Here is a 57671-nt window from a genome sequence, read left to right on the forward strand (position 1 = left end):
GCACTGGCCATGTCGTATGCCTGATCCTGCAGCGTGACGATCAACTGAATCTGACTGAATTTCCCCTGAGAGGATGTGCCATGGCTGACACCATCAATTTTTTCCAGCAAGGTCTGTGGATGATCATCATCCTGTCCGCACCGCCGCTGCTGGTTGCCGTGGTGTGCGGCAGTTTCATCTCGCTGGTGCAGGCCGTGACGCAGATCCAGGACCAGACCTTGCCGTATGTCGTCAAGCTGATGGGCGTCTCCATCACGCTCACGCTGATGGGGCGCTGGATCGGCAGTGAGCTGATGCAAATGGCAAATGCTGCCTTTTTGCTGATCCCGACGGCCGGACGATAAACTCGTCGCGCCGCCATGTCGTCATCGTTCCTGCTTGACCTGCAACACATGATGGTGGCGATGGCGCTGATCATGCCGCGTTCGTTCGTGGTGCTGGCCATCCTGCCGGGTTTTGGCACCCGCACGCTGGTGGGTATTGCGCGCAATTCAATTGCGATCGCGATTGCCTTGCCGGCCTGGCTGCCCACTTTTTACTTTGTCAAGCAAGGACATATCGATGGCGTCATGATGGCAGCACTGGGCTTCAAGGAAGCCGCCATCGGCCTGATACTCGGCGTCTTGATGGCCATCCCGATCTGGGTGGTGCAGTCGCTCGGATCGGTGCTGGATACGCAGCGCGCCGCCACTCAGGTCATGTCCGACAGCGCCTCGTTTGATGCGGATGCCAGCGCGCTCGGTGCCATGCTGTTGCAGGCAGTGGTCATGGTGATGATCCAGGCGGGACTGATGACCGCCATGGTTCGGGTGATGATCGAAAGCTATGGATTGTGGCCAGCGTTCAGTTTGTCACCACCGTTTGAACTCGGGCATATGGATGTCGTGATTCAGCGCTTCGGCGAATTTTTCTGGCATCTGGTGGTCTACGGCGGACCGGTCCTGATCCCGCTGGTGCTGATCGATTTTACGATTGCCGTCATCGGGATTTTTGCCTCCAATTTGCAAGTGTCATCCATCTCGTCACCCATCAAGTGTCTTGCTGGCTTGTTCATCCTGCTGGTGTACTGGCCGACACTGGCGCATTACGTCGCCTATGACTTTTCCCGCATCCTGGACCTGCTCCCGCTGCTGCTGCAAGCGACCGCCAAGGGAAGCTGAGAGCAGTGAATCATGAGCGAAAAAACCGAACAACCCACTGACAAGAAAATCGAAGATGCCCGTGAAAAAGGGCAGGTACCGGTCAGCCGCGACATGGCACGACTGGCAACTTTTTTTGTGCTTGGACTCATTGCGTTCGTCACCGAAAAAGAGTGGCACAACGCAATCAACAGCCTGTTTGAATTGGCTTTCATGCGTACAGGCAAGCCCTTCCTGTCGGCCATGTGGGAGATGATTTTCAATGCCGGAATGCTGCTGATGGTTGCGTTCGGTGCGCTGGCTGTTGCGGGCATCGTTGTGGCAATTCTTGCTTTTTGGGGACAATTCGGAATTGTGGTTTCGTTCAAGACGCTGGAGCCGAAGCTCGACAAGCTCAATCCGGTTCAAGGTTTCATGCAATTATTTTCTAAAAGGAAACTGGTGGAGCTGGTGACGTCATTGGCCAAGGCAGTATTGATCGGCTACGTGCTGTATCTGGTGGTGGTCGATGAACTGCCGAACATCATGAACCTGTCTGGGGGCACTCCGGCGGATATCTACAACGGCTTTGTCGAGATACTTTTTTCGATCTTCAAGATCACGGTGGGTATTTGCTTCAGCTTTGCACTGATTGACCTGGTGAGCCAACGCCACTTTCACACCAAGTCGCTGATGATGAGCATGGATGAAATCAAGCGGGAGTACAAGGAATCGGAGGGCGATCCGCAAGTCAAAGGTACCCGCAAGCAGCTCGCCCGCGAGTGGGCCAATGAAGACCCTCCGGCTCGCACCGAGGGCGCCAATGCCGTTGTGGTCAACCCGACGCACTTTGCGGTGGCGCTGTTCTATGACACCGAGTCGCCGTCGGTACCCATGGTTCTGGCCAAGGGCAAGGACGAAATGGCGCAGGCCATGATTGCGCGTGCGCATCACTTGAAGATTCCGGTTATCCGTCATGTCTGGTTGGCGCGCATCCTGTATGCGACAGCCCGGCCCGATCATCCAATTCCGAAAGCCAGTTACGAGGCAGTTGCGCATGTCTATGCCGTAATTCAGGAGATGGTCGACACCGATCAAATGGTACCGATCACGGAGCTGGAAACACGTGGGGAACCGCCTGCCGATGAATAGCTGCAAGCACACCAGGAGTTGCCATGGCCATTGGTGATAGCGGCCCGGTTCAGCCATCGCGGCGTACGTCGCTACCGATCAATACACACGAGCAAAGTCCTGCAGAAACAGGCCGACTTGGAACCGATGACGCGTTTGCTGAAAAGCCGGACGAAGCTGACGTTGGCGGGCGTGCATGGGTGGATGGTTTCGCCATGACGGAGGCAGACGGACCCCCGTCGACGTTTGCGTCCGCGCTTGATGCGCTACCGACTGAGTCGTTCGACGAGTGTGCGCGGACCGATACCGCAGGTCGCTCGTTTGAATCGGAGGTTGGCGATGAGGAAACATTCGATGATTGCCTGGTTCCTTCGTTCGATGCGCCTCCGAAACGACGTCTTCATCACGAACAAGACCAAGAAATATCTTGGTCCATCGATCGGAATGCTTCTGGCCATCAACTCCATCAACTTCCTGTCCCACGCCCTCAAACCGTCGCAGTTCCGATTGCGGTCTGGGTCGGAGGACATTTGATCGAAGATCGGCGCAAGCAGCCACCCGCTCTCGGGCCTGCAGGAGTATCACGCCGGACCACATTTACCCGACGCTGCGAATATCACGGCTTTTGCGATCCTTCGGATCCACTGGGCTGCGGTGGAGAGTTATGCGGTAAAAAGCCGCACAGCCGGATCGAATAGCGCGCATGAATGACACCCATCAGGGTCGATGACACGACAATACTGCCGACGCCACCGAGTACTCCGCAATTCGGATACCATGAGGCCATTCGGCATCGAATACTATTGCCGTCAAGACACGTATTTAATTTCATCAAGCCTAAAATGACCGATAACAGCATCCATCCAGAGGCAGACCCGAGCTCCGCCCAGCCAGCTTTACAGCCCGTTTCGCAAATCATCCGCCAGCGCATTCAGGCCAGCAAGACGCGTTTTCATGCGAATGACAATATTGCTGCTTTCATCGAACCCGGTGAACTTGACGTACTGCTCGAAGAAGTCCAGGGCAAGCTTCAGGGCGTATTGGAAAGCCTCGTGATCGATACGGTCAGCGACCACAATACGCAGGACACCGGACGTCGGGTAGCAAAGATGTTCATCCACGAAGTCTTTCGTGGACGTTATGTGCCGATGCCGGCGCTGACAGAATTTCCGAACGCCGCCCATCTCAATGAACTGATGATCATCGGACCGATCACGGTGCGTAGCGCTTGCTCTCACCATCTTTGTCCGATCATTGGCCGCATCTGGATCGGGGTGATGCCGAATGAGCATTCGAACCTTATCGGTTTATCCAAGTATGCCCGCATTGCCGACTGGATCATGAGCCGACCTCAGATTCAGGAAGAAGCTGTGGTGCAGTTAGCCGATATCCTGCAGGACAAGATCCATCCGGATGGCCTCGCCATCGTGATGGAAGCGGACCATTTCTGCATGCATTGGCGCGGTGTGAAAGATATGGACTCAAAGATGATTAACAGTGTGATGCGCGGATCGTTCCTGAAAGATCCCAATTTACGTCGGGAATTTCTTTCTCTTCGCAACGTAAAAAAATAATCGAGGATCTGTCATGTTAGTTCGCTTACTTTATGCAAGTCGCTCAGTCGATAAAATTTCTCCCGAGATGGTTGATTCCATCATGGCCCAGGCGCGCACCAACAATCCACCTCACGGCCTGACGGGTATCCTGTGCTTTGGCGGGAATATTTTCGTTCAGGTGCTCGAGGGTGGTCGTACTGCAGTCAATACGCTGTACGGCGATATCTTGAGAGACCCACGGCATCATGACGTGCAGATTCTTCATTACGAAGAAATTACCGAGCGTCGTTTTGCAGGATGGACGATGGGACAAGTGAATTTAGGGAAACTGAATACGTCGGTCTTGCTGAAATATTCCGAACTGCCGTACCTCAACCCATTTGCCGTTTCCGGGTTAGTGTCGATGGCACTGCTCGACGAACTCATTGCGACGGCATCGATCGTTGGTCGTGCCTGAACATACTATTTTGTAATGTTGGCTGGCGCACAGAGTATTGCCCCTGAATGACAGATGATCAACGGCATTCATTCATGTCATTCAGGGAACAAGTATCATGAAAATTTCTGCCAGGTTGCGATCGCTGGTTTCTTTTATGGCAACATCCGCGGTAATACTGCTGTTCGTCGCGCTGGGTGCAAGTCTGCTGGCCGACTGGATGCCAGGTACGGATGGATTGCCAACCGATATTGCACTTGTGGCCGATTGAACCACTATGGACATATCGGTCGACTTGCTCAAACGTTCCTCATGACTTGATGGGTTTGGCCGGATTGACCTGATCCGGAAGCAGAGACGCTATTGGGGATACAACCCATGGCTGCGGCCAAACAGCCGCGCCAGACCCAGTAAACTGTCGATCGTCGGCGTGGGCAGGCCAACATGCTGTCCGACTTCCTGCACAGCACCCACCAACGCATCGATTTCCATCTGCCTTCCTGCTTCGGCGTCCTGCAACATGGATGTCTTGAACGCGCCCAGTTTTCGTGTCAGCTGCATCCTTTCTTCACCGCTTTGCAGGATTGAACAGCCGATCCGGTTGCCGATAGTCGCAGCTTCCTGCATCGCCATCAGACAGAATTGACGCACCAGCGCATCGTCGAGCAACTTGTCGCAGGTCGCTCCCGTGATCGCCGACAGCGGATTCATGGTCATGTTCCCCCATAGCTTGTACCAGATGTCGGTGCGGATATCTGCACTCGCCTCGGCGTCAAAGCCCGCAGCGGCAAACAGCGCGACGACGCGCGCAAGTCGGTCTGAGCTAGCGCCGACAGCTTCTCCGAAAATCAGACGATTGCCAAAACCTGGCTTGATTACACCCGGTTCCGGTGAGGTACTCGACAGGTGCACTACGCAACCCACCAGATGTTGCAACGGGAGCGCTGCTGCCAGAGCGCCATCGGGATCGAGTGATTGCAGGCGCATGCCAGCGTAGGGCACCAGCGGATTCTCAAAAAACCACCAGGGTACGCCGTTCATGGCCGTGATGACGATGGTGTCGGGGCCGAGCAAGGGGGTAATCTGTGGTGCGATGTCGGCCAGTGCGGTGGCTTTTACTGCAAGCACCACCAGATCTTGCACACCTAGTCGTGCCGGGTCACTCTCGGCAGTCAGCATCGCCGTGCTGACCGTGCTCCCTGTCACCAGTTGCAGACCGGCAGTCTGTATTGCCTCCAGCGTACGTCCTCGTGCAATGATGCTGACCTGGGTGCCGCCTTGTTGCACCAGACGTGCCGCAATCAATCCGCCGACTGCACCCGCACCATAGATAGTTATTTTCATTGTTTGTTCTTTCAGATCCAAAGGATTACTTGTAGCAGTTCATGCGCCGACAATCCAGCCTTCCAGCACATCGAATTCCGGCAAGCCAAAGCGCACATCCCGTCGCTGCCACGCCCATGCCGCAAGCAAACCGCACAGAGCTGCATCCAGCAAGTCGCCGGTGGCATCGTCGAGCAAGGCATCACGATGGTCGCCGGCATCGAGGCGGATTGCGAATCGATAGTTTCCGGTGTCGAGATGGTCAAGAATCACGGCGCGCGCGGCGCGTCGCTGCGGCGTCTGCTTCGAGCGGTCGTCGTTTTTGTAGGAAGCGGCGGTAATCGAACGTGCCACCATTCCCGGATACCCTTCCAGCGCAATACGTGTCGGGTCGCCCGGATGCATGCCGCTGAGCGACACGCCGGCTGCGCGCAATAACGGCACGCCTGCATGCAGCATGTAAGCCACCGGTGGGTTGACCCATTTCATCGACGAGGATGAGCCGGCCGGACCATCGGTCGCGCGATGAGCAAACTTGTTTCCGACCGGTCGTGCATCACAAAATCCTTTGAATGCAGTACGCAGTTCGCCACGTGACAGGGTGTCCAGATGCGTCATCAGTTCCACCCAGCGGGTTGGCCAGCCTAGCTGCTCCACCAACTCTCGCGGTAGTGAAAAAGGAAAGTCGAACGCGCCCAGCCAAGGGCCTGGTTGTTCCAGCCAAGTACTGAAGCTGGCGAAATCAGTCAGCGCATGCAACGATTCGATGCGCCATGTATCACCGGTAAGGCGCCCGGAGGCGATCGTGATCGTCTTGCGTTTGCTCGGTGCCGACGTGAAATCGACACCGTGCAACAGCCAGCTTGTGGTCGATGAGTCGGTCATGATGCTTGTCAGTGAAAGAGGGTGCCCATTTTACCGGGCATGAAAAAAGGCACCCGAAGGTGCCTTTCATGATGGCTTGCATCGCAGCAGGCTTACGCCTGCCAGCAATTAGAACGAGTGACGAACGCCAACGTTGAACAGGTTGTCGGTATTGCCTGCGACAGCCGATGTGGTGCCCAGGTTGACTGACGAACCGCTGTCGTTGGAAGTACGTGCATAGGACGTGTACAGGTTGGTACGCTTCGACAATGCATAGGTGTAGCCGACTGCGACCTGGTCTGCATCGAGGTTGGCACCGGTCTTGTCTTTACGCTTGGTGTAGTCGACGAGGAAGGTGCTTGCGCCGAATGGGACAGTTGCGCCGACCATGTAGTCACGACGATTTGTACGGTTCAATGCGACATCGTTTTTAACTGTATCAAAAGCAACGTGTGCCTTCACAACGTTGAAGTCATACGTACCGCCCAACAAAGTCGTTTTTACTTTGTCGGTTGAGACGCCAAGAGTAGCGATATCGGAAACGTTGTGTACCAGAGCGATCATCGCAGGGCCATTTGCATATTGCAGGGCGCCCGAGATTTGACGTGCTGCTGTCGTGCTGCCTGCTTGCTCGCCGAAGCCGTATTCAAACTGACCAGTGAAGCCGCTCAGGTTTGGTGTTTCGTATTTGATGGCATTGTTCATACGACCGCCACCGTTGGTAGTGGCGGTGGCGTTGGTTGCATCAACTACGCCGCCCTGATTAAAGAAGCGCGTTGCATCGCCGGCCAAGCCGATACGGAACGGATCGAGAGCATCAAGATTCTCGCGCAGCAGGGTGTTTTGACGACCCAGTTTGACAGCACCGAATGCGCCTTGCAGACCGACGTATGACTGGCGACCAAATGCCTTGTTGCTTTGACCGAAACCGCCAGTATCGACATTGATACCTGTTTCCAGAACGAACAGACCTTTCAAGCCACCACCCAGGTCTTCAACCCCACGGAAGCCCAAACGGCTACCTGACTGGATGCCGCTGTTGAGGCCGGTAGTGGTCGCTGCGCCATTGTCATCACGGGAAACACCCACGTCGACAACGCCGTACATCGTGACTGACGATTGCGCCGAAGCGGCGGAAGCAAACGCGCCAAGGATGGCGAGTGCGAAAAGCGATTTTTTCATTGTTGATTTCCTGGTTGTAAAAATAAATGGTGACTGGTGCGGAAGTTGATCGAATCAACGATAGCCAGCGGTAATGTAAAGCAACTAAATGACAACATCGTGACCAAATGGATCTATTTCAACAATCCATTACCTACGATAGGACTATGTTGCCGAAAAAAAGTTGCCTATTTGCTGAAACTATTTTGTTTTGTGCGGCGCGACATAAAAGTGCGGTTCGCATTCCTCTAACGAAACGAAGTTTAGCGCAAAGTGGCGAACTTGTTTGGTGATGCGATTTTTTGTGGGGGGAGGTTGGTTTTCAGGCGCGTAAAAACAGGCGCTAGGGCAATGTCTGAAACTACCGTGCTGCAGCAATAATTGAGGATTGGGCTCGCTTGCAGGGCAGCGAGCGGTGCGCTCGCTGCCTGATTCGGAATGGTACGCGCCCGGATTGCCAGATGCATCGATCCATTTCCATTGGACGCCTGAGTGTCAACTCAGGCGTCCGGTAGCACCACGTTGACATCGAGAACTTCGAGGTTGCCCTGCCGATCCAGTGAAATCTTGATGTCGTCGGCGTTGACCTTGGTGTACTTCGAAATCACCGCAATCAGCTCCTTGTGTAGCGCCGGCAAGAAGTCCGGACCCGACCTGCCATTGCGTTCGCGGGCAATGATGATTTGCAGTCGCTCCTTGGCCGCACTTGCCGTTTTGGGCTTGCTGGCGAATAAAAAGGATAAGAGAGCCATCTTACTTTCCCCTGAAAATGCGCTGCAGGAAACTTGGTTTTTCGTAGGTAGTGAAACGTAACGGTACGTCTTCGCCGAGGAAGCGCGAGACCAGGTCGTGATAAGCCTGCGATACGTCGCTGCCTTCGATGTGAATTGCCGGATTGCCCTGGTTGGATGCCGCCAATACCGATTCCGATTCCGGAATAATACCGACCAGCGGGATCCGCAAAATCTCCTGCACATCGGTGTAGGAAAGCATCTCTCCGGTCTCAACCCGTTTTGGAACATAGCGCGTGATCAGCAGGTGTTCCTTGACGGGCTCGCCACCATTCTGGGCGCGGCGCGACTTGGCCTGGATGATGCCAAGGATACGGTCAGAGTCGCGTACCGATGACACTTCCGGATTGGTGACAATGATGGCCTCGTCGGCGAAGGTCAGTGCCATTACGGCGCCACGTTCGATACCAGCAGGCGAGTCGCAAATGATGTATTCGAAACCCATCGCATCAAGATCTTTGAGAACGCGTTCAACACCTTCTTCAGATAACGCATCTTTGTCGCGCGTCTGGGATGCCGGCAGGACAAACAGGTTGTCGCAGTGCTTGTCCTTGATCAGCGCCTGATTAAGTGTGGCTTCATTGTTGATGACGTTAATCAGGTCATAGACGACGCGTCGCTCGCAACCCATGATCAAATCGAGATTACGCAACCCGACGTCGAAATCGAGAACGGCAGTTTTATGCCCGCGCAAGGCGAGCCCGGAGGCGAAACTTGCGCTAGAGGTAGTCTTGCCGACTCCTCCTTTGCCGGACGTTACAACGATCACTTTTGCCACAAAGAAGCTCCTTTCGGAAAGATGTTTATTAAGAAGGTACCGATAGTACGTCGAGACGATCACCAACGAGTCGTATTTGTACTGCGTGGTTGGATAATCCCGACGGATAACCATTTTCAAAAGTCCGGTAGATGCCGGCGATTGACACTAGTTCGGCTTCCATCAATGAAGTAAAAATGCGTGCGTCAGGATTGCCGCTGGCGCCTGCAAGTGCGCGGCCGCGCAACGGCGCATACACATGGATGCTTCCGTCAGCGATGACTTCGGCGCCATTGTTGACGGCAGCGGTCACGATCAGATCGCACCCACGTGCGTAGATGCGCTGCCCGGCGCGAACCGGTGTGTCGATGAACATCGTTGTAGATCCACTGCTGGTCGCCTGTTGTTGGACATGTACCGGAGCCGGAGCAGGACGTTCGGGTTCCGGTGCAACCAGCGAACGTGGCGTATTGCCACGATCCAGGGTCAGGCCGTGCGCGAGGATGGTTGCTTCCATTTCTGCTGGTGCATTGCGTACCGCAACGGCATACAGACGGTACGACTTCAGCAGTGCTACCAGCACATTCCAGTCTATCGGATCGCCAGCCAGATCGATTTCGCCGAGATCAATGATAGCAAGCTCATCTTCAAAAAAATCAGGCTCGCCACCAGTCATGTCACGGATGGCTGCATCGAGTTTTGCCGGATCGGTTTGATGCAATATGGCGGATATGGCGACGACGGTAGATATCTTGATTGTGATCGGTTTGCCGGGCTGGTTTTTTTGCATGAAAAAGTCTTGGTGGCGCATGATGCGCAGTTGCTGTCGGGCAAAATTGCCGACCATTCGAGTGATTATTATAACGCGAGGTTTTCACGGACTTGGTCATTATTCCAGACGATGTTTACACCCTTGCTTCATAGATAGATTCGTCGTACCAGCGCAATAAAAACCGCCCAGCTGGATTTGGCCCGCGTGTAGAATCACTTCCTTTTTCGTCAGGCTGCCATGTGGTTCAAGAATCTTCAAATTTATCGTCTTCCAGCACCTTGGGATATGGATGCCGAGCGGCTTGAAGCGGCGCTCGCACCGCAAACATTTCAGCCCTGCACCAGTCTCGACATGCAAACGCAGGGATGGATCTCTCCGCGTGAAAACGGGATGCTGGTACACACAGTCAACAAGCAATTATTGATTGCGCTCGGTACCGAAAAAAAGCTGCTGCCAGCCAGCGTCATCAATCAGGTGGCGAAGGCCCGTGCCAGCGAAATGGAAGAGCAGCAAGGCTTCAAACCTGGTCGCAAGCAGATGAAGGAAATCAAGGAGCAGGTCACCGATGAGTTGCTGCCACGCGCGTTCAGCATTAACCGGACTACCTGGGCGTGGATCGATCCGGTCAATGGCTGGTTGATCATCGACGCAGGCACGGCGGCCAAGGCTGACGAAGTGTTGAAGCTGTTGATCAAGGGCATTGCCAAATTGCCGCTTGAAAGCTTGCACGTGGTGCAATCGCCGGTGGCTGCGATGACCGAATGGCTGGTAGAAGATGCCGCGCCGAAAGGCTTCACGGTCGACCAGGATACTGAGCTGCGCGCCAGCGGCGAAGGCAAGGCGACCGTGCGCTACGTTAGCCAAACGATGGAACTGGTCGATGTGCAACGTCACATCGCCAGCGGCAAGCAGTGCACGCGTCTTGCCATGACGTGGGCAGATCGGATTTCATTCGTGCTTACCGAGTCGTTGACGATCAAGCGTATCGCGCCACTGGATGTGATCAAGGAAAATACCGACACCGGTTCGCAGGATGACGACGAGCGGTTTGATTCGGACATGATGCTGATGACCGGTGAGCTGGCAAAAATGCTGGACGATCTGGTGTTTGCGCTGGGCGGGCAAATGCAGCCTAAGTAGATGGCTTAGCTGGATGGTTGATGAACGCCGAAACAGGTTGGCAGCTACGCTACCCATTCCGGCGTTTTTTTATCATGCAGAGTGACTCTCGGTGCCTTGAAAAGTGCGATGAAAAGTAAGATCTGCTGCCGCTTGACGCAATAAGTACAATGTAGCATTCTTGTTTTGAGCACTTTTTCTGGTCACAGCCCTTGCGCTGTGGGCTTCGCACTCCGGTGGTAAAAAGGTCCCGACCACTATTTTTTATTTTTCGTCAGCAAGGAAGCTGTGACATGTCGGACCACTACTTTGGCTCGGATACGTTGTTCAGCACGCTGGCCGAATCGATCGGTCTGATCGCGATGGTGTGGGAGCTCGAGCCCGACATAATTCATCTCAGCGAGCAATGGACCGCCTTGACCGGGCATCCATCAGCCGACCCAATTTCATCGGCGCAGCTGCGCAAAATCATCCACTCCGACGACCTGATGGTCATGAACGATGCCATTTTGCGCTGCCTGAAAGGCAGCGACCATTTCTATGATGCCGAAGTGCGTGTCCTCCACCGCAATGGCGAGTGGATCTGGCTGGCAGCGCGCGGTCGGGTTGTCGAACGCAATGCCGAGCATCGTGCGGCACGTATCGTGGCAAGCTTTCTTGATATCGGACATCGCAAACGCGCCGAACTGATTTTGTCCGAAAGCGAGCAGCGTTACCGCGCAATGTTCAATATCAGTCCGCACGGGATATTGTTGACCAAGCCCGACGGCGAGATCCTGTCGGCGAACCCCGCGGCCTGTTTGCTGACGGGTTACTCCGAGGCGGAGCTCATTCATCTTGGTCATGCAGGCCTGTCGAAATCAGCTGACACAGCGCGTTCATCCCTTCCGCTGACAGGCTTGCAAATGGGGAGCCGCAACGGACAGGCGAGCCTGTTTCGCAAGGATGGCGTGCGTTTGGATGTTGCGTTGTCGTCGGCCACGTTCACTGACCAAAGTGGCGCAATGCGCATCAGCGTCATGTTGCAAGACATCACCGACTCGATTGCGACCGAACGCAAACTGCAGCGTCTGGCCCGGCTTTACGACGCGCGAAGCCGCTGCAACCAAGCGATTATCCAGAGCAAAACGCCACAGGCCCTGTACGAAGCTGTCTGCAAGATCGTTGCCGAATGTGGCGACTTCGGTCTGGCGTGGGTAGCCCTTGTTGACTGGCAAACCCGGCAAATCAAACCGTCATGTTCCGAGGGCCGCGAGCGAGCGTATCTTCACAGCGCCAAGATCAGCATCGATCCCACAATTCCTGCTGGTTGCGGCCCGCTTGGCAGGGCGATCCGGGAGAGCCGCAATATCATCTGCGAGGATTTTCAAAACGCGCCATCAACCGCGCCCTGGCACGCTCTTGCGGGTATCCATCACTTCAGGGCCATTGCGGTATTTCCGTTACAGCAAACCGGCCAGACTATCGGTGCGTTGACCTTGTATGCGTCCGACAAGGACTATTTCGATGCGCAGCTAGTTGAATTGCTGGCTGAAATCGCACGTGACATTTCATTTGGCCTCGATAATTTGCAACGCGATATTGCGCTGTCGAGTAGCGAAGCGCGTTTCCGTACGCTTTGGGAAACCAGTACCGATGGCATTCTGATGATGACGCAAGAGTCGATCATCCGTTACGCCAATCCTGCACTGGAAACTCTGTATGGTCACCCCGGTGATCAACTGCTCGGAAAAAGTATCGCCATGCTGCAACCTGCGCGCTTCAGAACCAGCCATGACGAAGGAATCAGGCGCTTTTTGCGTTCAGGTCGGCGCATGCTCAACTGGCGTGGCGCGAGTGTTGTTGCCCTGCATGCGGATGGTCATGAATTTCCGATGGAAATATCGTTCAGCGAGGCAGTCATCGATGGCGAGCGACTGTTCATCGACTTCATGCGTGACATCACCGAGCGCAAGCGTGCAAATGATCTGGTTTCTCATCAGAACGCAATTTTGAAAATGATCACCAGCAGTGTCGAACTGCCGATCACGCTGGCAGCCGTCAATCAGATGATCGAAGGTCAGGTATCCGATACCACGTGCTGCATTCAGGGTTTGCATGAAAGCGATGGCAGTTTTTCGTGGCAAGTGGCTGAAAATCTGCCCGAAAGCTTTACTCATTTCATGTTGCAACTACCCACAGGCAAAGCGGGTTTGCCCGACACAGCGCTCGATGCCGCGCGGGTCGTGGCCGATCTGGAGTGTGACCCGGATTACGCCGCACATGCCTTGCTTGCCCGGGAATACGGGATACGCGGTACCAGCTTCTGGCCGGTTCAAGGGCGTCAGGGGCAGTCCCTGGCAGTTCTCGTGCTTTACCACCACGGCAGCCGTGCGATTAGCGAGTTCGAACAGTGTCTGCTGCCTTCGGTGGTCGATCTGATCGGCCTGGCGATTGAAAACCGGAAGTCGGACGAACGCATCCGGTACCTTGCCCATCATGACGATTTGACCGGACTACCAAACCGCGCACGCTTCATGCAAGAGCTGACGCTGGCCACGGCACGGGCTGCGCGCGGTGGACATCAGGTCGGGTTGCTGTTCCTCGACCTTGATCGATTCAAGAATATCAACGATACATTGGGTCACCATACTGGCGACGCCGTGCTACGTGAGGTCGCGAACCGGCTGCGACATGCTGTTCGGGAGGTCGACATGGTGGCGCGACTTGGTGGCGACGAATTTGTCGTCATGGCAGAAAACTTCTTTGATCTGGCGACGTTGACCGGTATCGCCCAAAAACTGATCGAGCAAATTTCCCAGCCGATGGACATCGAAGCACAAGAATTCCACCTGACTGTCAGCATCGGCATCAGCATCTATCCTGTGGACGGCAGCGACATCCATACCCTGATCAAGAATGCCGACATGGCCATGTACCGGGTCAAGGAACTTGGCAGAAATAGCCATCAGTTTTATGACGAACAAATGAGTGCCGGTTAACGCACGTCAACATGGCGCATTGTTGCGGCATCAGGTTCCACAAAAAAGCGCTCGGCCATCTCTTCCAGTCCGACGGAGGCAAGTACCTGCTCCAGCCGTTCTGTCGGGCGCCGGCGTGGCAGATCCTTGAATGTGGCGATGATCAGTTCGTTCTTCATGGAATGCTCCCAACCGACCAACTCCGTGACGCTGACTTGATAACCATGCGCCTCCAGTTGCAGGCAACGCAGCACGTTGGTGATCTGGCTGCCGAACTCGCGCGTGTGCAGCGGATGGCGCCACAGTTCGGTCAATGCGCTCTTGCCCAGCGCCTTTCCCTTCAGTCGATTCAGTACCGACGCTACTTCGGCCTGGCAGCAGGGCACCAGCACCAAATGCCTGGCCTGTTTTTTCAGGCCGAAATGAATCGCATCGTCGGTCGCGGTATTGCAGGCGTGCAGTGCGGTGACGATGTCGATACGTTCTGGCAGCAGCGGCGAGTCGATCGAGTCGGCCACCGACAGGTTCAGAAACGACATGCCCGGAAACGCGAGTCGCGCCGCCAGTGCCTCGGATTTTTTGACCAGATCGTCGCGCGTCTCGATCCCATAGATACGTGAACCGTCATCGAGCGTCTTGAAAAACAGATCATACAAAATGAACCCGAGATACGATTTTCCAGCGCCGTGGTCAACCAGGCTGATGCCGCTGTTTTTCCCTTGCGTCGCTTGATCGGCTTGGACCGCCTTCATCAGCGGTTCGATGAATTGATAGAGATGGTAGACCTGCTTGAGCTTGCGACGGCTGTCCTGGTTCAGCTTGCCGTCCCGAGTCAGGATATGCAACTCCTTGAGGAGTTCGATCGATTGACCAGGGCGAATTTCCGGGATCTCTTGCATGGCAGCTTCCTTGTTGTGCGAGGCGCGAGTATATGCTGCTGCGCACAGCTGCGCAGGCATAATGCGGGCTGTGTTTTTTCATGACGAGCAGATTCCCGCAATCTGCCTTGCTACCGATCCCCACTGAAATCATTGACCATGTCGCTTCCCTCACATCAGGCTACGTCGCTGGCATTGTTCTGCAAAGTCGTCGATAACTTTGGCGATATCGGCATCTGCTGGCGCCTTGCCAGGCAGCTGCAACAGGAGCATGGCATCGCAGTCACCTTGTGGGTGGATGACTTGTCGAGCTTCAAGCGCATCTGCCCCGAAGTCGACATCACCGCTGTCGAACAACAGCTAGCCGGCGTAACGGTGCGCTACTGGAGCAATCAGGAACTCGTCTTTTCGGCGGGCGATATTGCCGATATCGTCATCGAGTTTTTTGCGTGTGATATTCCGGAAGGCTACATCGCTGCCATGGCAACCTGCGAGCCGCGCCCGGTGTGGCTGAATCTGGAAGGATTGAGTGCCGAAGACTGGGTGGAGGGCTGCCACAGGCTGACCTCGCCACATCCGCGTTTGCCGTTGATGAAGTATTTTTTCTTCCCCGGCTTCACGGATAAAACCGGCGGCTTGCTCCGGGAGTCGTCGTTGCAAGACCAGCGTCGGCGGTTTCAGGATGATCCGGAAGCCGTGATGGCGTTCCTGGCCCAGCTTGGTGTGACAAACACGGAAGCCGCAGCGTTGAAGGTGTCTCTGTTTTGCTACCCATGCGCACCAGTGTCAGCCTTGTTCGCTGCCTGGCAGGACAATGCAACGGCGATGACCTGTCTGGTTCCCGAAGGCGTGGCAGCAGAGGCAGTTCAGGCATTTCTCGGTGTGCCAGCGCAAGCGGGGACAGCACGGACCCGCGGTTCCCTGACGGTACGCGTACTGCCGTTTGTGGCCCAACCGGATTACGACAAGTTGTTATGGACATGCGACCTCAATCTTGTTCGCGGTGAGGATTCGTTTGTCCGCGCGCAGTGGGCCGGCAAACCCTTTATCTGGCACATTTATCCACAGGATGAAAATTTGCACCACGTGAAGCTGGGTGCTTTTTTGCGGCGTTATTCAGCCAGCACTGACAGTTTGATCGCCATGTCGTTGTGCTGGAACGGCGCACAGGCAGGCCATATCGAACGGCAAGCTGACTGGCTTATGCTCTGGCAGTCATTGCTGGCGGATATGCCAGGGATCGCCCGGGCATCGGCCGATTGGCAACGGCAAATGCACGCGAATGGCGATCTGTCGTCAAATTTGCTGAAGTTTGCCGCCTCGGTTCGGTCAGAGGCCGCCTAAAACAAGGTATAGTGCGCGGTCGTTCGATAATCTATTCCTCCGAAAAATCGTAAGCTTGCGGCGCCGTTCGACATGAGGCGACAGCTGATTTTCATACCACTTAATTTTTACGTACATTCTCTATGAAACCTGCAAAAGAAATTCGCGTTGGCAATATCATCATGGTTGATAGCAAGCCGTTTATCGTGCTGCGTTCCGATGTCAATGGGTCGAGCCGCACGGGCTTCACCTACAAATGGAAGACCAAGAACCTTCTCACCGGCGCGCCTATGGAAAACGTATTCCGCGGTGACGACAAGTTTGAAGTCGTTGTTCTGGATAAAAAACCGGTGACTTTTTCGTACTTTGCTGATCCGTTGTTCGTCTTCATGGACGAAGAATATAACCAGTACGAAATCGAAGAAGAGAACCTGGGCGATGCGCTGCATTACCTGAAGGACGGCATGGAATGCGAAGCAGTTTTTTATGACGGCAAAGCCATTTCTGTCGAATTGCCGATCACGATCGCACGTCAGGTGATTTACGCGGAGCCTGCAGTCAAGGGAAATACATCAGGCAACGTCCTGAAAGAAGCCAAGCTTGAAAATGTGATTGAAGCCAATCAACATGCCATTCAGGTGCCATTGTTCGTCAGCCAGGACGATGTGATTGAACTGGACACCCGCACCAACGAGTACAAAAAGATCGTGCGCAACTAAATTGCGTCCCATAAAAAACGCTGCCGAGTCTGGCAGCGTTTTTTTTCGTCCGGACTCGGCAGGTCAGATCAGCGTGTCCAGCATTTCCGGACCAAACACCTCGCGGTGCACGTGCGTCAGTGGTACGCCTGCCGCAACCAGTGCCTGCCATTGTGCTTTCATGAAACCGATCGGGCCGCACAGGTAGACATTGGTCTCGGAGCGCGGCCATGACGGCAGTTGTGCTATCTCCATCAGGCCAGTGCGTGCCTGACCAACGATCGATTGGTCGCCAGAGCTGCCTGCCGTTGTCGTTTCCAGAAACGTAATGATCTGCAAATTGGGCATCCTGGCCTGTGCAGCATCCAGATCACGACGATGCGAAAGGTGGTCACTATCCCTTGCGGCATGCGAAAAAATCATCGGACGCGAAGGTTGTTTGATCGCAATCCGGTTGAGCACGGCAATCATCGGCGTAATCCCGATGCCCGCCGACAGCAGCACGATTGGTTCCGCCGACTCCGTGTCTGGCGTGAACTCGCCGAACGGATGCGTCACCTGAAGTACACTACCTTCCTTGATGTTGTCATGGATCCAGTTCGAGACTTCCCCACGCGGCGCCTCAGGCTGTGCCAGTTCGCGCTTGACCGAAATACGCAAGTGATCGAGTCCCGGGGCATCCGACAGACTGTACTGGCGCAGCTGGCGATGACCATCGCCCAGATCCACCGCGACGCTGATGTACTGACCGGGTTTAAAGGACGGCACGGCGTCGCCATCCATCGGTTCCAGCACGAAGGAGACGATCCCGGTGCTTTCGTTATGACGTTGCGTGACCCGCATGTTGCGCAACTGTCCCGGCATGATCCCAGCTTGCGCGTAGGCTTTTTTCTCAGCGTTGATGAGCAGGCGTGCGAGGCTATCGTACGCTTCCACCCAGGCTGCCAGCAAAGGTGCGGTGGCGGCGTCTCCGAGAGTTTCCTGAATGGCGCCGATCAGATATTGACCGACGATCGGATAATGCTCCGCACGGATGCCCACCGACAGGTGCTTTTGCACAATGCGCTCGATCACCGGGCCCAGCGCAGCCGTGTTGCCGATGTTGGCGGCGTAGGCAAACACGGCCGCAGCCAGCGATTGCTGTTGTACTCCGCTGGCCTGGTTGCCCATGTTGAACAGGTTGGTCAACTCGGGATGGGCCACGAACATGTTGCGGTAAAAGGTGGTTGTAATTGCGAGGCCATGGGCGCGCAGAACGGGAACGCTGGCATCGATATACGGACGGGCGGAAGCTGAAATCATGAATTCTCCAATAATAAGTATATTAAATGCATATTTAAAAACAAAAAAATAGCCGTCTAACATTGTTCGTGGTTCTACGGCCCTGATTTATTGCCTGGTAAAACTGCGATGCATGCGTACGATCTGTTCGCCGGTTTCGCCAGCACAGAGGTCCGCCAGCGTGTACGCATTCATTGCGTCATAAAATGCTCGCATGCCCACCTGCAGCGCACCGCGCAATGCGCAATGTTTGCGCAACTGACATTGCTGACCTTCGCAATCTGCCAGTTCTTCAGTCCCTTCCAGCTCCAGCAGGATGGTGCCGGTCCGCAGGGTCATTGGATCAATTGCAAGCCGCAATCCGCCATTACGTCCGCGTGTTGCCAGTATCCAGCCTGCCCGCGCCAGGTGCCCGACCACCTTGACCAGATGATTGACCGGGATGCTGAATTGCGCAGCGATTTCTGCAGCAGTCACGATCGACTGCCGATCGCCCGTCCGAGCGAGGTAGATCAGAACGCGAAGTCCGATATCCGAAAAACGGGTCAGGCGCATGGTATTTGGCCGGTAGCAGGTGAGGGTGCATTCTACCAAAGTTGCATTAGTTATGCATCTTTAAAATTAATGGATGTGTTTTGGACAGCTTTAAGGGTAGACCAGACATCAACTCAGCTGCGCGCGATTTCTATCCTGTTACGGCCCAGTTCCTTGGCGCGATACATGGCGATGTCACTGCGCGACAGGACTGTGCCGGTAATCGTGTCCGTGGCGGTCATCAGCGTCATGCCAATACTGACCGTGACGGCGATAGCGTGGCCATTCATGATGACTTCCATGCTGGCCACCTTGTCCTTGAGTCGTTCGGCAAACAATCTCGCATCGGCAATCCCGATACCAGACAACACGATCGCAAATTCTTCGCCACCGACCCGACCAGCCGTATCGTTTTTGCGCAGTTCTGCACGCAGTACTTTCGCAAATTGTTTCAGTACCAGATCGCCGGCGGCATGACCGTAGGTGTCGTTGATGGATTTGAAATGATCCAGGTCGCACATCAGCACCGCGCTGCCTGTGCCGTCAATGCCCCCAATGCCACGACGTATCCGTGCAAGTTCTTCATCCATGCGCGCCATGAAGTACCGGCGATTCGGTAAATGCGTCAGGAAATCGGTTGTCGCCAGCGCCTGCAACTCGGAATCGATTTGCTTGCGCTGGGTAACATCAGTAATGAAGCCATGCCATTGGATGACCCCGTCGGGCAATCGGCGCGGATGTGCACTGCCATTGCGCCAGCGTACGCCTTGCTTTGGCAGGATGACGCGAAACTCCAGTTGCCACGGTGTCATGCGCAGCGTGCAGGTCTCCAGCGATTGCAGATAACTGCCAAGGTCATCAGGATGAATGACCGCACGAACCAACGAAGCGTCATCGATGGCTTGTGCCGGCGTCAGTTCATAAATATCCCGTATACCCTTACTGACATACGAAAAAAACGCCTTTCCATCGATGGGAATGCAATATTGAAATGCCATTCCAGGAATTTCGTTGGTCAGGCGCGTGATCATATCGACGCTTTCCTGTAATCGGTCCGACATCGCCCGCATGTCGCTGATATCCGTGGTGGTGCCGATCATGCGCAGCGGTTTGCCGTCGATATCACGGCTGACGACTTTGCCTCGGCTGGAAATCCACTTGTAGCGGCCATCCTTGCAGCGAATCCGATGTTCGACAGAATAGATCTCGGTGGTCTGGTCAAAATGTGCCTGGATGGTGGCTTGTACATAGCCTAAGTCATCGGGATGCACGCGGCTGTATCCGTCCTCGATGCGTTTGCTCAGATCGGTGGCGGCGTAACCCAGAATGGCTTTCCAGCCCGCCGAATAATGCATCTCGCCAGTGACTACATTCCGATCCCAGATGCCGGTACTGCTGCCATCGATCGCCAATGCCATCCGCAAGGTATCTTCCCGCAACGCATCCATGGATTGCTCGGCTTTGCGGCCGATGATGTCACGTTCGATGGCAATTGATGCCAATGAGGCCAGGTCAGCAATCGCTTTCTGGTATTGATCAACAGGCACGTCGGGTCGGTCGGAATGAATAATGAACATCCCCAACAGTTTGCTGGAGGCAGGGCGAATGGGCACCAGCACGCGCGCATGCGAGGCGTATTGCTGCAACGCCAGCGCGCGGTAATTTTGCCAGAACGGGCTTTCTTCCAGCGCGTCGGCATCCACGGTCGGTAAAGGATCACCGGCATGAACGATATCGTCGAGCAAGTTCGGCACGGTTCCGGCGTGCAGGTATGCCCCGTTTTCGTCAACCACAAAAATCGCTGCGGCGAAACCGGTATGCCGGGTCGCCATGCCCTTGACGATGCTATCCAATGTAGCGATCAGTGCGTTTGCAGACCCGCTGCGGGCCTGATCGGGATTCAGTTCGGTATCTTCTGCGGGGTGGTTCAACTTCGACGTCATGTTGTGTGGGCAGGCCCGACGAGAGCTTGTGTCCTGTATTGGATGCTGTGTGGCAAATAGACGCGCGACGTGATGACGAACATATCCGCGCAGGTATTTCCGGAGAGGATATCGCACCCGGGGTTCACGAGGCTGAAGTGTAGTCGGTTTTGTGCACGACTGATCCCGTTCATCGACGCATTCTTTTGGCCTCGTAGTGAATGGCGTTGCATGTTGACCGAATGGCGAGCTACGATTCGCCTTCGCAAAAAAACATCCGGAAGTCCTTTTCAGCCGTATACATGTGGCCTGGGGCGGCCCGGGCGCGGCAACGGAAATTGTCATGCACCTGCCACTTCCCCAACTTTCAGAATCGAGACTGCATGCGCCATTGGACCACCCTGTTAGCTGCGTTGTTGACGCTCTCATCGCCAGGATGGGTTAGCGCCCATGAGTTTTGGCTGCGCGCGGAACCACTTTCTCCGCGAGTGGGTACGCAGGTACAAATGTTCATGTATTTCGGTGAGTATTTCGAGGGTACCCAGGCAGGTTTCCAGACCAGTCATGCCGCGGTGCTGCGTCATTACTCGGACGCTGGTGTCGACGACTTGATGGGACTCGTGCCCTCGAAAGAACCGATCGGTCAGGTTCCTGTGGACATCACCCGTGCCGGCACGCATCTGGTGGCCTTCGATAGCCACACCGCACAGATCACGCTACCAGCCGACAAATTTCAGGCGTATCTGCATGACGAGGGTCTCGACCGACTGGTCAAGCAGCGCGAAGAGGCTGGTACGGCGTCGCAGCCTGGACGCGAACGATTCCGCCGCCATACCAAAACCCTGATGCGTGCCGCCGGCAAGTCGGATCAGACCTACGCAATCCGCACCGGACAACGCCTGGAAATCCTGCCGCTGAACGATCCGCTATCGCAAACTGCGGGTGCGACTTTGAACTTCAAATTGCTGTTTGATGGCAAGCCACTGGCCGGTGCGTTGTTGCGCGCCTGGCATCATCACAAGCAGCAGACCGTATCGATACGGGCGAAAACCGATGAGGACGGCAACGTCTCATTTGCGTTGCCCTATGCCGGTGCCTGGATGATCAGTACGGTGCACATGATTGCCGCAACCGACTCAAGCGAGGTGGACTGGGACAGTTTCTGGGGGAGTTTGATGTTTGAGGTGCCTGCTCGGAAATAACTATTTATCGTGGTGGAAAAGTCACTCCACCACGTTGCTTAATGCATCACTCTTCGGCTACCTGCAAGACCAGTTTGCCGAAATTGCCACCGTTAAACAGCATCAACAATGTCTGTGGAAATTTTTCGATGCCGACGACAATATCTTCGCGCGTCTTGAAGGTGCCTTCCTGCATCCATTGCGCCATCGCGGCAACGCCCTTGTGATACCGATCGGCGTAATCGAATACGACGATGCCTTCCATGCGTGCGCGATTGACCAGTAGCGACAGGTAATTGGCCGGACCCTTGACCGGCGTTGTATTGTTGTACTGCGAGATCGCGCCGCAAATGACGATGCGGGCCTTCAGGTTGATGCGTGTCAGTACCGTGTCGAGAATGTCGCCACCGACGTTATCGAAGTAGACGTCGACGCCTTTCGGACAATGTTCTTTCAACCCCTCCCGCAAAGCCCCGCTCTTGTAATCGATGCAGGCATCGAAGCCCAGCTCATTGACCACGAAATCACATTTTTCCTTGCCACCGGCAATCCCGACCACGCGGCATCCCATGTGTTTGGCGACCTGGCCGACGGTTTGTCCGACCGCACCGGCGGCACCAGAGACAACCACGGTCTCGCCCGCCTTCGGTTGACCCACTTCGAGCAGGCCGAAATAGGCTGTCATTCCCGGCATGCCCAATGCATTCAGATACTTGGGCAGCGGCGCCATCGCTGGATCGACTTTGTAAAGCGCTGCAGTCTTGTCGTCCGCCGCGCCGGTCCAGTAAGTCTGTACGCCGAGGCCACCAGAAACCATGTCACCCACCGCAAATTTTGCCGATTTCGATGCGACTACCTTGCCGATGCCGCCAGCGCGCATGACTTCCTCAATGGCAACCGGGCGGATATACGATTTTCCCTCGTTCATCCAGCCACGCATTGCCGGGTCCAATGACAGATAGAGCGTCTTGACCAATACCTCGCCATCGACGATGTCGCGGACCGGCTCGGTGGTGAAGTGCCAGTCTTCGGGTTTTGGCATGCCAATCGGTCGGGCGGCAAGTCGATATTGCTGGTTGATCAGTGTGGACGTGCTCATCGGTGTCTCCGGGTGATTGTGGGGTCGGGAAACTATAGCTTAATTTGGAACGATCGTGCTTTTTATGTGAAATGTAAAATATTGGAACTTTTTAAACCCGGGCAGGCCAAAATCAAGAGTCTGAATTTGATCAAACTCATGGTTGCTTGTCGATACTGTACGAATTGCTCAATGCGCTGAAAAAAACAGAGCCGAGACTAGTGCCTATTCTGTGAAATTCAGACTAAGCAAATTGTCCACTTATCCGAGTTTTCATCATTCCACGCATTTTCAGGAGATATCATGCTTCGATCCGAAACACTTTTTGGCAAACGCGACACCACCACACCGACTTCTCCGTTTAGCAGTAGTGGGAGCAGCAATCTCGGTAGTAGTTCAGGTAGCCCCAAGTCCACCTCCCTCGGCGGCTCGTCATCGTCCGTCACTTCCCCTGCACCGGCAGCACCGACTCCGGGACAACCAACGTCCATGTCCAGCACCAATGAAGTCGGCAGCAAGCTCATCGTCGGCCCGAACATCAAGCTCAAGGGTGTCGAGATCACCGATTGCGATACGCTGGTCGTCGAAGGACGCGTTGAAGCCACGATGGATTCGCGCGTGATACAGATCGCCGAGAGCGGCGCTTTCAAGGGATCGGCTGAAATCGACATCGCTGAAATACGTGGCGAATTTGATGGCGAACTGACTGTGCGTCAAAAGCTGGTGATTTATTCAACCGGCAAAGTATCCGGCAAGATTCGCTATGGCAAGGTTGTCATCGAAGAGGGCGGCCAGCTGTCCGGTGATGTGCAAGTTGGTACTGCCAGCGCTCCTCGGAACTTATCGGTCGCCAAGTCGGTGGTCTGATAAAGCGCGATGGCACGGTCATTGAGTTGGAATTGACAGCACGCATCGACATGCGCTTGACACGACTTTCTGCTCTTCCGGCCCAGTCCTGATTCAAGGCGTCGTAGTACTGCCGCTGAGCCGGGGGAAGTCGATGCTGGCTGACGCGGCTCAGTAACCTGACCCCATGCGCCTCTGCTCGGCTCCAGCTTCTCCAGTTCAATGACGTCTCTGGCTCAGCGGCGCACTGCGTTTTGCGGATCGCGTTCGTACTGTCACGGCATGCGACAATGACGGCTCTTTTTTGCCAGCGATTTCAGCCAACTTCATGACCACGCATCCGGAATATATCCTTACTCTTTCTTGCCTGGACCAGCGCGGTATTGTGCATCGCGTGTCCGGGTTTTTGGCTGACCATGGCTGTAACATCATCGACTCCGCCCAGTTTGGCGACGCCCAGTCCAGGCTGTTCTTCATGCGCGTGCATTTCAGCGCTGAGGATGCATCGGTCAGCGATAGCAGTTTGCGTGCTGAATTTGCTGTCCTGGCCGCCACCATGCAGATGAATGCGCAGCTCAATGATGCACACAAGAAGCCGAAAATGATGCTGATGGTGTCGAAGATCGGGCACTGCCTCAACGACCTGCTGTTTCGCTATCGCAGCGGTTTGCTACCGGTGGAAATTCCGGCGATCGTGTCCAACCACACGGAGTTTTACCAGCTCGCGGCCAGCTATAACATTCCATTCCATCATCTGCCTCTGGTGGCCGGTGCATCTCCCGACGACAAGCGCAAACAAGAACAAAAAATCCTCGATCTGGTTGCAACGCATGACATCGATCTGGTCGTGCTGGCGCGCTACATGCAAATCTTGTCACCGGAGTTGTGCGATGCGTTTCGTGGCCGGGCGATCAATATTCATCACTCGTTTTTGCCCAGCTTCAAGGGCGCCAAACCGTATGCGCAAGCCCATGAGCGCGGCGTCAAGCTGATCGGCGCAACGGCCCATTTTGTCACCGGGGATCTGGACGAAGGTCCGATCATCGAGCAGGACGTCGAGCGGGTCGATCATGCGATGGACCCGGAGACGCTGACGGCGATCGGACGGGATGTGGAATGTGTGGTGTTGGCGAGAGCCGTGAAATGGTTTGTCGAACACCGGATTTTGTTGAACGGGTCGAAGACGGTGGTATTCAAGTAACCGGGTAATTACGGCCCTCGAACTACGCACGACGAGGACTCGCATGTTGTCACCGTCGTGCAGGGATTCGCTGCTTTTCAATGAGCCGGAGCCGGGTCATGTGATGTCATGGAGAGCTTGCTCGGTCTGGGTTTCGCTTCCGGTAGCGAGTGCCAATATTTCTGTGCCAGCGAATTCCGCGGCATTTCCCAGACTGGTAAAGTTGCTCGCTAACGATATGCCCTTCAACACCTTCTTCATCCAGGGTTGGTCCGACATGCCCATCGTCTCGGCGGCAGTCTTCATCGCCCCCTTTACTATTTCCATTGCAGCATTCGCTGCCGCTGATTCAGGCAAGGTCGCCAGATCCGCCATATCGGTCCCGAGTTGCAGGAAGCATTTACCTACTTGTTCAACATCTCCTGTAGCAACGGCCTCCAATAAAGCGAGCGTGTGCTTCATGAGACTCTTGAACGTGTCACCGACCGTGTTGATGGCGGCCTTGACAGCATTCACGCAGGATTCAAATGCGTTCTTGATTCCCTCAGTGATCTTGTGAAAAAAGTTTCCTATTTTGCTCATGTTCATTCTCCCTTGCACCGTTGATGGCCGCGTTCGCTTCAATATGCGGATTCAATAGTGGGTGGGAAAAACTAATGTGCAGTTCCAAGCGTGGTTGAAATCGATAAAGGGCGGCGCAACACTGCATCATCGCATCAGTAATTCGGCAAAGTGAATCTGAATACCGATCCGGTACCCGGCACACTGTCAACACTCACCGCACCGCCATGCGCCTCAACGAACGTCTTGAAGATCGTCAGTCCGAGGCCCATGCCATTGCCATTGGCCGGATCGCCCTCGAATTTGTCGAAGACCTTGTCGATCATGTCGGCGGGAATGCCGGCACCGGTGTCGCTGACCGAGCACTCCACAGCCTGTCCGTCGCTGGTTGCACAGGCAGTAATGGTGACGTCGCCACGCGGTGTGTACTGGATGGCATTGGCAATGAGGTTCTGTAGCACCCTGCGCAACAGATTGGCATCGGCATATACCGTCAGATCTTCTGGAACCTGATTGTTCAGCTTGGTGCTGCCTGTCCCTGCCACAGGATTGAGGTCGATGATCAGACTCTCTACCACCGGCCACAGGTCGATGTGACGGCGCACCAGCTTGATGCCGTTCTCGGTCTGCAAATTGGTATTTTCGTCCAGAATGTTGGCGACCAACGCTGACAGCTGGTGCACATTACGATGCAGACTTTTTAACATCTGGTGGGTTTGTAGCGACGTGGTCTGATCGGTGACGCTCAGTTCAAGAACGCGGGTCGCCAGCGAAATCGCACTCAGCGGAGTGCGCAGATCATGTGCGACAAAGGCCAGGTAATCTTCACGGCGCTGCTGCACATTGCGGGCGCTTTGCGTCGCATAATTTTGTACTGCCGCACCGATGGCACCGTCCAGCACACGGTTCAGTATATGGAACGGCTTGCCCTGCAGGTTGAGTCCGTGTTCGTCCGCGAGGTCATGGATACAGCTGCGCAGAATGTTGTATTCGGAAACCACTTCATCGATCTCAAAGCCGTCCTCCAGCCGCTGCAAGCCATGTTCTGGCGGTGTCTCGATGTGCCCTTCGATCGCATCGTCGGTCATGCGCAATCTGAAAGCGACGACCAGCTCATCGAGCAGCACGGGTATATGGTCGTTCAGGGTCGGCAAATCGAGATGCCTGGCTGATTCGAGTTTTTTGAGCTGGGTGCGCCACGTCGCCAGCAGTTGCGGCCGTTGATCGACGATCAGCGTAGCGAGTTGTTCGAGCTGCTTGATGATAGCCTCCTTGCGATTCGCTGCGATTGCGCCGGGTTGCGATTACCTTGAACGGTGTGCGCGTGCTGCGTAATTATTCGGCAGCGAGAATATTTTTGAACCACTTGCCAATGTCGCCGATTTCTTGCGGGCAGACCGAGTGCGGCATGGCGTATTCATGCCATTCGACCGGATAGCCGAGTGCCAGCAGCAAGTCACGCGATTGCTCGGCACGCACCATCGGTATCACCGAATCGCTGCTGCCATGCGCCATGAAGATCGGTGTGGTCTGGTTGGCCACATGCCGTTCTTTGGCGAGATGTGCGTTGAGTGGCACATAACCCGACAGGCACAGCAGGCCAGCCAGTTTCCCGGGATGGCGCAGACCCGTTTGCAAAGCCATCGCACATCCCTGCGAGAAACCGGCCAGCACGATACGGTCGGCGGGAATGCCGAGCGTCTTTTGCTGGTCGATCAACCGTTCGATAGCCAACTGCGATTTGCGCAGTCCTGCTTCGTCCTCGCGCTTGACCAGATCGACACCAAGGATGTCATACCAGGCCGGCATCACATAGCCGTTATTGGCGGTCACCGGCATCGTCGGCGCGTGCGGAAAAATGAAGCGGATCCCAGGGCAGCCAGTCAAATCCAGCTCACGCACGATCGGCACGAAGTCGTTGCCATCGGCGCCCAGTCCGTGCAGCCAGATGACCGCGACGGTCGGGTTGGCGGCGGTTTCAATGGTGACGCTGTCGAGCAGGGATGTGGTCATGGCAGGAGGGAATAAGAGTCAGGAGGGTTGCACCCGCAACGCCGACTTGGGCCGGAATACGGTGCACACAGACGGATTGGTCTCGATGTACGGACCGCCGATCAGGTCGATGCAATACGGAACAGCAGCGAAGATGCCGGCCACCAGTTGCTTGCCATCGGCATCCTTCAAGCCTTCGAGAGTTTCCCGGATCGACTTCGGCTGACCGGGCAGGTTCATGATCAACGCCGCATGGTCGGGGGTTTCACGGATGACCGCAACCTGGCGCGACAGAATCGCAGTCGGCACGAACTTCAGGCTGATCTGGCGCATTTGCTCGCCAAAGCCGGGCATCTCTTTGGTGGCGACTGCGAGCGTCGCTTCAGGTGTCACATCGCGCCGTGCGGGGCCTGTGCCGCCAGTGGTCAGCACCAGATCACAGTCTTCGAGGTCTACCAGTTCGATCAGGGCGGCTTCAATGGCAGGTCGCTCGTCGGCGATCAACCGGGTCACCATGATCCACGGGCTGCTCAGTGCACTGGTGAACCAGTCACGCAGCGCCGGAATGCCCTGGTCTATATAAATTCCCGCAGAGGCGCGATCGGATATCGATATCAGTCCGATGCGCAACTGATCAGGCTCAGTCCTCGTCGGCTTCGTCATCGTTCTCGGTTTCATCAGGCTTGGCTTTGGCGGCAACTTGCTTGAGGATCTGGAACAGTTCGCGGTAGGCTTTCGGCGGCTTGTTCTCGGCTTGCTCCTTGCGGGCATTGCGGATCAGGCCGCGCACATGCTGGGCATCGAGTTCCGGATTCTGGGTCAGCAAGTCGGTCAGGACTTTTTCATCAGTCAGCAGCTTGTCACGGCGGCGTTCCAGCGCATGCATCGCGTTGGTGTCGGCTTTCGACAGACCGCGCCAGCTGTCCAGCGTGCGCTGGATGGCGGCCAGTTCGTCGTCATTCAGGGTACGCATTTTTTTGCCGACGTACTGCAACTGGCGACGTCGACCTTCGTGGTCCTTGATCAATTGGCATTCGAGGATGGCGTCGCGCACATCTTCTGGCATGGGGACGCGCTTGACGCGGTCACGCGCTTCGGCGACCAGTTCGGCACCGAGTTTTTGCAGGGCGGTCATGTCGCGTTTGAGTTGCGACTTCGAAGGGCGCTCGTATTCCTGTTCAAACTCGGTCGATTGGAAGCCGCAGTTGCCGCGATTGGGATTAGGCATGATGAAGGGATGAGGCGTAAAGCCATACTGTAAACGACTGCTATGATAACCGTTTTACCGTCCAGCCCAAGAAAACCGCACATGAGCGCACCCGTATTCAGTTATAGCCAGGACCAGATGCAGCAGCTTGCGCAGGATGTGCTGCGCTATGCCCGCGAACGCGGGGCGTCGGATGCCACCGTCGAAATCAATGAAGGCCATGGTCTGGGGGTAACGGTACGCAAGGGCAAGATCGAAACCATCGAGCAAAACAAGGACAAGGGCATGGCGGTGACGGTCTACCTGGGTGCCGAACGGCATGTCCGGCACGGCAATGCCGACACCTCCGACTTTTCGCAGAATGCCTTGAAGGACACGGTCGAGGCCGCCTGGAACATCGCCCGCTTCACGTCCGAAGACGACTGCGCCGGTTTGCCTGACCCCGACTTGTTCGAAAAGAATCCGCGTGACCTGCAGTTGCACTATCCCTGGAATATCGATACCGAACACGCCGTCACGCTGGCAAAACGCTGCGAAGCCGCCGCCTTCGAGGTCGACCCCCGCGTCACGAACAGCGAAGGCGCCAGCGTGCACGCGCAGGCGTCGCAGTTCGTGATGGCCAATAGCCGTGATTTCATGGGCGGCTATGCGTTTTCCCGGCACACCATCTCGGTCTCGCCGATTGCCGGTCGCGGCGCCAGCATGCAGCGCGACGACTGGTATTCGTCGATGCGCAATCCGGCGAAGCTGGCCAATCCGGAAGCCATCGGTCGCTATGCCGCCGAGCGTGCGCTGGCACGCCTGAATGCCCGCAAGCTCGACACCCGCAAATGTGCGGTGCTGTTCGAAGCGCCGCTGGCGGCAGGATTGCTGGGCGCATTCGTGCAGGCCGTCTCGGGGGGCGCGCTGTACCGCAAGTCCACCTTTCTGCTCGATTCGCTTGGCAAGCAGGCACTGGCCAGGCATGTGCAGATAGTCGAAGATCCGTATGTGATTGGTGCGGTTGGCTCGGCACCGTTCGATGACGAAGGCTGCCGGACTGTTCAGCGTGATGTGGTTGTCGATGGCATCGTCCAGGGGTATTTTCTGTCGACCTATTCGGCACGCAAGCTGGGCATGCCGAGCACCGGTAACGCCGGTGGTTCGCATAACCTGACGATGACGTCGACGCAGACCCGCCCGTCTGATAATTTCAAGGCCATGCTGAAAAAACTCGGTACCGGTCTGCTGGTCACCGAGCTGATGGGGCAAGGCACGAACTATGTCACTGGCGACTACTCGCGTGGCGCGTCGGGTTTCTGGGTGGAGAACGGCGTGATCCAGTATCCGGTCGAAGAAATCACGATTGCCGGCAACATGAAAGACATGCTGATGCAGATCGTCGCGATTGGTGCGGACACGCTGATTCGCGGGACCAAACAAACCGGCTCGGTGCTGATCGAGAGCATGACGGTCGCTGGCAGCTGATCGGTTTTGTCATCGACGTGTCGCAATCGCGCATGACTCACCCCCAGACCCGGACATTCTCCGGGTTTTTTTTCTGAAGTCCCTCTTCCAATTGTCATGAACACAGCGTCCGGTTCCCCGCTGGAATGCCCTGCAAAAACCTCTGATTGACAGTCGCCTGACCATCGATACCCGCTCGACCAACATGGTTGACTAAATTAGTCGGGTATCGTACAGTGAATATCCGACTAAATTAGTCGGATATTCTAGATGACCCCAAAGGCAAATCACGATGGCAATTTCACTGTCAGACCATGCAGCACAAAAAATCCGCGCCCAGATTGAAAAAAACGGCAAGGGTTTCGGTATCCGCTTAGGTGTCAGGAAAGTCGGATGCTCCGGTTTTGCCTACACGCTGGATTACGTCGACGCCGCAAAGGATGACGATCAGCTATTCGTGTCCGGCAACATCAACGTCGTGGTCGACCCAACTAGCCTGACCATGATCGATGGCTCGCAGGTCGACTTCGTCAAGCAAGGCTTCAATGAAGTATTAAAAGTCACGAACCCGAACGCCGAGAGCGAATGTGGTTGCGGCGAGAGTTTCAATCTCAAGAAGAAGAACGCAGTTGCCTGAAGCGTGACCAGTGAGCAGTAGTGGCCATTGCAGGGAATCTTTTCCCTGACGCGGTCATGCCGGAGCAGAGCCAATACCTTCTGCCGGCGACAGAAAACAGTGAGGACTATCACCCATGAGTGCCGTACTTCAACAATTGGTCAACCGACCCTATCCGCACGGATTTGTCTCCGACATTGAATCCGACGTCGCGCCAAAAGGTCTGAGCGAAGACACCATCCGCCTGATTTCAGCAAAGAAAAACGAGCCTGACTGGTTGCTCTCGTTTCGTCTGGAGGCATACCGGAAATGGCTCACGATGACCGAGCCGCACTGGCAGAACTGCCATCACCCGAAAATCGATTTCCAGGCGATCAGCTACTACGCGGCACCGAAGTCCAAACCCAAACTCAACAGCATGGAGGAAGTCGATCCGGAACTGTTGCGCACATTCGAAAAACTCGGTGTCCCGCTGCACGAGCGCATGGCGCTGGCTGGCGTGGCAGTCGACGTGATTTTCGACAGCGTGTCCGTGGCGACGACCTACAAGCACAAGCTGGCCGAGGCGGGCGTGATCTTTTGTTCGATGTCGGAAGCGGTGCTGAAATATCCGGAGCTGGTCAAAAAATACCTCGGCACGGTGGTGCCGAGCGGCGATAACTTTTATGCCGCGCTCAATTCCGCGGTCTTCACCGATGGCTCGTTCTGCTACATCCCGAAGGGCGTCAAATGCCCGATGGATCTGTCGACCTATTTTCGGATCAATACCGAAGAATCCGGCCAGTTCGAACGCACGCTGATCGTCGCCGAAGAGGGTGCCTCGGTGGTCTATCTGGAAGGCTGTACCGCACCCGCATTCAGCAGCAACCAGTTGCATGCAGCAGTAGTCGAGCTGGTGGCGCTGGACCATGCCGACATCAAGTATTCGACGGTACAAAACTGGTATGCCGGTGATGAAAACGGCATCGGCGGCATCTACAACTTCGTCACCAAGCGCGCGCTGGCCAAGGGCGTGAACTCGCGGATTTCGTGGACCCAGGTCGAGACCGGTGCGGCGATTACCTGGAAATATCCGTCGGTCATTCTGCAGGGCGATAACTCGATCGGTGAGTTCTATTCGGTCGCCGTGACCAACAACTACCAGCAAGCCGATACCGGCACCAAGATGATCCATATCGGCAAAAACACCCGCAGCACGATCGTCAGCAAAGGGATCTCTGCCGGCAAATCCAGCAACAGCTATCGCGGTCTGGTCAGGGTCGCGCCGGGTGCCACCGGGGCCCGCAATTATTCCCAATGCGACTCGATGCTGATCGGTGAAGCCTGCAGCGCCAATACCTTCCCGTATATCCAGGTGCGCAATCCGACCGCACAGGTCGAGCATGAAGCCTCGACCTCGAAGATCGGTGAAGACCAGCTGTTTTATTTTGCCCAGCGCGGTATCGATGGCGAGGCGGCGGTGTCGATGATCATCAACGGATTCTGCAAAGACGTATTTCAACAATTACCCCTGGAGTTCGCGGTCGAAGCATCCAACCTGCTGAACTTCAAACTGGAAGGGAGCATCGGATGATGAACAGCGATAGCAAGATCCTGCTGGAAGTACGCGGACTGTGCGCCAGCGTGAACGGCACAGCGATTCTGAAGGACCTCGATTTCACGGTGCGCAGTGGCGAAGTGCACGCGATCATGGGACAGAACGGATCGGGCAAGAGCACCTTTGCCAAAGTGCTGGCCGGGCATCCGGCCTATGAGGTGACTGGCGGATCGGTGCTGTTCGAAGGGCAGGATCTGTTTGCACTCAAGCCCGAGCAACGGGCGCGGGCCGGACTGTTCCTGGCGTTCCAGTATCCGATCGAAGTGCCGGGCGTGGTCAACAGCCAGTTCCTGCGCCTGACCTACAACACGGTCCAAAAGGAACGCGGCAACGAAGAACTCGATCCGCTCGAATTCGACGACTTCGTCCGTGAAAAGATGCAACTGCTGGAGATGAGTCCGGACTTCCTGGACCGCAGTGTCAACGACGGTTTTTCCGGCGGAGAAAAGAAGCGCAACGAGATCCTGCAAATGGCGTTGCTGGAGCCGCGCGTGGCGATCCTCGACGAGACCGATTCCGGCTTGGATATCGATGCGCTGCGCATCGTCGCGCACGGCGTCAACCAGCTGTCGACCCGCGACAATGCGATCGTGATGGTCACGCATTACCAGCGCCTGCTGAACTACATCGTGCCGGATTTCGTGCATGTGATGGATGCCGGTCGCATCATCAAGACCGGCGGAAAAGAGCTGGCGCTCGAACTCGAAGAGCGCGGCTACGAGTGGGTCAGTGACGAGTATGCGGCAGCGCAAACGGTGACTGCATGAGCGCCAGTGCGGTCCTGACCGGCGCATCATCCGGTCAGGCTGACACTGGCGAACAAGCGTGGCTGGATGCGTTGCGGGCGACGGCGACGCTGCGCGCTGCCGTGCTGACGCGGCCCACCACGCGTGACGAGGAATGGCGTTTTACGGACTTGTCGCCGTTTGCCCAGACCGCGTTTGCGCCAGCACTCGGCGCCAGTTCGCTGGAGCTCGACGACATCGCCGAGTTCGCGATCGAAGAAGCGCAGACGCGACTGGTGTTCGTCGATGGCATTTACGCTTCCGGGTTATCGACGCTGAAAGCCGACGAGGGTATTGTCGTCACCGATTTGCAGACCGCGCTGCTGCAGCATGCGCAGACGATTCAGGCTCATCTTGGAAACCACGCCGCTATCGATAGCGCCTATTTCGCAGCACAGAATACCGCCGCGCTCGACGACGCCGCCATACTCATCGTCCATCGGGATAGTGCGATCGTCGCTCCGATCCACGTGCTGTTCATCGCCACCCAAAAGGATGTCGTCAGCTTCCCGCGCTGCCTGATCGTTGCCGAATCCGGCAGCAGCGTGACCGTGATCGAGGATTACGTTGTGCTGTATCAGCCGCGCTGGCAGGAAGAAGCGCATTTCACCAATGCCGTGACCGAAATCGCGTTGGCCGATTCGGCACGGATGACGCATATACGCTTGCAGCGCGAAGGTAACTGGGCTTTGCATATCGGCCTGTGTGCCGTCTCGCTCGGCCGTGCCAGCAATTACGAGTCGGTCAGCGTCGCGCTGGGCGCCCGTATTTCGCGGGTCAATGTGGATGTCGTTCACGACGGCGAAGGCGCCACCTGCACGCTCGACGGACTGGCCATGATCGGTGGCCGGCAACTGGCGGACACGCATACCTTTGTCGATCACGCGAAGGCACATGGCATCAGTCGTCAGCTGCACAAATGCATCGCCGGTGGCAGCGCGCATGCGGTCTTCAATGGCAAGGTGATGGTGCGACCCGGCGCGCAAAAAATCGATGCGCGTCAGTCGAACCGCAATTTGCTGTTGTCCGGCAAGGCGCATATCGACACCAAGCCGCAACTCGAAATTTTTGCCTCCGACGTCAAATGCACGCATGGCGCGACGGTTGGCCAGCTCGATCCGGATGAAGTGTTTTATTTGCAGAGTCGCGGCCTGAGCGAGGCCGCTGCACGCAACCTGCTGACCTATGCCTTCGGTGCAGAAATCATCGAACGCATCCCGGTCGCTTCCGTGAAGCGGCAGCTGGCGCAGAAGGTGCTGGAACAGACGAGTGGCCAGCCATGAACGACCTCATAACGCATGCCGATGCAATCGATGTTGAGCGTATTCGCGCCGATTTCCCGATCCTCGGATTGCAGGTGAACGGACACCCGCTGGTGTATCTGGATAACGCAGCATCGAGCCAGATGCCGCAGCCAGTAATCGATCGGCTGGTGCGCTATCAAACCACGCAGCACGCCAATATCAACCGCGCCGTGCATACGTTGTCCGAGATCGCGACCAATGAATACGAAGCTGCGCGACGCACGTTGCAGCACTTCATCCGTGCGCGCTCCGAGCGTGAAGTGATCTTCACCAGCGGCACCACCGATGCGATCAATCTCGTCATGCATGGCTACGGCCGCAAGTTCATCGGCCCCGGCGACGAGATCATCCTGACCACGCTGGAGCACCACGCCAACATCGTGCCGTGGCAAATGCTGGCCGAAGAAAAGGGCGCAATCGTTCGCGTCGCGCCGATCAATGATGCCGGCGAGGTGCTGCTGGATGCGTACCGGGATCTGTTCAACGAACGCACGAAGTTCGTTGGTCTCACGCATGTCTCGAACGCACTCGGCACCATCAATCCGGTCAGGCAGATGGTCGCGATAGCACATGAATCTGGCGTGCCGGTACTGGTCGATGGCGCGCAGGCGGTGCCGCACATGGCGGTCGACGTGCAGGACCTCGATTGCGATTTTTATGTCTTTTCGGGTCACAAATTGTGCGGGCCGACCGGCATCGGCATCTTGTATGGCAAGGCCGCGCTGCTGGAACGGATGCAACCGTTCAAGGGCGGTGGCGACATGATCCTGTCGGTAACCTTCGAGAAGACCGTCTACAACGCCATCCCGCATAAATTCGAGGCCGGCACGCCGCCGATTGCGGCAGCCATCGGCATGGCCGCTGCGGTCGATTATCTGTCGGCTATCGGCATGCAGGTAATCAGCCGGCAGGAACAGATACTGCTGGAGTACGCCACCGACCAGCTGCAACAACTGCCGGGTGTGCGCATCATTGGCACAGCTGCAAACAAGGCGGCGGTACTGTCGTTTGTCATCGATGGCGTGCACCCGCATGACATCGGCACCTTGCTCAACGAGGACGGCATTGCGGTGCGCACAGGCCATCATTGTGCGCAGCCGGTGATGCAGCGTCTGGGGTTGCCTGCGACGTCGCGCGCCTCGTTCGCGTTCTACAACACCCTGGCAGAAGTTGATGCCCTGACCGCCGGCATACGGGCCGTGCAGAAAGTGTTTTTGTAATGGCTGATCCACGCGCGCTCTATCAGGAAATGATCCTCGACCACAATCGCAAGCCGCGCAATTTCGGAGTGCTCGAGCAGGCCACGCACCACGCGGCGGGACACAATCCGCTGTGCGGCGACCATATCGAGGTCAGCCTGGCGATGCAGGGCGAGACGGTCGAGCAGATCGCCTTCGAGGGCGCGGCCTGTGCCATCTGTAAATCGTCGGCGTCGATGATGACGGTCGCCGTCAAAGGCAAATCGCAGGCCGAAGCCGAAATGCTGATCCGTGAATTCATTGCAATGACTACCGGCAAACTCGACATGAACAGCGACCACCATCTGGGCCGGCTGAAGGTGTTTGCCGGTATCGCCGAGCTGCCGGTGCGCGTCAAATGCGCGATCCTGCCGTGGCATACCTTGCATGCGGCTTTCCATGCCATCGACAGTCTGTCGACCGAAGCGGAGCAGGACCCGATGCACGTGATGATTGGCGACGCATAATGAAATCCAACCCACTTTTTGTTGAGGCCGAGCATGCCAAAAATTGCTGAAATCGACGACACGCCGAATCCGAATGCAGTCAAGTTTACGCTGCACGAACCACTGAGCTGGGGGATTGCGCATTCCTATGACAACCCGGAGCAGGCAAAAAATGACGAGCTGGCGACGGCCTTGTTCGCGCTCGACCATGTCACCAATGTGTTCTACACCGACCGCTGGCTGACCGTGACCCAGGATGGCGAGGCCGACTGGCCGGCACTGGTGCGTTTGATTGCCGTGCCGTTGCGGGCAGCGCCTGCGGCTACCGAACAGTCGGCGGCAATGGTCTCTGCCGCCAAGCTTGCGGTGCATGAAATGAGCGAGGACGAACAGGACCGCTTTGGCCGCATCAACGACTTGCTGGATCAGCAGATTCGTCCGGCGTTGCAGGCCGATGGCGGTGACTTGCATGTATTGGGGCTGTCGGGCGATACGCTGAGCATCCACTACCAGGGCGCGTGCGGCACCTGCCCGAGTGCCATCGGCGGCACCCTCGCCAGTATCGAAAACCTGCTGCGCTCGATCGAGCCGGAGATTGCCGTGCAGGCCGTGTAATGTCTAAAGAGGATGATTCCAGCATGACGATTGATACCATCACCTTCAGGAATGTCGTCTCCATCCTGCCGCCGGTTGTGACCGGCGACCGACCCGATCAGCAGCGTGGTTCTCTGAAGACCAAACGCGACGCAATGCCGCCGTCGGCCAGATTGCCGAAGCCGAACTGGATACGGGTCAAGGTGGCCTCGTCGGGCCGCTTTTCCGAGACCAAGGAAATCGTCCATGCCAACCGGCTGGTGACGGTCTGCGAAGAAGCCTCTTGCCCGAACATCGGCGAATGCTGGAGCAAGGGCACGGCCACCTTCATGATCATGGGCGACAAATGCACGCGCCGCTGCCGCTTCTGCAATGTCAGCACCGGCAGGCCGGACGCGCTCGATGCCGATGAGCCGGCGCGGATGGCCCGTACCATTGCATTGATGAAGCTCAGTTATGTGGTCATCACGTCGGTCGATCGCGATGACTTGCCGGACGGTGGCGCCAGTCATTTTGTTGCATGCATCCGCCAGATACGCGCTGCCGCGCCGGCCACGCGCATCGAAATCCTGACGCCGGATTTCGGTGGCCGACTGGACCTGGCGCTGGACATACTCTGCAGCGCGCCACCGGATGTGTTAAACCACAACATCGAAACCGTACCGCGTTTGTACAAGGAAGCCCGACCTGGAGCCGACTTCCAGAACTCGCTGAACCTGCTGAAAAATTTCAAGGCCATGCATCCTTCCATCCCGACCAAGTCCGGCCTGATGGTGGGGTTGGGTGAGACCGATGACGAAATCCTGCAGGTGCTGCGCGACCTGCGCGCACACGGGGTGGACATGTTGACCATCGGCCAGTATTTGCAACCGACCGTCGGCAATCTGGCGGTGCAGCGTTACGTGCATCCGGATGGATTCCGGATGTATCAGGAAGAAGCAAACAAGATGGGTTTTGCCAATGTCGCTTCCGGCCCGATGGTGCGGAGTTCGTACCATGCGGATTTGCAGGCGGCGGGTGCGGGCGTGGTCTGACCCCCGCTTTGATCGCGCTTCATGCAAGCCAGGTACCAGAATACTTACAGCGCTTTATTTGATCGTCACATCACCCCGGAGTCACCATGAATGCCATCGCCGACATGCCCGCACCCATCCTCTTCACCGATAACGCCGCCGCCAAAGTCGCGCAGTTGATCGAAGAGGAAGGCAACCCCGACCTGAAGTTGCGCGTGTTCGTGCAGGGCGGCGGCTGCTCCGGTTTCCAGTACGGTTTTACGTTCGACGAAGTCGCCAATGAAGACGACACCACCATGGAAAAAAATGGGGTGCAACTGCTGATCGATTCGATGAGCTACCAGTATCTGGTCGGCGCAGAAATCGATTACAAGGACGATCTCGAAGGCGCCCAGTTTGTCATCAAGAATCCGGGCGCAACCTCCACCTGCGGTTGCGGCTCGTCGTTTTCGGCGTGAGCCCGGTTGGCTCGCGCACTTGCGGGTAATTTGAAGGAGCAGTCATGCATGATTCATACGCCACACGCGATACCCTCGCCATTAATGGCACCGATTACACGATTTTCAGCCTGACCCGGTTGGGCCGGCAATTCGACCTGGCGCGCCTGCCGTATTCGATGAAGATCTTGCTGGAAAACCTGTTGCGCTGCGAGGATGGTGTCTCGGTCACCAAAGACGCCATCGCCGCCATCGCACAATGGGATGCCAGGGCCGAACCGGCGACGGAAATCGCGTTCATGCCGGCGCGCGTGGTGCTGCAGGATTTCACCGGTGTGCCGTGCATGGTCGACCTTGCCGCGATGCGCGACGCAGTCGTCAAACTGGGCGGATCGGTTGCCAACATCAATCCGCTGATCCCGGCAGAACTGGTGATCGACCACTCGGTGCAGGTCGACTCGTTTGGCCAGCGCGATTCGCTGGAGACCAACGGCGAGATCGAATTCAGCCGCAACGGCGAGCGTTACAGCTTCCTGCGCTGGGGACAGAAAGCCTTCGATAATTTCAAGGTGGTGCCGCCCAATACCGGCATCGTCCATCAGGTCAATCTGGAGCATCTGGCGCGGGTCGTGATGGAGCGCGAGATCGACGGCGTTCGCTATGCCTTCCCGGATACGGTCTTTGGTACCGACTCGCACACCACCATGGTCAATGGGCTTGGTGTGCTGGGCTGGGGTGTCGGTGGTATCGAAGCCGAAGCGGCCATGCTGGGCCAGCCGAGTTCGATGCTGATCCCGCAAGTGGTCGGCTTCAAGCTGACGGGTCAGTTGCCCGAAGGCGTGACCGCAACCGACCTGGTGCTGACTGTCACGCAGATGCTGCGTTCGCTCGGCGTGGTCGGCAAGTTTGTCGAATTTTATGGTGACGGGCTGGCGAGGTTGCCGCTGGCCGACCGTGCGACGATTGCCAACATGGCGCCGGAGTATGGCGCGACCTGCGGCATTTTTCCGATCGATGACGAGTCGCTGAATTACCTGCGGCTGTCCGGTCGCAGCGAAGAACAGATCACGCTGGTCGAAACCTACGCGAAAGCGCAGGGGCTGTGGCGCACCGATCAGGAAGCCGAGTACAGCGCCACGCTGCATCTGGACATGGCGACCGTGCTGCCATCGCTGGCCGGACCGAAGCGGCCGCAAGACCGCGTGCTGCTGTCGGACATGAAAGCCAACTACACCAGCAACGTCATCGGCATGATCGCCGGGCGCAAAGCGGCGGAACCTGCCGTGCAGCGTTTTGAAGGCGAGGGCGGTGGCACGGCAGTCGAGCATGCCGCGTCGGTGCTTGCAGCAACTGTCGCCGTGGCCGATGAACCGGATTTTTCTCTCAAGGATGGCGCGGTCGTAATTGCCGCCATCACGTCCTGCACCAACACCTCGAACCCGGCTGTGATGCTGGCCGCCGGCCTGGTCGCACGCAATGCGCTGGCCCGAGGCCTGAAACCGGCACCGTGGGTGAAGACCTCGATGGCGCCAGGCTCGCTGGTGGTGACCGATTACCTGACCAAAGCCGGCTTGCTGGCCGACCTCGAACAACTGGGTTTCTTTATCGTTGGGTATGGCTGCACCACCTGTATCGGCAATTCGGGACCCTTGCCTGCCGCCGTATCGCGCGAGATCGAACTGGGCGACCTGGCGGTTGCGGCCGTGCTGTCCGGCAATCGCAACTTCGAAGGTCGGGTCCATCCCGAGGTCAAGATGAATTATCTGGCTTCGCCACCGCTGGTGGTTGCTTACGCGATTGCCGGTACGGTCGATATCGACCTGACCACCGAGCCGCTCGGTACCGGCAGCGACGGCCAGCCGGTTTACCTGCGCGATATCTGGCCATCGAATCAGGAGGTCGGCGACCTGATCGGGAGCAGCATCGGGCCCGAGATGTTCCGGCGCAATTACGCCAACGTCTTCGCTGGCGACCGGCGCTGGAACCAGATCGCGTCGCCCGACGGCACGGTCTTCGCGTGGGACAGCGACTCGACCTACATCAAGAACCCGCCGTATTTCGATGGCATGCAAATGGCGGTGGGTAGCATCGCCGATATCCACGGCGCCCGCATGCTGGGCCTGTTCGGTGATTCGATCACGACGGATCACATTTCACCGGCCGGCAATATCAAGGCCGATTCACCTGCCGGCCGGTTCCTGCAATCGCGTGGCGTCGCGCCAGCCCATTTCAATTCGTACGGCTCGCGACGCGGCAACGATGACGTCATGGTGCGCGGTACCTTCGCCAATATCCGTATCAAAAACCTGATGCTGGGTGGCCGGGAAGGCGGCGACACGATGCATTATCCGTCCGAACAGACGCTGTCCATTTATGACGCGGCGATGCTGTACAAAGCCAACGGCGTGCCGCTGGTGGTCATCGCCGGCAAGGAATACGGCGCCGGTTCATCCCGTGACTGGGCCGCCAAGGGCACCATGCTGCTCGGAGTCAAGGCCGTGATTGCCGAAAGCTTCGAACGCATCCATCGCTCGAATCTGGTGGGCATGGGCGTGCTGCCATTGCAATTTCTGGACGGGCAGGGCGCGGCGTCGCTGGGTCTGAAAGGTGACGAGACGTTCGACATCACCGGCCTGCGGGACGGTGCCAGCCGCATTGCCGATGTGGTTGCCCGCAGTGAGGATGGCAGGGCGGTGCAGTTCCAGGTGCAGGTGCTGTTGATGACGCCGAAAGAGGTCGAGTACTTCCGTCATGGCGGCATCCTGCACTACGTGCTGCGTCAGCTGGCGACCAGGGCAGCGGCATGACCGACGCTGCGGCTTCCGGTCGGTTGGTCCTGATCCCGGTCAACGATCGGGTCTTTCGCGTGCAGACCGAACGTGGCGAGCACGTCGGCAACCTCAAGCACACGACCGGGCAGTGGAAATTCAAGGCCATCGGTTATGACGAGCGCGGTGATGTGATGCCGGGCTGGGGGCCGCTGACGGATCGGCACAACACGGTATTCGCCGGTCCGGATGAGGCCATGGTGAATTCCGTACTGGCCAGTCCGATATTTGCCCCCATGTAATAATCGCCCATTGACCAGGCGGCACTCGTTTGGTCGCATCACCTGATTTTCACCCTACACCGGAAACGCGCATGACCCAACTCTCGCTGGAAAAAGACAAGATCCGCTTTCTGTTACTGGAAGGCGTACACAAGAATGCGCTGGATGTTCTGAGCCGCAGCGGTTACACGAATGTCGAATCGCTGCCGACCGCGCTCGACGAAGCGGCGCTGATCGAGAAGATCCGTGACGCCCATTTTGTGGGCATTCGTTCCCGCACGCAGATCACCGAAGCGGTGCTGGAAGCGGCCGAAAAGCTGGTCGCGATCGGCTGCTTTTGTATCGGCACCAATCAGGTTGATCTGGGCGCGGCGATGCTGCGCGGTATCCCGGTCTTCAACGCACCGTATTCCAATACCCGCTCGGTGGCCGAACTGGTGCTGGCCGAAACCATCCTGCTGTTGCGCGGCATCCCCGAAAAAAATGCGCTGGTCCATCGTGGCGGCTGGTCGAAATCGGCCGAAGGCTCGTTCGAGACCCGCGGCAAGACATTGGGCATCGTCGGTTACGGCAGCATTGGCAGCCAGTTGTCGGTTCTGGCCGAATCGCTCGGCATGACGGTGATTTACTTCGACGTCATTACCAAACTGCCGTTGGGGAATGCCCATCAGGTCGAGTCGCTCAATGATTTGCTGGCGCAAGCCGATGTGGTGACCTTGCATGTTCCCGAAAACGAATCGACCCGCGACATGATGGGCGCGGCGCAATTCGCCAAAATGAAGCTGGGCAGCATTTTCATTAATGCCGCGCGCGGCACCTGCGTCGACATCGATGCGCTGGCCGCGGCGCTGGACAGCAAGCATCTTGGCGGCGCCGCCGTCGATGTGTTTCCGAAAGAGCCGAAAGCCAATAGCGAAGAATTCCTGTCTCCGCTGCGCCGTTTCGATAACGTGATCCTGACGCCGCATATCGGCGGCTCGACGCTGGAAGCGCAGGCCAACATCGGACTCGAGGTCGCAGAAAAGTTTGCCCGTTATTCCGACACCGGCTCGACGCTATCGGCGGTGAATTTTCCGGAAGTCGCCGTGCCGCTGTTTGGCGGCCAGCATCGCCTGTTGCATATCCACCAGAACATCCCTGGCGTGCTGTCCGCCATCAACCGGATTTTTGCGGAAAACGGCATCAACATCTCGGCGCAGAGCCTGATGACCAATGCATCGATTGGCTATCTGGTGATGGATGTGCCGGCCGGGTGTTCGACGGTCGCGCTGGAGAAACTGCATGGGATTGAGGGGACGATCCGGACGCGGGTTTTGTACTAGCGCTAATTGGCGGTAACGGCAAGATAGGCCGCCACCCACTGCTCGACGGCAGGAATCGTTGCGGCCGGGATGTGCAGTCGCAGCTTGGTGCGGCGCCACAGGATGTCGTCGGCGCTCCTGGCCCATTCGACATCAACCAGATAGCGGGCCTCTGCTTCGAACAGACCGGGAGCGATTTCCAGACCGAGATCCCGGATCGTGGTTGCTTCACCGAGCAGCACGTTGATACGGCTGCCGTACGTGCTTGCATAGCGCTTGCGCAGCCCGGCGGGCAGCCACGGATAGCGGCGTTCGAGCGTTAGCAGAAAGGCGGCGAAGTCGGCGTTCGGCAGGTCGCCTCCCGGCAGCGTTGCGCCATCGGTCCAGGCCGGTGCCGTGTTGCCCAGCGTCGGTGCCAGCATGTCGAGTGCCTGTTCGGCCAGCTTGCGATAAGTCGTGATCTTGCCGCCGAACACCGACAGCAGCGGAGCGCCTTCGCTGTCGTGCATTTCGAGTGAGTAATCGCGGGTGACGCCGGCAGCATCGGCCGAATCGTCTTCCAGCAGCGGTCGTACGCCGGAGAAAGTAGCGATCACATCCGCTGGCCCGATCTGCTGCTCGAAGTAGCGGTTGCTCATCGCGCACAGGTAATCGATTTCACTGCCATCGATTGCTACTGTGGCCGGATCATCGTGGTATTCGATGTCGGTGGTGCCGATCAGGGTAAAGTTGTCCTCGTACGGAATGGCAAAGATGATGCGCTTGTCCGGATTCTGGAAAATATAGGCGTACGGATGGTCGAACAGCTTTTTGACGACGATATGGCTGCCCTTGACAAGCCGTACTTTTTTGCTGCTGCCGTTACTGGCCACCAGACCGAGAAACTGGTTGACCCACGGCCCTGCTGCATTGACCAGTCCGCGTGCCACCACCTCCTGCACGCGCCCGTCCTCACGCCGCAGCGTGCAGTGCCAGTGATTGCCTTCGCGCCGGGCAGCGATGCAGGTGGTGCGGGTGAGTACGGTGGCACCACGTTCGGTGGCATCCTGGGCATTGAGCACCACCAGTCGCGCATCCTGCACCCAGCCATCGGAATAAGCGAAGCCGCGCTTGAAGCCGGCTTTCAGCGGCAGCCCGGTTGGGTGGCCGGACAGCTTGATGCCCTCGGCGCCGGGCAGCAATTCCCGTTTTGCGAGGTGGTCGTAAAGGAACAGGCCGGCGCGGATCAGCCAGGCCGGCCGACCGGCCGGATCATGCGGCATCACGAAGCGCAACGGGCTGATGATGTGGGGCGCGGCACGCAGTAGCACTTCCCGCTCCTGCAGGGCCTTGCGTACCAGGGCAAATTCGTAGTATTCAAGGTAGCGCAACCCGCCATGGACCAGCTTGGTACTGGCCGACGAGGTATGTTGCGCAAGGTCGTCCTTTTCACACAGCATGACGGATAGTCCACGGCCTGACGCATCGCGCGCAATGCCTGTACCGTTGATGCCACCGCCGATGACCAGCAGGTCGTAGATGTCCCTGTCCATATTGTTTACCTTTTCCCTTTGTTGTTGCTAACAACATTTCAATGTCTTCATTGTCATTAAAATCTTCGCTATCAGATTTACAGAGCGACTGAAAGTGCGCTCAGATCAGACTCTGTCCGTACAACAGTGCTGCCAGTACCGCGCCGATCACGGAGCCGACCACCGGCACCCAGGCGTAAGACCAGTCGCTGTCGCGCTTGCCGGGTATCGGCAGCAAGGCATGCATCAGGCGCGGTCCGAGGTCGCGGGCGGCGCTCATGGCAAAGCCTGTCGTGCCGCCCAGCGAGAGTCCGATCCCGAGGACCAGCAACGCGACCGGCAGCGCGTCCATCGCACCCAGCGTTGCCTTTGGCGAGACGATGTTCAGGATTGCAAACACCAGTACAAAAGTGGCAATGATTTCGGACATCAGGTTGGCCGGCAGGTTGCGGATCGCCGGGCCCGTGCAGAACACGGCCAGCTTGGCATCGGCGTCGCTGGTGGCGTCGAAATGGGCGCGGTACATGAACCAGACCAGCGACGAACCTGCCATCCCGCCCAGCATCTGCGCAGCGATATAGCCCGGCACGTCGGCCCACGAAAATTTACCGGCCACCGCCAGGCCGATGGTGACCGACGGGTTCAGGTGCGCGCCGCTCAGTGCTGCCACCGTGAAGACAGCGATGAACACCGCCATCGCCCAGCCGAAGGCGATTACGATCAGGCCGCTGTTCTGACCCTTGGTCTTGTTCAGCAGGACATTGGCAACTACACCATTGCCAAGCAGTATGAGCAGGGCAGTACCCATGAATTCACCCAGTAATGACTGCATGGCGGCCTACTTGCGCTGGCTGAGAGCAGGGGCACGGGCCCAGGTGATCGCGGCACTGACCGCGCGCTGCCAACCATGTACATGCTGCGCTACGTCCGGTGCCGACATCGATGGCGTGAAACGCTGGTCGATCTGCCACTGTCCCTGCAGGTCATCCATGCTGCTCCAGTAGCCGACTGCCAGTCCTGCCAGGTAGGCCGCGCCAAGGGCAGACGTCTCGGTAATTTTTGGCCGGATCACGTCCACACCAAGTATGTCGGACTGGAACTGCATCAGCAGATCGTTGACGGTGGCACCGCCATCAACCCGCAGTTCCTGCACTGCCATGCCAGCATCGGCTTCCATCGCCTTGAGTACATCCATGGTCTGGTAGGCAATGCTGTCGAGGGCGGCACGGGCAACATGGGCGGCGCTGGTGCCAAGCGTGGCACCGAACAGCGAGCCGCGTGCATTCGGATCCCAGTGCGGTGCACCAAGCCCGGCGAAGGCCGGCACCATGTACAGGCCGTCACTATCCTTGACTTGCTGCGCCAGCTGATCGATGGCCCCAGAGCTCTTGATAATGCCGAGACCGTCGCGCAGCCATTGCACCACGGCACCGGCAATGAAAATGCTGCCTTCGAGTGCGTAATGGACTTCATCGCCGATCTGCCAGGCGACCGTGGTCAGCAGCTTGTTATTCGATTCGATCGGGCTGGTGCCGGTGTTCATCACCATGAAACAGCCGGTGCCGTAGGTATTCTTGACCATGCCGGGACGGGTACATTGCTGGCCAAATAACGCTGCCTGCTGGTCCCCGGCAATGCCCGCAATCGGAATCCCGGCGCCGAGCTGGCTGCCACTGGTGGTGCCATAGACTTCGCTCGACGAACGTACCGATGGCAGCATGCTGCGCGGGATGGTCAGCAAGGCCAGCAGTTCGTCGTCCCAGGCCAGCTTGTGTATGTCGAAGAGCATGGTGCGCGAGGCATTCGATACATCGGTCACATGCACCTTGCCCTGAGTCAGGTTCCATACCAGCCAGGAATCGATGGTGCCGAAGATCAGCTTGCCGCTCTCTGCCCGTTCGCGTGCGCCGTCGACGTTGTCGAGTATCCACTTGATCTTGCTGCCGGAAAAGTAGGCATCAATCTGCAGGCCGGTCTTGCTGCGCACCATCTGTTCATGGCCTTGGTCTTTGAGCGCATCACAATAGTCGGCGGTACGGCGGTCCTGCCAGACGATGGCGTTGTACACCGGCACGCCGGTGGCGCGATCCCAGACGACGGTTGTTTCGCGCTGGTTGCTGATGCCGATGGCGGCAATTGCACTGCTCTCGACACCGGCAATTGCGATCGCTTCGGAAGCAACGCCAGCCTGGCCGGCCCAGATCTCCAGCGGATTGTGCTCGACCCAGCCTGGATGCGGATAAATCTGCCGGAATTCCTTCTGCGCCACCGACACCACATTGCCCATCTGGTCAAATAGCATTGCGCGGGAGCTGCTGGTGCCCTGATCGAAGGCGAGAATGTATTGTGTTTTCATGATGTGTCTCCTGAGTACTGCACATTAATGCGGGATTTCACTGTCGGATTGCGCTACCAATGCCGGACCCCTGGCGTCGGTACCTGAAAACGCCCGGTGGCACCTCTGGGCAGTGAATGCGAGAATGTTGCTTTTATATTCGATTATGTTCGGTTTGTTTCGTTTGAGTATAAGACAAAAAATTGAAAGTGACAGGATTGAATTGTAAAGTTGGCAATATGCGCTCTGGTCCGACTGGCTCACTCCTGTGTTTTGACGGTCAGCGAGACCAGGAGGTGGTGTACGACGCAGGCAGGATTCAGTTTGATGCGTCGCACGTTCAGGGGGCAATTAGCTCTGTAGGCCAGTGTTGACGAAGGCCGGTGACGATCAGTCATGAAAACAAGGCCGTGTGCGACTGCGGGCCTGGCGGCTGACATATTGCGTGTGAAGCCGCAGCTTGTAACGGTGTGAGCGGGCAGGTCGCGCTCCCACATCAGGCAATCGCTTGCCTGGATGAGATGAAATGAAAGTCATGCGCTACCGTCAATTTGCGCAAATTGGCCGAGTCGGTGTTCCGCGAGGAGAGATACGGGTAACGTCAGTTCGCGCTGGCGATATGCAGCGCAATCTTGGCGGCGGCAATCATGTCCGCCATCTCGGCTGTCACCGGTGCATCGGTAAACAGCGCTGTGACCCGTGACAGATGGCCTAGTTCCACCATTGCCGGACGACCAAACTTGGAGTGGTCAGCTACCAGAAACACGTTGCGTGACTGGCTGATGATAGCCTCGGAGGTACGCACTTCACGCATGTCGTAGTCGCGCATCATGCCGTCTGTCTCGATGCTGGAGATGCCGATGATGCCGTAGTCGACCTTGAACTTGCGGATGAATTCGATGGTTGATTCGCCGATGATGCCCATGTCACGCGGGCGCATGATGCCACCTGCGACGATCACTTCGCAGTCCTCGTAATGGCACATGGTCGCGGCTACGTTGAGGTTGTTGGTCACAACACGCAGGCCACGGTGTGCATGCAGCGCCTTGGCGACTTCCTCGGTGGTGGTGCCGAGGTTGATGAACAGCGAGGCATGGTGCGGTATGTGCTGTGCTGCCAACCGCGCGATGCGCTCCTTTTCTGCATGCAGCAGTACCTGCCGCAGCTTGTAAGCCGTGTTTTCCACGCTCGATAGCACGCTTGCGCCACCGTGAAGGCGCTGCAGTTGGCGATTGTTGGCCAGCATTGTGATGTCGCGGCGGATGGTTTGATGGGTCACGTCGAAGTGACTGGCCAGTTTTTCCACCGTGACGTGGCCGTCGCGCTGGACCAAGGTCAGGATTTCCTGTTGCCGCTGATTGAAGATAATCATGTGCTACCGAAAAAAAAGCCGCAGGGGTAGTGCGCAGTGATGCACCGAGTTATTCCGAGTATAACGCGACGCTCGTTCTGGTCATGCTAATCCTGCCCGATACCGGGACAGGACTGACATTCGCTGTTGGGGGACAGTGGCAAAGCCGGTAGACCGGGCGCCGGTGACGATCATGTCCATGGCGAAGGTACATCGACGAGTGCTTATGCGAAGCGGCATGGTGTGCCTCGCGAGAGCTTGTACGGTTGGCAGCGTAACGTCGCCGGCGACGGCAAATTCGCGTGGCCACACGACGCCGATGGGGCCATCCAGACCGTCACGATGCTGGAGGTCGAATGGCTGTTGGAAGGCTTAGCTGTAGGGCGAAATCAACCGCATAAAACGCTGAATTTCAGGTCGGTTTCATCGAGGATCTGGTTGAATTCTGTTGTGATTGCCGCAGTGCCGACGATGTGGTCGGACTGCTGGCACGGCAACAGCACCGCGTGGCGGCACCGGCCCCGTGTGCATGGATGCGTGCGAGGTGGCGGGCAACTGATCGTCAATCCGGGCGGATATCTAAGCCGGCTCCGCATGAAACTCAACAATGGCAATGATCTCCGGCAAATGGCGCAAGAAATGCACCACAACGTCAGGATCGAAGTGCTTGCCCGAGTTTTCGGTGATGTAAGCCACCGCCTTGTCCACCGGCCAGGCCTCCTTGTACGGACGGCTTGACGTCAGGGCATCAAAGACATCGGCGACCGCGACGATTCGTCCGGCCATCGGAATAGCCTGGCCGATCAGCCCGCCGGGGTAGCCGCTGCCATCCCATTTTTCATGGTGGGACAGCGCAATGGTGTGGGCCAGTTGCAGTAATTCCGAGTCATCCCCGGCCAGCATGTCGGCACCGATCGAGGCGTGGGTCTTCATGATGTTGAACTCGGATACCGTCAGCTTGCCCGGCTTGAGCAGGATTTCGTCGCGAATGCCGATCTTGCCAATATCGTGCATGGGACTGGCATGCAGCATCAGCTCGCACTGGTCCGCGCTCCATCCCATGCTTCTGGCCAGCAGCGCCGAGACCTGACTCATGCGCACGATATGCAGGCCAGTTTCATTGTCGCGATATTCCGCCACGCGACCGAGGCGGCGCACCACCTGCAAACGTGTCTGCTTGAGGTCTTCGGTGCGCATGCGCACCATGTCTTCCAGCACCGCCTTCTGGTCATGCAACAGGCGTTGCGCCAGCTGGACATCGAGCAGGTTGCGCACGCGCATCAGTAATTCGTTGTGATCAAAAGGTTTGCCAATCAAATCACGGGCGCCCAAGGTCAGGGCCTTCAATATCTGTTCGCGGCTGTACTCGGCGGTGATGACGATGATGGGCGGCATGAACGGATCGTTCAATGCATTCAGTTGCGCCATGACCTGATAGCCATCCAGGTGAGGCATGCTAATGTCGAGCAAGATCAAATCGGGTCGTTGCGCCTGATACCGCGCGAGCACCTCGCGCGAATCCTGGATCGGAACGAGATGGTGGTAACCCTGCCTGGCAAGAAGCTTGTTGAGCAGGCGGAGGTTGGCCTGCTCGTCATCGACGATGAAGATGCTGGAGCGTTCGATCAGGTCCGGGGTCATTGGGGGTGTTCCTTGGCGCTGTTCAATAAATTGTCGACGACGCCGGCGAACTGAGTGACATCGATCGGCTTCGTGATGTAATCGGCGAAGCCGGCCGTGCGTCCGCGCTCGATATCATGCAGCATCGCATTCGCGGTCACTGCAATGACGGGAATGGTTTTCAGGTTGTCATCTGCCAGGAGCACCTTGAGTACCTGATAGCCGTCCATGCCCGGCATGTTGATATCAAGAAAAATCAGTTCGGGTCGGTGTGTCCGCGCCAGATCAAGTCCCAGCGTCGGTGTGTGCGCCGTCATCAGGTCGATGTCGGAGCGCGTGCCGAGCAGTCGCGCAAGGAGCCTGAGATTGGCAGGATTGTCATCGATACAGAGCACGCGTCGCGTGCGTACCTGGTGCGCCTTGTCCGCAGGCACCGACACGGAACTTGCTTCCAGTGTCACCATGGCTTCGTCCGGCAGTTCGATCCAGAAGGTGCTTCCGACACCGACCTCGCTATCGACACCTAATGCACCACCCATCATGTGTACCAACCGGTGTGTGATGGTCAGGCCGATACCGGTCCCCTCGGTCGTGCCGTATTCGGCACCAAGCCGGTTGAATGGCTCGAACAGTGATGCCAAATGCTCTGCTGAAATACCAATCCCGGTGTCTGCCACGGTGACGCGCCAACGCTGGTTTGCGGCGGCCTGCACGCCAACCCGGATCTGGCCGCCTGCGTGGTTGTACTTGACGGCGTTGGAGAGCAGATTCAGAAGCACTTGCTTCAGGCGCGTGCGGTCGGCACGCACGGCCGCCTCGGACGGCGCTGCACAGTGCACGGTAATCTGCCTTGCCTGTGCCAGTGGCCGGATCAATTGCCGACATTGCTCCACCAGGTCTGCCAGCGTCACCGACTCCAGCGACAACGACATCGTGCCAGACTCGACCTTTGCCAAATCCAGCACCTCGTTGATCAACTGCAGCAGATGACGACCACCCTTGAGAATTTCATGCACGTCTTCCTGCTGATCGTCGGTCAGGCGACTGTCATGCTCCAGTAGCTGCGCGAAGCCGAGGATGGCGTTCATGGGCGTACGCAACTCGTGACTCATGCTGGACAAGAATTCTGACTTGGCCAGATTGGCAAGCTCCGCGCCCGCGCGAGCGGCTACCAGATCAGCCTGCACCGCTTTTTGTTCGCTGATGTCGCTGAGGATACCGATCATGCGCAGCGGCAGGTTCTCGCTGTCGCGCGCCACCACGGTGCCGCGCGACAGGACCCACTTGAAGCTGCCGTCCTTGCAACGCAAGCGGAATTCGACACTGTAGCTGGCCGTCTCCCCTGTCAGATACGCGTCCAGCTTTTGCCGGGCCAGTGCCTGTTCGTCCGGATGAACACCGGCATTCCAGTCATCGATGGAAATCGTCAGCTCACCTTTGACGTAGCCAAGCATCGACTCGCAGTGCCCGGAAAGCAGCAGTTCACCCGTCGGCATCAGCCAGTCCCAGATACCATCGCCGGCGCCTTCGACGGCCATGACGAAACGCTCTTCGCTCTGCCGAAGCTGTTCCTTGGCGATAAAATAATCCGTCATATCCTGCACCGTGCCACTTAGGCGCAGCAATCGCCCATCGGCGGCTCGTTCGGCCCGCGCTTGCTGTTGCACATGTCTTATCGTGCCATCCGGACGCACGATGCGGTACATGACATCCAGCCTGCCAGTCTCCTTGGAGCGTTCGATGCTTTCGCTGACCAGTGTCCGATCGTCCGGATGTGTCGCGTTCTGGTAGGAGGTCAATTCTGGCGTGAAGGTAGCGGCATCCTGACCGAGGATGTTGTACACCTCCTCCGACCAGTACAGCGCATGGTCCGGGAAAGTGATTTGCCAATGGCCCAGGCGCGCCAGCATCTGGGCCTGCCTGAGGCGCTGTCCGGTCTCGATCAGCGCTATTTCTGCCAGTTTGCGTTTATTGATACTTTGTACCACCCCGACCATGTTGCTTGCCTTGCCGTCTGCGTCGCGCACGACGTTGCCGCGGTTGAGCAACCAGAATACGGACCGGTCCGGCCACACCACGCGGTGCTCGATGTCGAGTGGTGCGTCGTCGTCAATGCAGGCCGTCAGCGCTGTTCGCAGCGCGGGAAGATCGTCCGGGTGCACCGTGTCAAGATAGTTGTCGATGCTGATTTCCGGCAGGCCTGGCGCTTGACCCAGCAACGGTGCCACGCCGTTCGACCAGAAAAATTTTCCAGTGCCGATGTTCCATTCCCAGGTACCCATGTTGGCGAATTCCTGGCCACGCTGCAGGCGCTCCTCGCTGACGATCAGCGCTTGCTTGCTCAGTTTCGTCGACGTAACGTCAGTGGCAATCATGATGTGCTGATACGGCAAGCCATCGGCATCGAGGAAAGGCACGATGCTGGCGTCAATCCAGTACATGCGGCCGTCGGGCCTCCGGTTGCAGATTTCACCGTGCCAGATCGCGCCGCCATTGATGGTTTGCCACATCTCTTCATAAAAAGCGAGGGGATGCATCCCCGACTTGAACATGCTGTGATTTTTTCCCAGAAGCTCCTCCCGACTGCATCCTGTCGCCTGGCAGTACTTGTCGTTGACGTAGGTGATCTGGCCCATGGCATCCGTTACGCTGACGATGGCGTGCGCGTCGACGGCCTGCTGGTGTCGATCGCGTTCGTAGAGCACTGCGCGCATGGCGTGGGTCGCCGCGCGGGATTCTTGCAGTCGTACCGACTCAAGCAATGCCTCGCGCGAATTCTGTTCGGCGAGCTTGCGCTCGGTGATGTCGCGCGACGACTTCAACACCATCCATTCGCCCTTGACCTCCAGCACGGTGGCTGTGGCCTCGACCGGAAAGGTCGACCCATCCTTGCGCCGCTGTATGCCCTCGAAGGGGGATATCGGAGTCGTTCGGCCTCGGGTGAAGATCTCCTGAAACAATGTCATGGTCAGAAGAACATCAACGTCCGAAATGTGCATCATGAGTAACTCGGACATGTCGTATCCGAGGCGCTCGCATGCCAGATCATTGGCGTATCGGATGCGTCCCGCCTTGTCGATCAGAAAATGGCCATCGCTAGCGTGATCGCTGAAGAATTTGAATTGACGCAGGTCTTCCTCGGTCTCCCATTGCGCGGTGATATCGGTGCTGGTGCCAAACCAGCGCGTCACCTGGTTCTGTTCGCTCATGAGCGGCATCACACGGGTGAGGAACTGGCGGTACTGGCCGTCCGCGCCCCTGAGCGGAAAGACCATCTCGAATGGCTCGATCAGCAAGAGCGACGATTGCCATCGCGCCATCACTTGCGGCAAGACCAGCGGATCATGCACGCTTTGCCAACCCCATCCTGCCAGTTGTTCGGCGCTGGCGCCGGCATAGTCGTACCAGCGGCGGTTGTACCAAAAGATACCGCCATCCGGATTCGCCATAAAACACAAGTGGGGAATTGACTCGGCCAGTTCACGGAATTGCTGCTCGCTGTCGGCCAGTTGACTGATCTGGCGGCGGCGCTCGGCCACATCGCGAAATACCAGTGCCAGGCCATCCTCGGATTGACCGCTGATGGCGACGGAACAGTCTTCGATCGCCGTTTCGGTACCATTTTTCGCGATCAGAACAGTGTCATCGGCGTACCGGGTAACCGGCGCATCCCGGAGCGCTCTGAGTGCGGGATAATCGACCGTGTGTCCGCTCGACGCGCTGATCGCTCTAAACACGCTGAGCAAGGGCTTGCCGGCCGCGCTTGCCTGAGTCCAGCCAGTCAAGGTTTCGGCGACGGCATTCATATTGGTGACGTTGCCGTCGCCATCAGTCGTGATGACCGCATCCCCGATGCTGGCCAGCGTCGTCTGCAAATAATTGTGGCATAGCAGCTCACGCTCATCGCGGCTGGTCACATAGCGTCGCAACATGAAAAGAAAAGCCAGGATCGCCGACAAAGCGGCGCCGCCGATGGCGAAGTCCAGCATGATGAGGCGCTGGTAATTCGTCCCGGCGACCTCCTGACGAAGCAGGCGCTGGGTAGTCTCTTCCGCCTGCATCACATCGATGGCGGATCGCAGCGACTCCATCACATCCTTGCCGGCTCCCAGCAGCACGATAGCGCGGGCGGCATCGAATCCCTTCCGGTCGAACAGGGTGATCGAGGCAGCGAGCTCGCCGAGTTTGGTGCTCGTCATCACTCGAACGCCACGCAAGCGCTTCTGCTGCACAGCGTTATCGATGGTCAGTTTGCCCAGCGCATCCAGTTTTTTTTGCAGAACGGTCACGGCAGAGGCATACGGGTTCAGATACTCGCGCTTGCCAGTGAGCAGGTAACCGCGCTGGCCGGTTTCCGCATCCTTGAGCGTCGAAAGTATGGATTCCAGCTCCATGAAGACCTGGTCAGTGTGTTCGACCGCGGCGACGTTTTTCCGTAGCAGTGTCGCTGAATAGAACGTACCCCACATGCCGGCAACCACGAGTGCGAAGACCAGGGCCAGACTGGAGATTAAGACAGGAGAGATTTTCGAGCGCATGTGCTGTTCCAGGGTGAACGGCTGGGGCAGATCATTTCTGGTGCCGCCTGAACAAAGAACCGTGTTGACTACTTTTACTGCACACGGCTCAGGCAAACTACAAGCCGTTGAGTCAGCGCCGATTTTTTGGCTGGATATCTCCAGCACCTCACCTTTGCCATTAGCAATTCAAACCCTTTGCTCGCTTGCTTGAGCTTGGAATAGCAGGCGTGCAGCAGTTCCGGAATTGCGGGGTTTGCGGGGTTTGCCGGGTCTGCCGTAAGTCAGCCTGAAACACTTGCCGAGTGTAACTGGTAGTAAAGTTGAGTTCAGGTAGTATTAAATGAATCTAAGCGGTCGCTGTGCTGAAAATTACATGCTGGTGTTGATGTCGTTGTGGAAGAGAAGCTGGTATGTAGCCATCGAAGGAGGCTGGCTAATACGACCAACAGCTCTGATTGAAATCATCGTCATGATGTCGATCACGCAGACTTGTAGATTGGGCTTTGCAGCCCGACCTACAGACGGTTGTTTGCACGGTGAAATTTTTGCTCAGCCGCCCAGATACGCCTCAACCACCTTTGGATCATCCAGCAAGTCCTGGCCGCTACCGGTCAGTACCACCTTGCCGGTCTCCAGCACATAGCCGCGTTGGGCGATGCGCAGTGCCTGCCGCACATTTTGCTCGACCAGCAAAATCGTCAATCCCGTTTTGTTGATCTCTTTCAGGATGCGGAAAATTTCCTGCACCATCAACGGTGCCAGTCCCATCGATGGTTCATCCAGCAGCAGCACGCGTGGTTTGGCCATCAGCGCACGGCCGATCGCCAGCATTTGCTGCTCGCCACCGGAGAGGTTGCCGGCCAGCCCGTCGCGGCGATTTTTCAGGACCGGGAACAGGGTGTAGACCCAGTCGAGGTCGCTGGTGATGCCGCTCTTGTCCTTGCGCGCGTAGGTGCCCAGTGCCAGGTTTTCACTGACGGTCAGGGTCGTCAGGATGGCGCGACCTTCGGCGACCTGTACCACGCCGCGACCGACGATCTGGTGCGGCGCCAGCGTGGTGAGATCGGTGCCATCGAACAGTACCTGGCCGCGAGTCGCTTTCAGCAAACCCGAGATCGCCAGCAGTGCCGTACTTTTTCCGGCACCGTTGGCGCCCACCAGCGCCGTGATTTCGCCTTCATTGAGGGCCAGGTCGATGCCCTTGACCGCTTCGATCTGGCCATACGCCACGGACAGATCGGTGACCTGCAAAATCGCACTCATGCTTCTTCCTTGCCCAGATAGGCCTCGATCACTTCCGGATTGGTCTTGATGTCATCGGGCGTGCCCTCGGCGATGATGCGGCCGAAATTCAGTACGGCGATGCGGTCGCACAGACCCATGACGAAGCGCATGTCGTGCTCGATCAGGAACACCGTAAAACCGCGCTGCTTGATGTTAACGATCTCGGCCATCAGCTCGGTTTTTTCGGAGGGGTTCATGCCGGCTACCGGTTCATCGAGCAGCAGCAGCTTCGGTTCGGTCGCCAGTGCACGGGCAAATTCGAGCCGGCGCTGTTCGCCATACGACAGGCTTTCGGCCAACAGGTGCGCCTTGTGATCCAGTCGCACCCACGACAATAATTCTCGGGCACGTTCGCGTGCCTTGGCTTCGGCATCGCGAAAGCCGGGCAGGTTGAACAGCAACCCGGCAAAGCCGTAGTCGAGATGGTCATGCATGCCAACGACGACGTTTTCCAGCAAGCTCATTTCCTTGAAAATACGGATGTTCTGGAAGGTGCGGGCAATCCCGAGTTCGGTGATTTTGTGCGGCGCGACCGCACCGAGGTCCTTGCCGTTGAAGACGATCTGACCACCGGTGGGCCGTAACAGGCCGGTGAGCAAATTGAACACCGTGGTCTTGCCGGCGCCGTTCGGTCCGATCATGCCGAAGATGCCGCCCTGCGGCACCGTGAAGCTGACGTCCTGCAGCACTTTCAGGCCGCCGAACTGCTTGCTGATCTGATTAAATTGCAGCATCAGATCTCCTTGTTGGTTGTGCGGCGCTGCCAGAATCCACGGATACGGCTTGGGTCCCAGATGCCTTTTGGCAGGTACAGAATGACGACAATCAGGATCAGGCCATTGAAGGCCAGGCGGAAGCTCTTGAACTCACGCAGGACTTCCGGCAACAGGGTCAGGATGGTGGCGCCGATGGTCGGCCCGATCAGGTTGCTGGTGCCACCGAAAACGGCCATGGTCAGGATATCGACTGCATTCTCGAACGCGTAATTGCCCGGTCCGATGGTGAAGGTGTAATGGGCATTGAGGCCACCGGCGACACCGGCAATGACGGCGCCAGTGACGAACGCCAGCAGTTTATAAGCCGACACATTGATCCCCATCAGGCGTGCTGCGACTTCATCGGCCTTGATGGCTTCAAAGGCGCGCCCGATTTTCGAGCGACGCATGCGGGCCAGCACGTACAGAGTGAGCAAGAGCAGCAACAGGATGTGCCAGAACTCGGTTTTTTGCGGAATGCCGTTCAAGCCCATCGGGCCGCCGGTAATGTCCATGTTAAGCACGATCACGCGCACCACTTCGCCGAAGCCGAGCGTGGCCATGGCCAGATACACGCCCGATAGTCGCAGCGTCGGGATGCCGATAATGAGTGCCACCAGCGCCGGCAAGACGCCTGCTGCCAGCAAGGCAACCGGAAACGACAAGCCGGTTTGCATCGTGATCATGGACGCGGCATACGCGCCGATGCCCATGAACGCGGCATTCGCCAGCGACAGCAAACCGCAAGACAGCGTGATGTAAATCGACAGCGCCAGCATCGCGTTGACGCCGATGCTGAAGATGACGGTGTTGTATGTCGACCAGAAAGCTTCCCACCATTCCATCATCTCAGGCCTTCCTTTCCAGCACTTTGCCGAACATGCCCGAAGGCCGTACCAGCAGGATCAGGAACAGCAAGCCAAACGCGACGGCATCGCGGAAGTCGCTCGACAGATACGCCACGCTCATGACTTCGGCAAAGCCCAGAAACAGACCGCCTATCATGGCGCCGCGTATGTCGCCCATGCCGCCCAGGATGATGACGGCGATGCCCTTGTGCAGCATCGGTTGTCCCATGAAGGGCGATATGGCATTGAACGACAGGCCCACCAGCACGCCGGCGACGCCACCCAGTGCAGCGGCAGTGAAGGAGGTCAGCAGGAACAGGCCTTCGACATTGATACCCAGCAGGGCGGCGGCTTTGGGTGATTCGGCGATGGCACGCAAGGCGCGACCAAGTTGCGTGCGGCGCATCACCACCAGCAGCACGATCATCAGCACGAAGGAAATCGCCACGATGCCGATCTGGACGGCGGTGACATGCAGGTCACCGAAGCTGATGCTTTGTTCAGGTATCGTCCCGACCGGAAAACGTTTGTTCTCGGCACCGAACAGGCCTTGTGCCAGATTGGTCAGCATGATCGCCACGCCAATCGACGCGATCATCGGAGACAGATGGGGGGCATTGCGTTTGCGCAGCGGTCGCAAGACCAGATAGTCGACCACCAGGCCGATCACGCCGGTCACGAGCATCGCCACCAGCAGCGCCAGCCAGAGTGGCAGCGCCATTTTTTCGACCAGCAGCAGGGCCGAATAACTGCCCAGCATGAAGATCGCGCCATGCGATAAATTGATGACGCCAAGCACGCCGAATACCAGCGTGAAACCCAGTGCAAACAGCGCATACACGCTGCCCAGCGACAGGGCGTTAATCAGTTGTTGTTCGAGCATAGTCCCTGCATGAAATGAAGCTGCGGCATGGCCGGCGCGAACCGGAAATGCCGCAGAAAAAAATGACTG

At 57.3% G+C, this 57671-nt stretch carries 53 protein-coding genes (1 of these 53 running past the window's edge); 27 read left to right on the forward strand and 26 right to left on the reverse strand.

All coding sequences use genetic code 11. From position 1 onward, the window contains the following. The 7 genes from sctR to ABD720_RS05100 all read left to right on the forward strand — a co-directional run. A protein-coding gene (gene sctR / locus ABD720_RS05070; RefSeq protein ID WP_344762147.1) for a type III secretion system export apparatus subunit SctR crosses the window boundary here: on the forward strand, positions 1-24 show its end. The gene continues 630 nt to the left of window position 1, outside the view; only the last 24 of its 654 coding nucleotides appear in the window; its start codon lies off the left edge, out of view; it ends in the stop codon at positions 22-24. Positions 25-80: 56 nt separating this feature from the next. Further along, positions 81-344, forward strand: coding sequence for a type III secretion system export apparatus subunit SctS (sctS, locus tag ABD720_RS05075; RefSeq protein WP_344762148.1), 264 nt, complete (start codon positions 81-83; stop codon positions 342-344). 15 nt (positions 345-359) lie between these two features. After that, positions 360-1160: a type III secretion system export apparatus subunit SctT gene (sctT, locus tag ABD720_RS05080; RefSeq protein WP_344762149.1), complete on the forward strand. Its 801-nt coding sequence runs from the start codon at positions 360-362 to the stop codon at positions 1158-1160. 12 nt (positions 1161-1172) lie between these two features. After that, on the forward strand, positions 1173-2270 hold the full coding sequence (sctU, locus tag ABD720_RS05085) for a type III secretion system export apparatus subunit SctU (protein ID WP_344762150.1): 1098 nt from the start codon (positions 1173-1175) through the stop codon (positions 2268-2270). Between the two features lie 821 nt (positions 2271-3091). Beyond that, positions 3092-3823 (forward strand): GTP cyclohydrolase I, encoded by a 732-nt coding sequence (folE, locus tag ABD720_RS05090; RefSeq protein WP_344762151.1) that lies wholly within the window; start codon positions 3092-3094, stop codon positions 3821-3823. Positions 3824-3836: 13 nt separating this feature from the next. Continuing rightward, positions 3837-4262, forward strand: coding sequence for a BLUF domain-containing protein (locus ABD720_RS05095; protein WP_344762152.1), 426 nt, complete (start codon positions 3837-3839; stop codon positions 4260-4262). A 97-nt stretch (positions 4263-4359) separates the two neighbouring features. Next, on the forward strand, positions 4360-4512 hold the full coding sequence (locus ABD720_RS05100; protein WP_344762153.1) for a hypothetical protein: 153 nt from the start codon (positions 4360-4362) through the stop codon (positions 4510-4512). Positions 4513-4601: 89 nt separating this feature from the next. Here the strand turns inward: ABD720_RS05100 and ABD720_RS05105 are convergent, their stop codons facing one another. The 6 genes from ABD720_RS05105 to minC all read right to left on the reverse strand — a co-directional run bounded on the left by ABD720_RS05105 (position 4602) and on the right by minC (position 9927). Next, entirely contained in the window at positions 4602-5585 is a 984-nt protein-coding gene (locus ABD720_RS05105) for a 2-dehydropantoate 2-reductase (protein ID WP_344762154.1), read from the reverse strand. Positions 5586-5624: 39 nt separating this feature from the next. Continuing rightward, on the reverse strand, positions 5625-6449 hold the full coding sequence (locus ABD720_RS05110) for a DUF429 domain-containing protein (protein ID WP_344762155.1): 825 nt from the start codon (positions 6447-6449) through the stop codon (positions 5625-5627). 108 nt (positions 6450-6557) lie between these two features. Beyond that, complete coding sequence (locus ABD720_RS05115) at positions 6558-7610, reverse strand: porin (protein WP_344762156.1); 1053 nt, start codon at positions 7608-7610, stop codon at positions 6558-6560. A 479-nt stretch (positions 7611-8089) separates the two neighbouring features. Continuing rightward, positions 8090-8341, reverse strand: coding sequence for a cell division topological specificity factor MinE (gene minE / locus ABD720_RS05120; RefSeq protein ID WP_009664615.1), 252 nt, complete (start codon positions 8339-8341; stop codon positions 8090-8092). A 1-nt stretch (position 8342) separates the two neighbouring features. Next, positions 8343-9158, reverse strand: a complete 816-nt coding sequence (gene minD, locus ABD720_RS05125) for a septum site-determining protein MinD (protein WP_344762326.1) — start codon at positions 9156-9158, stop codon at positions 8343-8345. 28 nt (positions 9159-9186) lie between these two features. Beyond that, positions 9187-9927, reverse strand: coding sequence for a septum site-determining protein MinC (gene minC, locus ABD720_RS05130; protein WP_344762157.1), 741 nt, complete (start codon positions 9925-9927; stop codon positions 9187-9189). Between the two features lie 219 nt (positions 9928-10146). On the opposite strand from minC, the gene ABD720_RS05135 reads away from it, so the two are divergent. Further along, positions 10147-11049: a recombination-associated protein RdgC gene (locus ABD720_RS05135; RefSeq protein ID WP_344762158.1), complete on the forward strand. Its 903-nt coding sequence runs from the start codon at positions 10147-10149 to the stop codon at positions 11047-11049. 272 nt (positions 11050-11321) lie between these two features. Then, positions 11322-14009 (forward strand): PAS domain S-box protein, encoded by a 2688-nt coding sequence (locus ABD720_RS05140; RefSeq protein WP_344762159.1) that lies wholly within the window; start codon positions 11322-11324, stop codon positions 14007-14009. On the opposite strand, the gene ABD720_RS05145 is transcribed toward ABD720_RS05140, so the two are convergent. Continuing rightward, positions 14006-14887: a class I SAM-dependent methyltransferase gene (locus ABD720_RS05145; RefSeq protein ID WP_344762160.1), complete on the reverse strand. Its 882-nt coding sequence runs from the start codon at positions 14885-14887 to the stop codon at positions 14006-14008. The genes ABD720_RS05140 and ABD720_RS05145 overlap by 4 nt on opposite strands. Positions 14888-15025: 138 nt before the next feature. Between ABD720_RS05145 and earP the strand changes: the two genes are divergently transcribed. Together earP and ABD720_RS05155 are read left to right on the forward strand one after the other, a co-directional pair. Beyond that, on the forward strand, positions 15026-16210 hold the full coding sequence (gene earP, locus ABD720_RS05150) for an elongation factor P maturation arginine rhamnosyltransferase EarP (protein WP_344762161.1): 1185 nt from the start codon (positions 15026-15028) through the stop codon (positions 16208-16210). Positions 16211-16332: 122 nt separating this feature from the next. Beyond that, positions 16333-16908: an elongation factor P gene (locus ABD720_RS05155; protein ID WP_344762162.1), complete on the forward strand. Its 576-nt coding sequence runs from the start codon at positions 16333-16335 to the stop codon at positions 16906-16908. Positions 16909-16971: 63 nt separating this feature from the next. Here ABD720_RS05155 and ABD720_RS05160 read toward each other — a convergent pair whose 3' ends face one another. From ABD720_RS05160 to ABD720_RS05170, 3 genes are all read right to left on the reverse strand, one after another. Next, the gene (locus ABD720_RS05160) at positions 16972-18189 is read right to left on the reverse strand and encodes a globin domain-containing protein (protein ID WP_344762163.1); all 1218 of its coding nucleotides are present in this window, start codon (positions 18187-18189) and stop codon (positions 16972-16974) included. 87 nt (positions 18190-18276) lie between these two features. Further along, positions 18277-18723 carry an RrF2 family transcriptional regulator gene (locus tag ABD720_RS05165; RefSeq protein ID WP_344762164.1) on the reverse strand — a complete coding sequence of 149 codons (447 nt, stop codon included), beginning with the start codon at positions 18721-18723 and terminating at the stop codon, positions 18277-18279. A 113-nt stretch (positions 18724-18836) separates the two neighbouring features. Next, positions 18837-20633: a sensor domain-containing diguanylate cyclase gene (locus ABD720_RS05170; protein WP_344762165.1), complete on the reverse strand. Its 1797-nt coding sequence runs from the start codon at positions 20631-20633 to the stop codon at positions 18837-18839. A gap of 374 nt (positions 20634-21007) precedes the next feature. Between ABD720_RS05170 and ABD720_RS05175 the strand changes: the two genes are divergently transcribed. Beyond that, positions 21008-21826, forward strand: a complete 819-nt coding sequence (locus tag ABD720_RS05175; protein ID WP_344762166.1) for a DUF4198 domain-containing protein — start codon at positions 21008-21010, stop codon at positions 21824-21826. 46 nt (positions 21827-21872) lie between these two features. Here the strand turns inward: ABD720_RS05175 and ABD720_RS05180 are convergent, their stop codons facing one another. Next, entirely contained in the window at positions 21873-22904 is a 1032-nt protein-coding gene (locus ABD720_RS05180) for an NADP-dependent oxidoreductase (RefSeq protein ID WP_344762167.1), read from the reverse strand. A 282-nt stretch (positions 22905-23186) separates the two neighbouring features. On the opposite strand from ABD720_RS05180, the gene ABD720_RS05185 reads away from it, so the two are divergent. Next, complete coding sequence (locus ABD720_RS05185; protein WP_344762168.1) at positions 23187-23750, forward strand: bactofilin family protein; 564 nt, start codon at positions 23187-23189, stop codon at positions 23748-23750. A 307-nt stretch (positions 23751-24057) separates the two neighbouring features. Beyond that, complete coding sequence (gene purU, locus ABD720_RS05190; protein WP_344762169.1) at positions 24058-24930, forward strand: formyltetrahydrofolate deformylase; 873 nt, start codon at positions 24058-24060, stop codon at positions 24928-24930. A 96-nt stretch (positions 24931-25026) separates the two neighbouring features. On the opposite strand, the gene ABD720_RS05195 is transcribed toward purU, so the two are convergent. The 5 genes from ABD720_RS05195 to yjgA form a co-directional block, all read right to left on the reverse strand. After that, the gene (locus ABD720_RS05195) at positions 25027-25491 is read right to left on the reverse strand and encodes a hypothetical protein (protein WP_344762170.1); all 465 of its coding nucleotides are present in this window, start codon (positions 25489-25491) and stop codon (positions 25027-25029) included. A gap of 134 nt (positions 25492-25625) precedes the next feature. Continuing rightward, entirely contained in the window at positions 25626-26597 is a 972-nt protein-coding gene (locus ABD720_RS05200) for a sensor histidine kinase (protein ID WP_344762171.1), read from the reverse strand. Between the two features lie 208 nt (positions 26598-26805). Then, complete coding sequence (locus tag ABD720_RS05205; RefSeq protein WP_344762172.1) at positions 26806-27483, reverse strand: alpha/beta hydrolase; 678 nt, start codon at positions 27481-27483, stop codon at positions 26806-26808. Positions 27484-27501: 18 nt separating this feature from the next. Next, entirely contained in the window at positions 27502-28125 is a 624-nt protein-coding gene (mog, locus tag ABD720_RS05210; RefSeq protein ID WP_344762173.1) for a molybdopterin adenylyltransferase, read from the reverse strand. After that, the gene (gene yjgA / locus ABD720_RS05215) at positions 28103-28690 is read right to left on the reverse strand and encodes a ribosome biogenesis factor YjgA (RefSeq protein WP_344762174.1); all 588 of its coding nucleotides are present in this window, start codon (positions 28688-28690) and stop codon (positions 28103-28105) included. The genes mog and yjgA overlap by 23 nt, the downstream gene beginning before the upstream one ends. A gap of 81 nt (positions 28691-28771) precedes the next feature. Between yjgA and pmbA the strand changes: the two genes are divergently transcribed. From pmbA to serA, 13 genes are all read left to right on the forward strand, one after another. Then, entirely contained in the window at positions 28772-30136 is a 1365-nt protein-coding gene (gene pmbA, locus ABD720_RS05220) for a metalloprotease PmbA (RefSeq protein ID WP_344762175.1), read from the forward strand. A gap of 271 nt (positions 30137-30407) precedes the next feature. Continuing rightward, positions 30408-30752 carry a HesB/IscA family protein gene (locus tag ABD720_RS05225; RefSeq protein ID WP_344762176.1) on the forward strand — a complete coding sequence of 115 codons (345 nt, stop codon included), beginning with the start codon at positions 30408-30410 and terminating at the stop codon, positions 30750-30752. A gap of 115 nt (positions 30753-30867) precedes the next feature. Next, positions 30868-32304: a Fe-S cluster assembly protein SufB gene (sufB, locus tag ABD720_RS05230; RefSeq protein WP_344762177.1), complete on the forward strand. Its 1437-nt coding sequence runs from the start codon at positions 30868-30870 to the stop codon at positions 32302-32304. A gap of 20 nt (positions 32305-32324) precedes the next feature. Further along, complete coding sequence (gene sufC, locus ABD720_RS05235) at positions 32325-33095, forward strand: Fe-S cluster assembly ATPase SufC (RefSeq protein ID WP_425547921.1); 771 nt, start codon at positions 32325-32327, stop codon at positions 33093-33095. Further along, the gene (gene sufD / locus ABD720_RS05240; protein ID WP_344762179.1) at positions 33092-34396 is read left to right on the forward strand and encodes a Fe-S cluster assembly protein SufD; all 1305 of its coding nucleotides are present in this window, start codon (positions 33092-33094) and stop codon (positions 34394-34396) included. The genes sufC and sufD overlap by 4 nt, the downstream gene beginning before the upstream one ends. Then, positions 34393-35637 carry a SufS family cysteine desulfurase gene (locus tag ABD720_RS05245; RefSeq protein WP_344762180.1) on the forward strand — a complete coding sequence of 415 codons (1245 nt, stop codon included), beginning with the start codon at positions 34393-34395 and terminating at the stop codon, positions 35635-35637. The genes sufD and ABD720_RS05245 overlap by 4 nt, the downstream gene beginning before the upstream one ends. Continuing rightward, the gene (gene sufU / locus ABD720_RS05250) at positions 35637-36122 is read left to right on the forward strand and encodes a Fe-S cluster assembly sulfur transfer protein SufU (RefSeq protein ID WP_344762181.1); all 486 of its coding nucleotides are present in this window, start codon (positions 35637-35639) and stop codon (positions 36120-36122) included. The genes ABD720_RS05245 and sufU overlap by 1 nt, the downstream gene beginning before the upstream one ends. Before the next feature lie 33 nt (positions 36123-36155). Next, positions 36156-36716 (forward strand): NifU family protein, encoded by a 561-nt coding sequence (locus tag ABD720_RS05255; RefSeq protein WP_344762182.1) that lies wholly within the window; start codon positions 36156-36158, stop codon positions 36714-36716. A 23-nt stretch (positions 36717-36739) separates the two neighbouring features. After that, positions 36740-37729, forward strand: a complete 990-nt coding sequence (gene lipA, locus ABD720_RS05260) for a lipoyl synthase (RefSeq protein WP_344762183.1) — start codon at positions 36740-36742, stop codon at positions 37727-37729. 86 nt (positions 37730-37815) lie between these two features. Further along, positions 37816-38166: an iron-sulfur cluster insertion protein ErpA gene (gene erpA / locus ABD720_RS05265; protein ID WP_344762184.1), complete on the forward strand. Its 351-nt coding sequence runs from the start codon at positions 37816-37818 to the stop codon at positions 38164-38166. A 44-nt stretch (positions 38167-38210) separates the two neighbouring features. Further along, on the forward strand, positions 38211-40952 hold the full coding sequence (gene acnA / locus ABD720_RS05270) for an aconitate hydratase AcnA (RefSeq protein WP_344762185.1): 2742 nt from the start codon (positions 38211-38213) through the stop codon (positions 40950-40952). Continuing rightward, the gene (locus tag ABD720_RS05275; RefSeq protein ID WP_344762186.1) at positions 40949-41215 is read left to right on the forward strand and encodes a hypothetical protein; all 267 of its coding nucleotides are present in this window, start codon (positions 40949-40951) and stop codon (positions 41213-41215) included. The genes acnA and ABD720_RS05275 overlap by 4 nt, the downstream gene beginning before the upstream one ends. A 71-nt stretch (positions 41216-41286) precedes the next feature. Continuing rightward, positions 41287-42516, forward strand: coding sequence for a phosphoglycerate dehydrogenase (serA, locus tag ABD720_RS05280; protein WP_344762187.1), 1230 nt, complete (start codon positions 41287-41289; stop codon positions 42514-42516). A 2-nt stretch (positions 42517-42518) separates the two neighbouring features. Here serA and glpD read toward each other — a convergent pair whose 3' ends face one another. The 10 genes from glpD to ABD720_RS05330 all read right to left on the reverse strand — a co-directional run bounded on the left by glpD (position 42519) and on the right by ABD720_RS05330 (position 57602). Continuing rightward, positions 42519-44027, reverse strand: a complete 1509-nt coding sequence (gene glpD / locus ABD720_RS05285; protein ID WP_344762188.1) for a glycerol-3-phosphate dehydrogenase — start codon at positions 44025-44027, stop codon at positions 42519-42521. 100 nt (positions 44028-44127) lie between these two features. Beyond that, positions 44128-44838 carry an MIP/aquaporin family protein gene (locus tag ABD720_RS05290; protein WP_344762190.1) on the reverse strand — a complete coding sequence of 237 codons (711 nt, stop codon included), beginning with the start codon at positions 44836-44838 and terminating at the stop codon, positions 44128-44130. A 6-nt stretch (positions 44839-44844) separates the two neighbouring features. Then, entirely contained in the window at positions 44845-46362 is a 1518-nt protein-coding gene (gene glpK / locus ABD720_RS05295; protein WP_344762191.1) for a glycerol kinase GlpK, read from the reverse strand. A gap of 580 nt (positions 46363-46942) precedes the next feature. Further along, a complete protein-coding gene (locus ABD720_RS05300; protein WP_344762192.1) occupies positions 46943-47713 on the reverse strand; it encodes a DeoR/GlpR family DNA-binding transcription regulator in 771 nt (256 codons plus the stop codon). Positions 47714-48271: 558 nt separating this feature from the next. After that, positions 48272-49333, reverse strand: a complete 1062-nt coding sequence (locus tag ABD720_RS05305; protein WP_344762193.1) for an HD domain-containing phosphohydrolase — start codon at positions 49331-49333, stop codon at positions 48272-48274. Further along, positions 49330-53850: a PAS domain-containing protein gene (locus ABD720_RS05310; protein ID WP_344762194.1), complete on the reverse strand. Its 4521-nt coding sequence runs from the start codon at positions 53848-53850 to the stop codon at positions 49330-49332. Before ABD720_RS05310 ends, ABD720_RS05305 begins: the two co-directional genes overlap by 4 nt. Before the next feature lie 531 nt (positions 53851-54381). After that, positions 54382-55095: an ABC transporter ATP-binding protein gene (locus ABD720_RS05315; protein ID WP_344762195.1), complete on the reverse strand. Its 714-nt coding sequence runs from the start codon at positions 55093-55095 to the stop codon at positions 54382-54384. Further along, complete coding sequence (locus tag ABD720_RS05320; RefSeq protein ID WP_344762196.1) at positions 55092-55850, reverse strand: ABC transporter ATP-binding protein; 759 nt, start codon at positions 55848-55850, stop codon at positions 55092-55094. The genes ABD720_RS05315 and ABD720_RS05320 overlap by 4 nt, the downstream gene beginning before the upstream one ends. Further along, positions 55850-56716, reverse strand: a complete 867-nt coding sequence (locus ABD720_RS05325; RefSeq protein WP_344762327.1) for a branched-chain amino acid ABC transporter permease — start codon at positions 56714-56716, stop codon at positions 55850-55852. Before ABD720_RS05325 ends, ABD720_RS05320 begins: the two co-directional genes overlap by 1 nt. A 4-nt stretch (positions 56717-56720) precedes the next feature. Beyond that, on the reverse strand, positions 56721-57602 hold the full coding sequence (locus ABD720_RS05330) for a branched-chain amino acid ABC transporter permease (RefSeq protein WP_344762197.1): 882 nt from the start codon (positions 57600-57602) through the stop codon (positions 56721-56723). Between the last annotated feature and the right edge of the window lie 69 nt (positions 57603-57671).

The organism is Actimicrobium antarcticum (genome assembly GCF_039536745.1).
Classification (GTDB): Bacteria; Pseudomonadota; Gammaproteobacteria; order Burkholderiales; family Burkholderiaceae_D; genus Actimicrobium; species Actimicrobium antarcticum.

What these genes read in the sequence shown, in the direction of transcription:
- ABD720_RS05140 (WP_344762159.1), top strand. Translation starts at nt 11,322, where the DNA reads ATGTCGGACCACTACTTTGGCTCGGATACGTTGTTCAGCACGCTGGCC.
- ABD720_RS05110 (WP_344762155.1), bottom strand. Translation starts at nt 6,449, where the DNA reads ATGACCGACTCATCGACCACAAGCTGGCTGTTGCACGGTGTCGATTTC.
- earP (WP_344762161.1), top strand. Translation starts at nt 15,026, where the DNA reads ATGTCGCTTCCCTCACATCAGGCTACGTCGCTGGCATTGTTCTGCAAA.
- ABD720_RS05145 (WP_344762160.1), bottom strand. Translation starts at nt 14,887, where the DNA reads ATGCAAGAGATCCCGGAAATTCGCCCTGGTCAATCGATCGAACTCCTC.
- glpK (WP_344762191.1), bottom strand. Translation starts at nt 46,362, where the DNA reads ATGAAAACACAATACATTCTCGCCTTCGATCAGGGCACCAGCAGCTCC.
- ABD720_RS05330 (WP_344762197.1), bottom strand. Translation starts at nt 57,602, where the DNA reads ATGCTCGAACAACAACTGATTAACGCCCTGTCGCTGGGCAGCGTGTAT.
- folE (WP_344762151.1), top strand. Translation starts at nt 3,092, where the DNA reads ATGACCGATAACAGCATCCATCCAGAGGCAGACCCGAGCTCCGCCCAG.
- ABD720_RS05195 (WP_344762170.1), bottom strand. Translation starts at nt 25,491, where the DNA reads ATGAGCAAAATAGGAAACTTTTTTCACAAGATCACTGAGGGAATCAAG.
- ABD720_RS05180 (WP_344762167.1), bottom strand. Translation starts at nt 22,904, where the DNA reads ATGAGCACGTCCACACTGATCAACCAGCAATATCGACTTGCCGCCCGA.
- ABD720_RS05205 (WP_344762172.1), bottom strand. Translation starts at nt 27,483, where the DNA reads ATGACCACATCCCTGCTCGACAGCGTCACCATTGAAACCGCCGCCAAC.
- ABD720_RS05165 (WP_344762164.1), bottom strand. Translation starts at nt 18,723, where the DNA reads ATGCGCCTGACCCGTTTTTCGGATATCGGACTTCGCGTTCTGATCTAC.
- ABD720_RS05175 (WP_344762166.1), top strand. Translation starts at nt 21,008, where the DNA reads ATGCGCCATTGGACCACCCTGTTAGCTGCGTTGTTGACGCTCTCATCG.
- ABD720_RS05255 (WP_344762182.1), top strand. Translation starts at nt 36,156, where the DNA reads ATGCCAAAAATTGCTGAAATCGACGACACGCCGAATCCGAATGCAGTC.
- sctU (WP_344762150.1), top strand. Translation starts at nt 1,173, where the DNA reads ATGAGCGAAAAAACCGAACAACCCACTGACAAGAAAATCGAAGATGCC.
- lipA (WP_344762183.1), top strand. Translation starts at nt 36,740, where the DNA reads ATGACGATTGATACCATCACCTTCAGGAATGTCGTCTCCATCCTGCCG.
- serA (WP_344762187.1), top strand. Translation starts at nt 41,287, where the DNA reads ATGACCCAACTCTCGCTGGAAAAAGACAAGATCCGCTTTCTGTTACTG.
- minC (WP_344762157.1), bottom strand. Translation starts at nt 9,927, where the DNA reads ATGCAAAAAAACCAGCCCGGCAAACCGATCACAATCAAGATATCTACC.
- ABD720_RS05310 (WP_344762194.1), bottom strand. Translation starts at nt 53,850, where the DNA reads ATGCGCTCGAAAATCTCTCCTGTCTTAATCTCCAGTCTGGCCCTGGTC.
- ABD720_RS05160 (WP_344762163.1), bottom strand. Translation starts at nt 18,189, where the DNA reads ATGATTTCAGCTTCCGCCCGTCCGTATATCGATGCCAGCGTTCCCGTT.
- sufU (WP_344762181.1), top strand. Translation starts at nt 35,637, where the DNA reads ATGGCTGATCCACGCGCGCTCTATCAGGAAATGATCCTCGACCACAAT.
- ABD720_RS05320 (WP_344762196.1), bottom strand. Translation starts at nt 55,850, where the DNA reads ATGCTGCAATTTAATCAGATCAGCAAGCAGTTCGGCGGCCTGAAAGTG.
- ABD720_RS05100 (WP_344762153.1), top strand. Translation starts at nt 4,360, where the DNA reads ATGAAAATTTCTGCCAGGTTGCGATCGCTGGTTTCTTTTATGGCAACA.
- acnA (WP_344762185.1), top strand. Translation starts at nt 38,211, where the DNA reads ATGCATGATTCATACGCCACACGCGATACCCTCGCCATTAATGGCACC.
- ABD720_RS05095 (WP_344762152.1), top strand. Translation starts at nt 3,837, where the DNA reads ATGTTAGTTCGCTTACTTTATGCAAGTCGCTCAGTCGATAAAATTTCT.
- ABD720_RS05105 (WP_344762154.1), bottom strand. Translation starts at nt 5,585, where the DNA reads ATGAAAATAACTATCTATGGTGCGGGTGCAGTCGGCGGATTGATTGCG.
- ABD720_RS05185 (WP_344762168.1), top strand. Translation starts at nt 23,187, where the DNA reads ATGCTTCGATCCGAAACACTTTTTGGCAAACGCGACACCACCACACCG.
- sufB (WP_344762177.1), top strand. Translation starts at nt 30,868, where the DNA reads ATGAGTGCCGTACTTCAACAATTGGTCAACCGACCCTATCCGCACGGA.
- sctT (WP_344762149.1), top strand. Translation starts at nt 360, where the DNA reads ATGTCGTCATCGTTCCTGCTTGACCTGCAACACATGATGGTGGCGATG.
- purU (WP_344762169.1), top strand. Translation starts at nt 24,058, where the DNA reads ATGACCACGCATCCGGAATATATCCTTACTCTTTCTTGCCTGGACCAG.
- erpA (WP_344762184.1), top strand. Translation starts at nt 37,816, where the DNA reads ATGAATGCCATCGCCGACATGCCCGCACCCATCCTCTTCACCGATAAC.
- pmbA (WP_344762175.1), top strand. Translation starts at nt 28,772, where the DNA reads ATGAGCGCACCCGTATTCAGTTATAGCCAGGACCAGATGCAGCAGCTT.
- ABD720_RS05115 (WP_344762156.1), bottom strand. Translation starts at nt 7,610, where the DNA reads ATGAAAAAATCGCTTTTCGCACTCGCCATCCTTGGCGCGTTTGCTTCC.
- ABD720_RS05300 (WP_344762192.1), bottom strand. Translation starts at nt 47,713, where the DNA reads ATGATTATCTTCAATCAGCGGCAACAGGAAATCCTGACCTTGGTCCAG.
- sufD (WP_344762179.1), top strand. Translation starts at nt 33,092, where the DNA reads ATGAGCGCCAGTGCGGTCCTGACCGGCGCATCATCCGGTCAGGCTGAC.
- ABD720_RS05305 (WP_344762193.1), bottom strand. Translation starts at nt 49,333, where the DNA reads ATGACCCCGGACCTGATCGAACGCTCCAGCATCTTCATCGTCGATGAC.
- ABD720_RS05315 (WP_344762195.1), bottom strand. Translation starts at nt 55,095, where the DNA reads ATGAGTGCGATTTTGCAGGTCACCGATCTGTCCGTGGCGTATGGCCAG.
- ABD720_RS05135 (WP_344762158.1), top strand. Translation starts at nt 10,147, where the DNA reads ATGTGGTTCAAGAATCTTCAAATTTATCGTCTTCCAGCACCTTGGGAT.
- ABD720_RS05155 (WP_344762162.1), top strand. Translation starts at nt 16,333, where the DNA reads ATGAAACCTGCAAAAGAAATTCGCGTTGGCAATATCATCATGGTTGAT.
- mog (WP_344762173.1), bottom strand. Translation starts at nt 28,125, where the DNA reads ATGACGAAGCCGACGAGGACTGAGCCTGATCAGTTGCGCATCGGACTG.
- sctS (WP_344762148.1), top strand. Translation starts at nt 81, where the DNA reads ATGGCTGACACCATCAATTTTTTCCAGCAAGGTCTGTGGATGATCATC.
- ABD720_RS05225 (WP_344762176.1), top strand. Translation starts at nt 30,408, where the DNA reads ATGGCAATTTCACTGTCAGACCATGCAGCACAAAAAATCCGCGCCCAG.
- minE (WP_009664615.1), bottom strand. Translation starts at nt 8,341, where the DNA reads ATGGCTCTCTTATCCTTTTTATTCGCCAGCAAGCCCAAAACGGCAAGT.
- ABD720_RS05245 (WP_344762180.1), top strand. Translation starts at nt 34,393, where the DNA reads ATGAACGACCTCATAACGCATGCCGATGCAATCGATGTTGAGCGTATT.
- ABD720_RS05325 (WP_344762327.1), bottom strand. Translation starts at nt 56,716, where the DNA reads ATGGAATGGTGGGAAGCTTTCTGGTCGACATACAACACCGTCATCTTC.
- ABD720_RS05275 (WP_344762186.1), top strand. Translation starts at nt 40,949, where the DNA reads ATGACCGACGCTGCGGCTTCCGGTCGGTTGGTCCTGATCCCGGTCAAC.
- yjgA (WP_344762174.1), bottom strand. Translation starts at nt 28,690, where the DNA reads ATGCCTAATCCCAATCGCGGCAACTGCGGCTTCCAATCGACCGAGTTT.
- ABD720_RS05290 (WP_344762190.1), bottom strand. Translation starts at nt 44,838, where the DNA reads ATGCAGTCATTACTGGGTGAATTCATGGGTACTGCCCTGCTCATACTG.
- glpD (WP_344762188.1), bottom strand. Translation starts at nt 44,027, where the DNA reads ATGGACAGGGACATCTACGACCTGCTGGTCATCGGCGGTGGCATCAAC.